The 57,671-nt window shown below is 37.1% G+C and carries 40 protein-coding genes (1 of these 40 running past the window's edge); 29 read left to right on the top strand and 11 right to left on the bottom strand.

What is annotated here, in order from left to right; genetic code table 11:
• Both BUE24_RS09970 and BUE24_RS09965 read right to left on the bottom strand, forming a co-directional pair.
• A protein-coding gene (locus BUE24_RS09970; protein WP_073315874.1) for a CopD family protein crosses the window boundary here: on the bottom strand, window positions 1-532 show its 5' portion. Its footprint begins 20 nt before the window's first position; 532 of the gene's 552 nt are visible here — the first part of the coding sequence; it begins with the start codon at window positions 530-532; the stop codon falls past the left edge of the window.
• 4 nt (window positions 533-536) lie between these two features.
• On the bottom strand, window positions 537-3,647 hold the full coding sequence (locus BUE24_RS09965; RefSeq protein WP_084549481.1) for a WD40/YVTN/BNR-like repeat-containing protein: 3,111 nt from the start codon (window positions 3,645-3,647) through the stop codon (window positions 537-539).
• A 158-nt stretch (window positions 3,648-3,805) separates the two neighbouring features.
• Here BUE24_RS09965 and BUE24_RS09960 point away from each other — a divergent pair, with 158 nt between their 5' ends.
• The 3 genes from BUE24_RS09960 to BUE24_RS09950 all read left to right on the top strand — a co-directional run bounded on the left by BUE24_RS09960 (window position 3,806) and on the right by BUE24_RS09950 (window position 6,502).
• The gene (locus BUE24_RS09960; RefSeq protein WP_073315873.1) at window positions 3,806-4,816 is read left to right on the top strand and encodes a helix-turn-helix domain-containing protein; all 1,011 of its coding nucleotides are present in this window, start codon (window positions 3,806-3,808) and stop codon (window positions 4,814-4,816) included.
• A gap of 96 nt (window positions 4,817-4,912) precedes the next feature.
• A complete protein-coding gene (locus tag BUE24_RS09955; protein ID WP_073315872.1) occupies window positions 4,913-6,073 on the top strand; it encodes a PQQ-dependent sugar dehydrogenase in 1,161 nt (386 codons plus the stop codon).
• Window positions 6,074-6,079: 6 nt separating this feature from the next.
• Window positions 6,080-6,502 carry a nuclear transport factor 2 family protein gene (locus BUE24_RS09950; RefSeq protein WP_073315871.1) on the top strand — a complete coding sequence of 141 codons (423 nt, stop codon included), beginning with the start codon at window positions 6,080-6,082 and terminating at the stop codon, window positions 6,500-6,502.
• Here the strand turns inward: BUE24_RS09950 and BUE24_RS09945 are convergent.
• Window positions 6,495-7,886 carry an MATE family efflux transporter gene (locus BUE24_RS09945; RefSeq protein WP_073315870.1) on the bottom strand — a complete coding sequence of 464 codons (1,392 nt, stop codon included), beginning with the start codon at window positions 7,884-7,886 and terminating at the stop codon, window positions 6,495-6,497. The two genes, BUE24_RS09950 and BUE24_RS09945, sit on opposite strands and share 8 nt — an antisense overlap.
• Window positions 7,886-8,923: a ferrochelatase gene (hemH, locus tag BUE24_RS09940; RefSeq protein WP_073315869.1), complete on the bottom strand. Its 1,038-nt coding sequence runs from the start codon at window positions 8,921-8,923 to the stop codon at window positions 7,886-7,888. The genes BUE24_RS09945 and hemH overlap by 1 nt, the downstream gene beginning before the upstream one ends.
• 292 nt (window positions 8,924-9,215) lie before the next feature.
• Between hemH and BUE24_RS09935 the strand changes: the two genes are divergently transcribed.
• Window positions 9,216-9,395: a hypothetical protein gene (locus BUE24_RS09935; protein WP_073315868.1), complete on the top strand. Its 180-nt coding sequence runs from the start codon at window positions 9,216-9,218 to the stop codon at window positions 9,393-9,395.
• 7 nt (window positions 9,396-9,402) lie between these two features.
• On the opposite strand, the gene BUE24_RS09930 is transcribed toward BUE24_RS09935, so the two are convergent.
• The 3 genes from BUE24_RS09930 to BUE24_RS09920 form a co-directional block, all read right to left on the bottom strand.
• A complete protein-coding gene (locus BUE24_RS09930; protein WP_073315867.1) occupies window positions 9,403-10,287 on the bottom strand; it encodes an AraC family transcriptional regulator in 885 nt (294 codons plus the stop codon).
• A gap of 219 nt (window positions 10,288-10,506) precedes the next feature.
• The gene (locus BUE24_RS09925; protein ID WP_073315866.1) at window positions 10,507-10,950 is read right to left on the bottom strand and encodes a T9SS type A sorting domain-containing protein; all 444 of its coding nucleotides are present in this window, start codon (window positions 10,948-10,950) and stop codon (window positions 10,507-10,509) included.
• Window positions 10,951-11,019: 69 nt separating this feature from the next.
• Window positions 11,020-15,018 (bottom strand): di-heme oxidoredictase family protein, encoded by a 3,999-nt coding sequence (locus BUE24_RS09920; protein ID WP_073315865.1) that lies wholly within the window; start codon window positions 15,016-15,018, stop codon window positions 11,020-11,022.
• 293 nt (window positions 15,019-15,311) lie between these two features.
• Between BUE24_RS09920 and BUE24_RS09915 the strand changes: the two genes are divergently transcribed.
• Both BUE24_RS09915 and BUE24_RS09910 read left to right on the top strand, forming a co-directional pair.
• Entirely contained in the window at window positions 15,312-16,109 is a 798-nt protein-coding gene (locus BUE24_RS09915; protein ID WP_139241967.1) for a hypothetical protein, read from the top strand.
• Window positions 16,110-16,287: 178 nt separating this feature from the next.
• Window positions 16,288-16,641, top strand: a complete 354-nt coding sequence (locus BUE24_RS09910) for a DUF2314 domain-containing protein (RefSeq protein WP_170864583.1) — start codon at window positions 16,288-16,290, stop codon at window positions 16,639-16,641.
• A gap of 11 nt (window positions 16,642-16,652) precedes the next feature.
• On the opposite strand, the gene BUE24_RS09905 is transcribed toward BUE24_RS09910, so the two are convergent.
• Window positions 16,653-17,543 carry an AraC family transcriptional regulator gene (locus BUE24_RS09905; RefSeq protein ID WP_073315862.1) on the bottom strand — a complete coding sequence of 297 codons (891 nt, stop codon included), beginning with the start codon at window positions 17,541-17,543 and terminating at the stop codon, window positions 16,653-16,655.
• A gap of 201 nt (window positions 17,544-17,744) precedes the next feature.
• Between BUE24_RS09905 and hemA the strand changes: the two genes are divergently transcribed.
• From hemA to BUE24_RS09860, 9 genes are all read left to right on the top strand, one after another.
• Window positions 17,745-18,995: a glutamyl-tRNA reductase gene (hemA, locus tag BUE24_RS09900; protein WP_073315861.1), complete on the top strand. Its 1,251-nt coding sequence runs from the start codon at window positions 17,745-17,747 to the stop codon at window positions 18,993-18,995.
• A 2-nt stretch (window positions 18,996-18,997) separates the two neighbouring features.
• On the top strand, window positions 18,998-19,912 hold the full coding sequence (gene hemC / locus BUE24_RS09895; RefSeq protein ID WP_073315860.1) for a hydroxymethylbilane synthase: 915 nt from the start codon (window positions 18,998-19,000) through the stop codon (window positions 19,910-19,912).
• The gene (locus BUE24_RS09890) at window positions 19,912-20,568 is read left to right on the top strand and encodes a uroporphyrinogen-III synthase (RefSeq protein ID WP_342039426.1); all 657 of its coding nucleotides are present in this window, start codon (window positions 19,912-19,914) and stop codon (window positions 20,566-20,568) included. Before hemC ends, BUE24_RS09890 begins: the two co-directional genes overlap by 1 nt.
• 32 nt (window positions 20,569-20,600) lie before the next feature.
• Complete coding sequence (gene hemE / locus BUE24_RS09885) at window positions 20,601-21,632, top strand: uroporphyrinogen decarboxylase (RefSeq protein ID WP_073315859.1); 1,032 nt, start codon at window positions 20,601-20,603, stop codon at window positions 21,630-21,632.
• Window positions 21,632-22,126: a DUF6973 domain-containing protein gene (locus BUE24_RS09880; RefSeq protein ID WP_073315858.1), complete on the top strand. Its 495-nt coding sequence runs from the start codon at window positions 21,632-21,634 to the stop codon at window positions 22,124-22,126. Before hemE ends, BUE24_RS09880 begins: the two co-directional genes overlap by 1 nt.
• Before the next feature lie 67 nt (window positions 22,127-22,193).
• Window positions 22,194-22,982 carry an EI24 domain-containing protein gene (locus BUE24_RS09875; RefSeq protein ID WP_073315857.1) on the top strand — a complete coding sequence of 263 codons (789 nt, stop codon included), beginning with the start codon at window positions 22,194-22,196 and terminating at the stop codon, window positions 22,980-22,982.
• Window positions 22,983-23,011: 29 nt separating this feature from the next.
• Window positions 23,012-23,914 (top strand): oxygen-dependent coproporphyrinogen oxidase, encoded by a 903-nt coding sequence (gene hemF / locus BUE24_RS09870; RefSeq protein ID WP_073315856.1) that lies wholly within the window; start codon window positions 23,012-23,014, stop codon window positions 23,912-23,914.
• A gap of 81 nt (window positions 23,915-23,995) precedes the next feature.
• Window positions 23,996-24,601, top strand: coding sequence for a hypothetical protein (locus BUE24_RS09865; RefSeq protein ID WP_073315855.1), 606 nt, complete (start codon window positions 23,996-23,998; stop codon window positions 24,599-24,601).
• Window positions 24,602-24,715: 114 nt separating this feature from the next.
• Window positions 24,716-25,129, top strand: coding sequence for a hypothetical protein (locus BUE24_RS09860; protein ID WP_139241965.1), 414 nt, complete (start codon window positions 24,716-24,718; stop codon window positions 25,127-25,129).
• A gap of 15 nt (window positions 25,130-25,144) precedes the next feature.
• Here the strand turns inward: BUE24_RS09860 and BUE24_RS09855 are convergent, their stop codons facing one another.
• Window positions 25,145-26,497 carry a sensor histidine kinase gene (locus tag BUE24_RS09855; RefSeq protein ID WP_073315853.1) on the bottom strand — a complete coding sequence of 451 codons (1,353 nt, stop codon included), beginning with the start codon at window positions 26,495-26,497 and terminating at the stop codon, window positions 25,145-25,147.
• Window positions 26,497-27,861, bottom strand: a complete 1,365-nt coding sequence (locus BUE24_RS09850; RefSeq protein ID WP_073315852.1) for a sigma-54-dependent transcriptional regulator — start codon at window positions 27,859-27,861, stop codon at window positions 26,497-26,499. The genes BUE24_RS09855 and BUE24_RS09850 overlap by 1 nt, the downstream gene beginning before the upstream one ends.
• A 210-nt stretch (window positions 27,862-28,071) precedes the next feature.
• On the opposite strand from BUE24_RS09850, the gene BUE24_RS09845 reads away from it, so the two are divergent.
• The 13 genes from BUE24_RS09845 to BUE24_RS09785 are packed head-to-tail and all read left to right on the top strand — an operon-like array spanning window position 28,072 to window position 52,549.
• Window positions 28,072-29,430 (top strand): TolC family protein, encoded by a 1,359-nt coding sequence (locus BUE24_RS09845; protein ID WP_073315851.1) that lies wholly within the window; start codon window positions 28,072-28,074, stop codon window positions 29,428-29,430.
• Between the two features lies 1 nt (window position 29,431).
• Entirely contained in the window at window positions 29,432-30,682 is a 1,251-nt protein-coding gene (locus tag BUE24_RS09840) for an efflux RND transporter periplasmic adaptor subunit (RefSeq protein WP_073315850.1), read from the top strand.
• 22 nt (window positions 30,683-30,704) lie between these two features.
• The gene (locus BUE24_RS09835; RefSeq protein ID WP_073316194.1) at window positions 30,705-31,400 is read left to right on the top strand and encodes an ABC transporter ATP-binding protein; all 696 of its coding nucleotides are present in this window, start codon (window positions 30,705-30,707) and stop codon (window positions 31,398-31,400) included.
• Window positions 31,401-31,425: 25 nt separating this feature from the next.
• Complete coding sequence (locus tag BUE24_RS09830; protein WP_073315849.1) at window positions 31,426-32,178, top strand: head GIN domain-containing protein; 753 nt, start codon at window positions 31,426-31,428, stop codon at window positions 32,176-32,178.
• A gap of 45 nt (window positions 32,179-32,223) precedes the next feature.
• The gene (locus tag BUE24_RS09825; RefSeq protein WP_073315848.1) at window positions 32,224-34,617 is read left to right on the top strand and encodes an ABC transporter permease; all 2,394 of its coding nucleotides are present in this window, start codon (window positions 32,224-32,226) and stop codon (window positions 34,615-34,617) included.
• Window positions 34,618-34,639: 22 nt separating this feature from the next.
• Window positions 34,640-37,072 (top strand): ABC transporter permease, encoded by a 2,433-nt coding sequence (locus BUE24_RS09820; RefSeq protein WP_073315847.1) that lies wholly within the window; start codon window positions 34,640-34,642, stop codon window positions 37,070-37,072.
• 21 nt (window positions 37,073-37,093) lie between these two features.
• Window positions 37,094-39,478: an ABC transporter permease gene (locus BUE24_RS09815; protein WP_073315846.1), complete on the top strand. Its 2,385-nt coding sequence runs from the start codon at window positions 37,094-37,096 to the stop codon at window positions 39,476-39,478.
• An 18-nt stretch (window positions 39,479-39,496) separates the two neighbouring features.
• Window positions 39,497-41,914, top strand: a complete 2,418-nt coding sequence (locus BUE24_RS09810) for an ABC transporter permease (protein ID WP_073315845.1) — start codon at window positions 39,497-39,499, stop codon at window positions 41,912-41,914.
• Window positions 41,915-41,938: 24 nt separating this feature from the next.
• Window positions 41,939-44,359 carry an ABC transporter permease gene (locus BUE24_RS09805; RefSeq protein WP_073315844.1) on the top strand — a complete coding sequence of 807 codons (2,421 nt, stop codon included), beginning with the start codon at window positions 41,939-41,941 and terminating at the stop codon, window positions 44,357-44,359.
• A 25-nt stretch (window positions 44,360-44,384) separates the two neighbouring features.
• Complete coding sequence (locus BUE24_RS09800) at window positions 44,385-46,895, top strand: ABC transporter permease (protein ID WP_073315843.1); 2,511 nt, start codon at window positions 44,385-44,387, stop codon at window positions 46,893-46,895.
• Between the two features lie 21 nt (window positions 46,896-46,916).
• Window positions 46,917-49,427 (top strand): ABC transporter permease, encoded by a 2,511-nt coding sequence (locus BUE24_RS09795; RefSeq protein ID WP_073315842.1) that lies wholly within the window; start codon window positions 46,917-46,919, stop codon window positions 49,425-49,427.
• Between the two features lie 21 nt (window positions 49,428-49,448).
• Window positions 49,449-51,863 (top strand): ABC transporter permease, encoded by a 2,415-nt coding sequence (locus BUE24_RS09790; protein ID WP_073315841.1) that lies wholly within the window; start codon window positions 49,449-49,451, stop codon window positions 51,861-51,863.
• A 23-nt stretch (window positions 51,864-51,886) separates the two neighbouring features.
• Complete coding sequence (locus BUE24_RS09785) at window positions 51,887-52,549, top strand: ABC transporter ATP-binding protein (RefSeq protein ID WP_073315840.1); 663 nt, start codon at window positions 51,887-51,889, stop codon at window positions 52,547-52,549.
• A gap of 51 nt (window positions 52,550-52,600) precedes the next feature.
• Here BUE24_RS09785 and BUE24_RS09780 read toward each other — a convergent pair whose 3' ends face one another.
• Window positions 52,601-54,112, bottom strand: coding sequence for a carboxypeptidase-like regulatory domain-containing protein (locus BUE24_RS09780; protein ID WP_073315839.1), 1,512 nt, complete (start codon window positions 54,110-54,112; stop codon window positions 52,601-52,603).
• Between the two features lie 719 nt (window positions 54,113-54,831).
• Between BUE24_RS09780 and BUE24_RS09775 the strand changes: the two genes are divergently transcribed.
• The coding region (locus BUE24_RS09775) for a DUF6443 domain-containing protein (RefSeq protein ID WP_244548138.1) at window positions 54,832-57,671 on the top strand (2,840 nt) is incomplete at its 3' end.

Raw genomic sequence — 57,671 nt, 5'->3', positions numbered from 1 at the left:
CTCTAATTCTCTTGTACAATTTGATTCCGAACATCAAAGCCACAGATAAGGAGACAATTCCGATGACTCCATAAATCCAATTCACAGCATCTCGTACAATGACCAAAAATATAACAGCAAATAAAATGAGCGTAGAGCCTTCATTCCACATTCTCATTTGGTTTGACGACCATTTGACGATATCTTGTTGTAGTTGCTTATAAATTTGGTGGCATTTCAAATGATACATGAATAGCAATACCACAAACCCCAGTTTGACATGCATCCAGGATTGTTCTAACCACCCAGGCATTAGTATAAGTAGCCATATGGCAAACAAGGTCGCTAATATAGCCGAAGGCCAGGAAATGATAAACCAAAGACGCTTGGCCATAAGCTTTAATTGTGTCCCCAAAATTTCTTTTTCGGGAGATGGCTTTTGGCTGGCTTCGATCTGATAGACAAATAATCTGGGGATATAAAATAACCCTGCAAACCATGTGATTACAAAAATGAGATGCAGGGATTTTATGTAGTTATAATATTCTAACATTAGATTAGTCTTCGACAAAAAGATAATTAAGCTGCAAGGTATTGAATTCGGCATTAAAGCCCTTAATTTCTTGAGAAATTAATTGATCAAAAGTATTCAATTGTTGTTCGATCTTTTTGGTCAATTCATTTTTTACAGCAATATCTTGAGCTGTTGGCCCAAAATCTCCCATACCCACCAAAGAGTTCAAGTGCCCCAGTTTATTGGTAAGTTTGATTGGGAAATTAAGAGGGTCCTGATTACTCTTATTTTTGGTTTGATAGAGCGCTTTTTCTATATCGCTAAACTTTTCTTGCAAATCTTTTGCTTTTTGTACAAGCTCTTTGGTTTTTTCATTGTCTTTATACTGAGTTTCAAAACCTTTGAGTTGCTTATTGATTTTTCGAATCTTTTTGATCGATTGATGCGCTCTGTCTACAATAGCATTCACATCGGTAATAAAATCAAATTGTTGTTGCATATCCTGTTGAGTGGATTCAGCTCTTGGGTCGGCAACAATAGTAAAGGATTGTTTTCCTACATCAGTTCCATTTACATTCAAGCTTACCTGATATGATCCAGGGACAGCTTTAGGACCATCGAGATTTGCCCACCATAGGATCATACCTTTTAGTTTTTCGGCACCATCACCTCTCAAGTTCCAATTAAACTGATTTCCTCCGGCTTTTAGATCTTTTAATTGATCCTTTTTTTCTTTGGCCCCAGTACTGAAGGATTTGATGGTATCGTTTTTCTGATTGAAATAGGTGAGTTGTACTGTATCTTTTTCCTTGTCAAAATTCTTGAGATAAAAATAGGTGGATACCCCAGCCGGATGATTTTTACCCTCTGTTTTAGAATCTTTTGCTTGGGTCCCCCGCATGCGATATGCATCTTTGGGTTTGTACAAAATGTGATTTTGCGATTTTAGACTAGTATTAAGCTGATGTAATAAGGTAAGATCATCAATGATCCAAAGACTTCTTCCTTGTGTAGCTACAATTAGGTTGTTTTCTTTGATGGTCAAGTCTGTGATAGGAACAATAGGCAGATTAAGTTGAAAAGACTGCCAGCTTTTACCATCATCAAAAGAGATATACATCCCAGTTTCGGTTCCTGCATACAGAAGCCCTTTTCTTTTAGGATCTTCTCGTAGTACTCTGGTAAAATGTTCTGAGGGGATACCAGTAGTAATTTTTGTCCAGGACTTTCCATAATCCGTAGTTTTATACAAATAAGGAGCAAAATCTCCAGATTTGTATTTGGTACCAGCGATATAGCAGGTGCCTGCATCAAAAGCACTAGGTTCTATGCTGTTGATCATCATCCACTCGGGCATTCCCTTTGGGGTAACATTGCTCCAGGTAGCACCTCCATCCTGACTTATATGCACCAATCCATCATCACTACCTACCCATAAAAGGCCTTCCTTTAGAGGGCTTTCGGCAGCGGCAAAAATAGTACAATAATATTCTACAGAGGTATTATCCTGAGTGATAGGACCCCCTGATGATTTCAACTTTTCAGGATCGTTTCTGGTAAGATCCGGACTGATCACCTCCCAGCTTTGTCCTTCATTTTCGGTGACATGAACATGGTTAGAAAAGGTGTACAGTCGATTTGGATTATGCTTAGAAAATATAATAGGGAAATTCCACTGAAAACGGTATTTCATATCTTCTGCACCGTGACCCATTGGGTTATCAGGCCATACACTTATCGATCTAATGGTTTCTGTTTTGTGATTCACTCTGGTTAAGAAACCATCGTAGCTTCCGCCATAAACAATATCATTATTTTTTGGATCTACAGCAATGTGCGCAGATTCTCCACCAGCAGTTCTTTCCCAATCATCTTCGGATATGGAACTTCCAGAACTTCTATGACTAATACGAATCGTAGAATTATCCTGTTGCGCTACATAGATGCGATAAGGGAAATGATTATCGGTAGTAACTCTATAAAATTGTGAGGTGGGTTGGTTATGGTAGGTACTCCAGGTTTCTCCACCATCGTAGGTGATTTGTGCACCCCCGTCATCTCCCATGATCATGCGTTTTGGATTTTCGGGAGCGATCCATAGATCATGGTGATCCCCATGAGGAGCTCTGGAACTGGTAAAGTTTTTACCTCCGTCTTTACTTTTATGGTAGGACACATTTACCACATACACTACATCTTTATCCTTGGTATCGGCATAAATACGCGTATAATACCAAGCTCTTTGTCGAAGACTTCTTTCGCTGTTCAAAAGTGTCCAGGTGTCACCACCATCGTCACTTCTGTAAACCCCTCCTTTTTCTTTATTTTCTACTATGGCCCAAACGCGTTCGCTATCCACCGGAGAAACGGTAACCCCTATTATTCCTAGCGTGTCCTTTGGGAATCCTTTGTTGGTAGAAATTTCTTTCCAACTTTTTCCGCTATCGGTACTTTTCCAAAGTGCAGATCCTTTACCGCCAGAACTGAGGCTATAAGGAGTTCTTCGGGCATTCCAGGTAGAAGCATATAAAATTCTGGGATTGTTAGGATCCAAAGTAAGATCTACTGCTCCAGCATCTGCATTGGCAAAAAGTACTTTGTTCCAGGTTTTACCTCCATCGGTACTTTTATAAACCCCACGATCTTGTGTTGGTTTGTAAATATTTCCTAATACTCCGGCATACACGATATCGGGATTGGTAGGGTGAATAGCAATTCTAGGGATATGTCTACTCTTGGGTAAACCAGATTGAATCCATGTTTTACCAGCATCTACACTTTTCCATACACCATACCCAGAAGACACATTACCTCGTAGTGTTTTTTCACCTCCTCCTACATATATCACATTAGGATCGCTTTTGGATACTGAAATGGCACCTACAGAACCTCCAAAGAAACCATCAGAGATATTTTCCCAGGTTCTTCCTCCATCCACAGTTTTCCAGATACCTCCTCCGGTAGCTCCAAAATAAAATAAATTAGGTTTTCCAGGTACGCCGGTTACTGCTGCGCTGCGCCCTCCTCGAAAAGGACCAATTAGCCGATATTCTAGGGCATCATATAGGGCTGAATCATAGGTTTGTGATTGAAGCGGGAGATTGATAATAAAAACAAAAAGAATAGAAATTACTTTGATAAATCTTGAGTACATGGATGTTGAGTTTTGTGTTGTAAAGACCAAAATAGAATAGGTAAAGGTCAAACGATAGAATTGATGGCCCACTAAAGTCTATAAATAAAAATTGTTGCGAAAGATTTTCACGTAATTTTAACCTTGTATACAATAAGATCCTTTTTAACTTTGACTCCATGATATTAGAAGGAGTAGTATTGGTATTAAGTTGTCTGGGGGTAATCCAGGCAATGTTTTTATGCTTTTATTTGTTTACCGTAAAAAAGGGAAACAGAAAAGCGAATCAGTTTCTGGCTTTTGTTTTATTGGGATTAACCATTCGGATAGGGAAATCAATTTTTCATAATTATATCGAGGTTGATCCAAGAATAAGAAATATGGCTATTGCAGCTATTTTGGCTGTGGGTCCTTTTCTATGGTTCTACGGGAAAGCACTTTTCGAAAAACAGCCCATTTCAAAAAAACACTATTGGCACCTACTTCCGTTTGGTCTGTTTTTGGTGTTTAGCCCAATTATTCCCAATAGAGGAGACGTGGCTTCTTATATAGCATATTCCCTTGTTTTTGTTCATTTAGGGGTTTATCTAGGGGTCTGTTGGAAATATATTTCTGAAATAAAGGAAGAAACAGAGGTAAAACTACTGAAATGGTATCGTAACATTACCATTGGAGTGAGTGTTACCTGGGCGTTGTATGTTGGTATTTTGTTACGGTGGATTCCTTTTTACATTTTGGGAGCAATCTCGTTTTCATTTTTAATGTATTTATTCACTTTTTTGTTGCTGAAAAAGCATGTCTTTGCATTAGAAAAATATAGCAGCTCAACAATGGATAGGGCTACTTCTAGAAATACCTTGGAACGACTTAAACATATGCTTGAAGAAGAAGAGCTATTCTTAAAAAGTGAAACCTCATTACAAAGTGTTGCCAAACTACTTGAAATCACACCAAGAGCATTATCACAAGTGATTAATGAGAACGAACACAAAAATTTTTCAGAATTTATAAATCACTATCGCATTAAAAAAGCAAAATCCTTGTTAACCGATGTGCAATATGCTAATGAGAAAATAGCAACCATTGCCTATGATTGTGGGTTTGGTAATGTTACTTCATTTAACCTGGCTTTTAAATCTGAAACTCAAATTACACCCTCTCAATATCGAAATCAGTACAAAGTGGCTTGACGTAAACCTCTTTTTCGTTTTAAAAATCATGTTTTTTAAAGGGTTTTGACACAAACCTTTTCATTTTGCAATCCAAATCACACCAAAATTGTAGTAATGAAAAAAACATTTGTATTGATGATTCTTATCGCTATGGGATGTGCCCAAGTAGAACAACCCATTGCAAAACCCACCCAAACCACACCTGTTAAGGAAGCAGTAATTGATAGTCTTAAACATCCGTGGAGTATCGCATTTATATCTGAAGAAGAAGTATTGGTTTCAGAAAAAGATGGAGACCTGTTGCGAGTCAACTTGGAGTCCAAAAAGAAAACGATCATCAAAGGCTTTCCGAGAGATTTAACCGATAGTATCCGAGTAGTATACCGAGGTGATAACTCTGGAACTTTTGAAGTGCGTTTACATCCCGAATTTCAGAATAACAGATTTATTTACGTTTCGTATGCAGCCAAAAAAGTAGGAGAGGGAAAGACGACAAAAGTCATACGCGCAAGGCTAGAAAAAGACTCTTTGCGAGATATCAGAACCATACTCGAAGCCGGACCATATACACGAGGGTACTATCACTATGGTGGAGGGATGACTTTTGGGCCGGACAAGAAATTATATATAACCATTGGGGAACGATTATTCAGAGAAATCGATGAACCCGAAATGCCTATTGCACAGGACTTAACGGACAAACGAGGGAAGATTTATCGATTAAACCCCGATGGAAGTATTCCGGATGATAATCCAGATTTTGGTCCTGATGCACAGCCTGGGATTTATGCAATTGGTATTAGGGCGGCACAAGGCATTGCAGTAGATCCCAAAAGCGGTAACGTATGGTTTAGTGAACACGGCACCCGACAAGGGGATGAGGTTAATTTATTAAAAGCCGGGGCAAACTATGGATGGCCTGTGATTACCACTGGAGGATATCGAAGTAGGGACTATGTACCCCCAACAATAGAAGGAGCTACGTTTACCGATCCCAAATGGTACTGGCAACATACTGTTGCGCCTACTGGATTGATGTTTTACACGGGAGATGAATTTCCCGAGTGGAAAGGAGATTTGTTGGTTCCAGGATTGTCGAGAGGAAGTCTTTGGCGATTTCGGATAGCAAATGATACCATACAAAGTGCCGAAGAACTTTTTGTGAATAATAGAGTTCGGTCCCGAAAAGTTGTGCAAAGTCCAGAAGGAAAATTATACATGCTTACCGACGAGCCCAACGGAAAAATTGTAAGAATCAAAAACAAAACAATCTAGAAACACATGAAAACTTATTTTTTATCAATTGCGATATGCATTGCATTCAACGTAACATTTGCACAATCTGAAGAGGATCAAATCAAATCTACCTTACAAACCTATATCAAAGGAACATCGTATAACCAACCCGAGGTCATCAAAGAAGCATTTTATAAAGAAGCCAATTTATTCCTGTCTCATAAAGAAAAAGAACTATGGATTGTACCCATAGCAGAGTATGCTTCCTGGTTTGAAAAAAAGGAGCAAGGAAAGTTTAATGGCAGAACAGGAAATGTGCTTTCAATTGATCAGGAAAATGATATCGCTATTGCCAAAGTTGAGATACTTTCCGAAGGAAAAGAGACGAGATACATTGATCTCTTTTTACTGAAAAGAATAAAAGGAACATGGCAGATCATCAGTAAAGCGGCTACACGAACTAAGTAGTTTTGGGAGCAAGGAGTTGTGTTCGTACTTCCCGATTCAAAAAGTAACCAGTAACAATGGTTGCCAATACATCCGCGATAGGAAACGATATCCAAACACCAAGCTCTCCATAAAATTTAGGTAAAATCAAGACTAGAGGGATAAAGAAAAACCCTTGTCGTGATAAGGTAAGCAGTAGAGCAGGGATAGCCTTGCCTACTGCCTGAAAATAAGCTGCTCCTATAAGCTGTAATGCTATGATAGGAGTAGCTGCAAATACCCACCGCATAGGTTCTGTGGCATGAGAAAGTACAAATTGATTTACCGCTAATTCTTTAGCAGGAATATCAGGATTATCACTCAAAAACAGAGAAGCGATTTCTGCAGGGAAAATCATTAATCCAATAAATACTAAAGAGGCAACTATAGCCGCGTATTTGATGGCTGTATTTATAGATTCTCTAACACGATCGTATTGTTTTGCTCCATAGTTATATCCCGCAATCGGTAAAAATCCTTGAGTGACTCCAAAAACCGGAAACAGTGCAAACATCAACATTCGACCAATAATCGCATAGACTGCTACTAATCCTTCTTGACCTAGATCAAATAGGATGTTATTCATTAGTAGATAAGTGATACTTACAACGGCTTGTCTGGCTAGTGTTACTCCTCCCAGAGAGCCAATCTCAGTTACAATGTCCTTTTGTAGTACGAGATGCTTAAAACGAATTTTGAGTTCAGAGTTTTTTGAGGTGAAAAACCAAAAAATGTATAAAAAACATGCTAAATAGGATCCTGTAGTAGCCCAGGCAGCACCGTGCATGCCCATATCCAGCACATTAATAAAAATGTAATCCATTACTAAGTTCCCTACCGTTGGGATAATCATGGCGGTCATGGCAAATTTTGGTTTCCCTTCGGCACGAATCACCGTATTTCCCATCATCGCAAATCCAAGGATAGGAACTCCATACAGTACGATTACATAATAGATTTTGGCAGGGTCAAAAATATCGCCTTTACCACCAAATCGTGGGATAATATCATCTACAAAAGCCAATCCAAGAATGACTAAAGAAACGGTACAAAGTAAAGTGAGGGTGATCTGATTTCCGAAAGTATGTAAGGCTCTTTGCTTGTTATCGGCTCCCAAGGCTCTTGATATAATGCTGGAACCACCAATACCAATGGCCATCCCTAAAGCAGCAATAAAAAAAGAAACCGGTAATACGACGTTAATCGCAGCAATAGCAATAGAACCGATCCAATTGCCAACAAAAATAGAATCGATAAGAATATTGAGAGACATCACAAGGATCCCTATTGAAGCAGGGACAGCCTGTTTAATCAATAACTTACCTATGGGCTCAATGCCAAGGGCTTCAGAGCTTACTTTTGCCATTACACCATTTCGGTTTTAACAGCAGACCATTCGTTGATCCAATTAGCCAGTACCTGAGCCCAATCATCTCTATCGTTTAGACAAGGAATGGTAGTAAATTCTTTACCACCAACTTCGTGGAATATTTCTTCTCCTTCCATGGCAATTTCTTCCAGAGTTTCCAGACAGTCTGATACAAATGCCGGCGTTACGATAGCCATTTTTTTGGTACCTTCTTTTCCCATTCGCTCTATAGTGCGATCTGTATAAGGCTGTAACCATGGATCAAAACCTAATCTGGATTGATAAGAAGTAGAGTAAGTACCATTCTTAAGCCCTAGCTTTTTGGCCACTTGTACTGTTGTCATTTCGCACTGATGACGATAGCAGAACTCGTGTTGTATAGACCCTTTTTTGAAACAACATTTACCATCCATTTTACAATTTCCTTTACTGATATCACTTTTTCGGATGTGCCTTTCGGGTACGCCGTGATAACTGAAAAGGATATGTTCATAATCCACACCTTCCAAATGTTCTGCAATGCTATTCGATAGCACCTCGATATACTCGGGTTTGTTGTAAAAGGCCGGAACATCGGTAATTTTCATATCAGGAAAATGTTCTGCTCGTAGTTCTTCTGCCAATACCAAAATAGTTTCGGTAGTAGCCATTGCAAATTGTGGATATAAGGGTACGATCATCACCTCATTAACTCCTTGATCATGTAGTTCCTGCAATCCTTTCTTGATGGTTATAGAACCATATCGCATAGCAAGACCGATGGGGATGTTGGTTTTTTCGGCAACCTTATTTTGTAAACGCTCTGAAATAACAATTAGTGGAGATCCTTCTTCCCACCATATCTTTTGATAAGCAGCTGCGGATTTTTTTGGACGTGTATTTAAAATAATTCCTTTAACCAACAATGTTCTTGCCCATAATGGGAGATCAATAACTCGTGGATCCATTAAAAACTCACCAAGATATTTTTTTACATCTTTTGGATTGGTACTATCAGGAGATCCTAGATTTACCAGAAGAACGCCTTTGCTCATAATTTTTCTTTTTGCAAAGCAAAAATACGAACTAAATATCGGTTTGCGTTAACAAAAACCATAAGACTTTCTGATAGCGAGATTTGAAAAAATGAACTGAAAAAGAGATTATTAAATAGTTATAAATAAAACATAACTTAGAAATACGTTAAATTCTGACAAACTGAAAGTTGGGTAGTTTTATTTTAGTATTTTTAAATAGTGAAAAAGCAAAGATGAATCTTGTATGGTCAAAAATAGTATTTGATTATGCTGGGTTGCATGTGAACGTTAACAAACATTATTAGAACACATGAAACGTATTATCGTAGATGTCGAAAAAGATAAGCTACCTTTTGTCCTGGAACTATTAGAGCAATTTGACTTCGTATCTGTTTTGGCAGATCCAACCGAAGAAGATCAAGGGATGTATGACTCTATTGTTTCTCTGCAAAAGGGTGTGGGAATTCCACGAGTAGAATCTCTAGATTAGTTTGCCTTTAATTCAGGCGCATCACATATTTTTTGGGAGTAGTTCCAAATTTCTTTTTAAATGCTGCAATAAAGTGGCTTGAGGTACTATAGCCTACTCTTAACGCTATTTCCTTTACTGTATATTTTTTTGAAATTAATAATTCTTGAGACACAATCATTCTACGATTGATCAGGTAGTCCTGGATACTCATTCCATAAACCTGTTTGAATCCTTTGTTCAATTTCTGAAGAGATAGATGTACCTGTTCTGACAATTCTGAAGTTAAGGGAGGCTCAACAAAATTGTTTTCAAGGATGTTTTTTGCCTGCTCCAATTTTTTTATAGCATCCTGATCTAGGAAATAGGGACATGCTGTTCCAGAATTCTTTGTGAGGAAATGAGTTAACATGCTTACTAATTCATAGGTCTTGGCTTTTAAATACACTAGTTCACTTTTTGAGTGAAGACTTTGCATGATTTGCTTTGCAATCGAACAATGTAAAAAATACGTTCTTGCTACTTTGAAGATGGGTTTTTTGATCTCCTCAGACTTGAATAAAAAGTCCAGCAAATTGCTTTGATTTAAAATCATTCGATGAAACTTTTTGAGTTCAATTTGAAGTACAAACAGTTGGGTGTTTTCTTGGGCAAAAATTATGGATGGAGTGTTATAAGTAATAATAAATTGATCACTATCAAATGTCAAATGGTGTTCTGATCCTATTTGTAATTCGAAAGTCCCAGAAGAACAAAGAATAAAATGAATCAGCTTTTCGCTATTCTTTTTTCGTGGGATATAGATAAGGGACCCTATTGTAGGTTTATAAACTAACAGATCAAAATTCTCTTCTATTTTGATTGTTATTTGAATCATATCCTCGAAACTAATATCTAAATTATAGGATTTCATGATCGAAAACTTGTGATTACTTAGTAAAGAAAGGAGAAAGCGCGATATACTTTGTATGATCGTGAAGTATAGTTGGGTTTGTGTTTGCCTTTCTCCTTATGACTTTACCGAAGTTTCTTAAAGGGTTTTTAAGAATGTAATGCAATTGATTTCTTCCAAATAACCAAGAACATTAAATTGCTATTGCTGCTATCGCTTGATCATTTAACTTTGAGACCGTTACTTCGTAAATACTAGTTTCTTGGTGATTTTTTGTTGACGATCGTAATCATAATATATCATGAAGTAAAGTCCGGACTCTAGATTAAGATTGAGTATCAAGTGATTCGATTTTCTATTCTTCAAATCAATGGTTTTTACCGTAGCGCCTAATTGATCTAGAATTACGATTTTACCTGATAAGATAAATGAACCCGTTAGCGATAGGTTACCATCGGATATTGGGTTCGATCTAACGATAAGTTCCATTTTCTCTTTTGAAACGTTATTGTTTATTCGGTTTTGTTCACATTGGTTTGCTTGTTGTTGATTTTCCCAGCAGACTCCGCAACCTTCAACTGGCCTGCAAGGAGGACATGAAACGGTTGCATTTATGGTTACTTGCGCAGTAACGCTAACCGAAAAGAGAGCGAATAAGATTGCGATTATATGTAGCTTTTTCATGATTTATATGTTTTAAAGAACACTAGGTATCGAAATGTATGAGATATAAATACCTAGTGTTCATGTTGGTTAAAGAGTTTTTAAGAATTTGATAAGATTGTCTTTTTGTTGCTGACTTAAATTGTTGTAAGCCGCTCTTGATCCATTGGCTTCCCCGCCGTGAGCTTGAATTGCTCCATCTAGGGTAGTTGCTCTACCATCATGCATCAAGATCAGGGCTTTGCCATTTCTCTCAAGAAGATCTATGTTTCTTCCTAATCCCCATAGTGGTGGAGTCCTATAAGGCTCATCTGTAACTGTATGCAGTTTCATGTCTGTATAAGGTCTTATAGTAAGATTTCTGAATTCTGCCGGTGCAGAGCTACTTGTTATTTGTGTAGGAGAGTGACAACTTGTACACCCTATTCGGTGGAACGTTTTGTCTCCTTCTTCCACACCTGGTATATCGTAAGCTCCAGGACTTCTGGTCGGTACCGTTAAGAATTCTGTGTAAGCTACCAATTGTCGTAAATCTTTTGAAGAGATATCCGTTTCAGGATCGATACCATGGTCATTGATTAAAGCATTTTTCACTTGTTGTTCTACCGTAGGTACATCTCCTTTCCAGGCAAGTTTTGCTTGGGCTCCAGCGATATATTGAAGAATTCCTACTCCGTATACTGGAGGTGGTACTCTCATATCTCCATCTCTTGTTCTCTCTAATTTAGAACCTCTACCATCTCTAAAATGACATTCCTGACAGTTAGTAGATCCTATATTGATTTCTCCTAAAATGTTTCCTGGATCATTTCCATTACGTCTATGCCTTACTCCGTGGAATAGGTGATGTCCTTCTAAGAAATCATCCACATCGTCTTCACTGGTTAAGGTAATGATGTGTTGTGTAAATATGGCATCTGCTTCCAGATCTACATGTGATCCAAATCCCGGTAGTACCATATAGGTACTTGCTCTACCTGCCAACGATAATCTAGGATCCCCCAGCGTATTCAATCCTTCACCAACTACATAGTTTTGGAAGGTGTTATAGGTCTGCGCACCACTACCTCCTGTTACTGCAGTGATTTCGTAGGTTACAATATTACCATATCCCCATTTTCCTGCATCCTGTCCGGCGCTCTTTGCGTAGGTGGGAGGTGAAGAATCTCCCTTTTCCATATAATCAATACGAACTACTTCGGCATTGTCTACATTGCCATGAGGATGCACAGAATTGGCATCACCTCTGGTCAATCTTGGGTCTATAATTAGTCCACTGGCAGCATCGGTAAAAATAGTGTTGTAACGATCCATATTTCTGAGCAGATCCGAATTGTGTTGTGCATCAAAAACAGCTTCAGTAATACCATCTTGTGCATGTGGGTGTCTAAAACGCATCCAGTTGGCTCCTTCTCTTGTAATTGTAGGCCTGTTGTCTGGATCAATTCTTTGACCAGCGGTGGTAAATAGTCCAGAGTATACATAAATATCCCCCGGATCGTTGGTAGTATTTCCTTGTTTTTTATATCTAAAGAAATAATAGAAATCACCGGCATTTCTACATGCTTCAGGAACAGCTACCGTGCCATTTACTCGCACACTGTTAAATGTAACCTGGTTACAAGAACAGTGGAATTCAAAATCGGGATTTCCCCCAGATTGAATTTGAACAACAGGTCCAACACGTACGCTAACTGTACTTAAATCGTTAGCCAGATCAAAAGCAAACCCTTGAGCAGCGTCTGACCCAATTATTGGAGTAGGAAGAGCTGGTCGTGGATAATTTACTAGTGCTATTTCGCCGCAAGGATCATCTGGACAAGGGCCACAATTTGGTCCTCCGCAATCAACTCTTTCTTCGCCTTGATTCAGAATTCCATCATTACAGGTAGGAGCTGGTCCTCCTTCAAGAATCACAAATTCACCCAAAAAGATAGGGCATTCATTATTTCCCCATCGTACCCAAATATTATACGTAGCGGGTGAAAGGTTGTCTACAGTAAATGATCCTGCGTTATCTGGAGTAGCATATGGGTAACTACTTCCATTATTAATGCTGAATTCTAAATTATCTCTTGAAGCTACGTTGTCAAAAGTAAATTGAATAGTTCCATCATTTTCATTTTCAACAGTTTCATTAGTTACAGAAACTACAGCATTAGGATTAGGAGTACCATTACATACTTCATCACAACCTATAGTACAATTGCTTCCGCCACAGTCTACTCCTTCTTCGTCTCCATTTTGTATACCATCATCACAGGTAGGGCAGACGTCGCAATCTGGTCCCCCACAGTCGATTCCGGTTTCCTTTCCGTTTTGTACTCCATCACTACAAGTGGCTACAAAATAACAACGATCTTCTCCAGCGGCTACTGTAAATGTAGTATTTGGTCCACCTTGTATACCAAGTTCATAGGTTTCGCCTACAGTGATATTGATTGCTCTTTGATAATAGCCATTTTCTAATTTGTCTGGAGCTACACAACCATTAAATTCTGGGCCAGTACACATATATAGTACTTGACCTAAATCCTCTCTGGAATAAATAACACCTTGACCATCTACAATAGTAAGTCCATAGTCACCACATGTTCCACCATCAATAGGAGGATTGGTAGTACAAGGGTCACAATTTGGACCGCCACAGTCGATTTCGGTTTCGCCGTTGTTAAGAATTCCATCATTACAAGTGGGTTCAGGATCTGTTTGATTGGTCACCAAGTGCCATACTCCATTTACGTTATCTCCATTGGTATCTCCTGCTGCATTGTCATTTGCAAAGTAGTATAGGGGTTTGTTGTCATAGGTAACTTGTAGAGATCCATCACATCTTGCAGAGAGTCCAAATCCATTGGTAAATGTATTGTTCACTTGATTGGTAATGATAAGGTCTTGTGAGTTTTGTACGGTTACTGGAGGCCATGTTGTTTCGCAGCCATTGTAACAATCGCTAAAAGGCAAAGAGTCATTATCGTTATCAAAAGTGTATAAACTAAATCCTGGTTGATTGGCGTCTTGTCCACCAACCAAGAATGTTCCTTTTTCACTATTACTAGTAAGTGCAATAACAGGTCCTGTAACTGGAGGCGGGGGATTGTCACAAGGGTCACAATTAGGTCCCCCACAGTCGATTTCAGTTTCACCATTATTAAGGATACCGTCATCGCAAGTTGGATCAGGATCTTGTCCTTGACCGATAAATGTAAGTTCATCTACATTCATGGCAGCATCTCCACTTTGATATATAATTTCGAAAGTAGCTCTTTGAGGAACATTTACTTCTATCGTTGCTGTAGTGTAGTTGCCCACCCAACTTCCGTTGGAAGAGAAACTGATGTTTCCAGCATCGTTTCCATTTACAAATATGGATAATGTACCAGATTGTTGCGAGGCATATTTTAGTTGTACTGAGCTAGCAGAGGGAACGTTTTGTAATGCAAATCCTGCACCTACACTGCTTATGTAGGCTACTCCTTGTCCATTTGTAGCGGCACCATCGTTGTAATATTGAGCACTACCGAGAAGAGATCCTGATTCTGCTTGAATCACAGTTTCCCCGCCAGGATTAGGATTGGGGTTAGGGGCGTCACAAGGTGCACAGGGTCCACCACAGTCTACATCGGTTTCGCCTTGGTTTTGTATACCATCGTTACAGCTAGGTTGTGGATCTGGATCTGGGTCATTGTTTCCTGCTTGTTGTGCGGTCACTGTGATTTGATCCGAGATGTATTGTCCATCTACCGAGGAGCTTATTTTTATTTGAATTTGATAGGTTTGACCTGCTGTGGCATTAACTTGTCTTTCCCATCGATTGGTAGCTGCGTTTAATGTTCCAGATACGCAGGCATCATTCAAACAGAGAAAATTAAAGTTATCGGTCCATTCGGGTTGATTCTCGAAATAGAGTGTAGCAATTCCTCCATCTACTTCAATACCACTATTTGTGTTGTTAGTCTGAGAAAAAAGACTACCGAAAGTGAATACATGAATACAGATTAGAATAAATAGAGGTTTAAGTTCTAACCGTCTATAAGGTAATTTACCTTTTCTTCGGGTTGAAGACTTTGTTTGGGTTTTGTGCCTCATGATTTTGTTGGTTTGTGTGAAAAATCCAGATTTTTAAGAGTCTGAATATGTACTATTTGAATTTTTGATAAAATTAATGTGACATTGATAATTGCTGAAAAATATGAGCACGATTAAAACTCTTATAACCTACGTTTTTACCACTCAAAACTTATAGAAATGGGCAAAACCGTGTAAAACCGAAGAATTTGGATTTCATAATCGAAGACTACTTAGTAAATTGAAGTTTAAAATAGTAGATAGAGGCATCAAATGATGTTTTCTTTGATGATAACAAATATCTGTAAATCAGTATGATGAGATTTTATAGTATTATATTCAGCTTAATCTTTTTTTATAGTTGTAAAACCGATAAAAACTATCAAATTTTGGGTGATGAGCGATCAAAAATCAACATCAGTACGAATGATTTTTTAACTAGCTATGGTATTTACGCACTTGATCATGAATCCTTACCTTCTGAACAAGAATTTGACAGTTTGATCAGGGTAATGCTCCCCAACTACAAAGAATATACGCTACGAAATGCGAGACGCTCTGAACCTGGATATTATAAAGAGGTGATCGAAGAATTGAGCGGTGTTCTACAACCCCCAAGCTTGGATTACTTAGAAGCCTTTGGGAAAAACTTATCTCCAACCGAGAAAGTAGCATTGCAGCATTGCAAACGTATTTTGGCGATTACTTTCTATGGAAGCAGTCAAAATATCAATACTGAACAACGTAAGATTCATAAGTTTCTAGCAGTATTAAATAAAGAGAGTAATTATATCATTGCTGATTTTGTGACGCTGGAATATTTTAATGAAGACGCCTGGAACAAAAGAAGAATAAGATATTTTGATGATACCAAAGCGAATGTTGCGGATCAAATTCTTATTAAAATGAAAAAAATAGATAGTTCGAGATGCAGAGCAGTTACTTTTGGAATGGAGAAATTTTGTCTACCAGATATTTCTATACGTCAGTTTTCTTGCCAGGAATCCAAAAAATATACAGACATATTGTTGCTAGTCGCTCAATCTTTGTCAGAACAAAGAGTTGTAAGTCAAGATTCAATACTATCAATAGAAAGAACCCAAGGAGCTTAAGAATGAAAAGTGGAACCACTATTTTTCTGAAATAAATCTGGCAAAGGAATTTAGTATTCAGCTTAAAAACACTACTCCGCAAATAGGTGATAAAAACAACCTGCAATTAGAAATTAGGTCCGATTCAATTACCAAATTAGTACATACTATTTTTGATACTTCAAGGCATTTACAGTATGTGCAACACGATGATAAGATTCTAGAGATTAGTGCTTTGGCCAGAAAGGAACTGCCAACATTAAAACAAGCATTCAATATGGATAGATTAGTAGATGATTATCTACTCATAAAAGCACCGATAATTACCAATGACTCGAATAAAGAATGGATGTGGGTGAAAGTACTGAGGTGGGAAAAACAGATTATAGAAGGGAGTTTATACAATACGTCTTCAAAAAATGAACATCTTAGGGAAGGTGTGGTCGTATCAGTTGATGAAAAAGACGTTTTCGATTTTATTATCAAAAATGAAAAAGGGGAATTTATCGGTAATGAGACCGAAAAGTACTTGTTGTCTCAAAAAGAAAGATAATAATAGTAAACTTAGGATAAAGCCATTACATATTTTTTGGGAGTGGTCCCAAACTTCTTTTTGAATGCTGCAATAAAATGGCTCGCGGTGCTATAGCCAACTTTTAATCCTACTTCGTTTACATTATGACTTCCTGAAGCCAGTAATTGTCTGGCAACTTCCATTTTGTAATCAAACAAGAACGCGTATACCGGCTCTCCATAGATTTGCTTGAACCCGTCTTTCAACTTTTTTAGAGGGAGTCCAATTTCTTTAGACAGTTCTTGTAGTGTTGGGGGTTCTGCCATGCGCGCGATAATGATTTCTTTGGCTTTTCTAATCTTTAAAACATTTTCTTCATCCACCAAAAAAGGACACTGTTCGATATTGGCATCTTCGGGTCGATTAAAATAAAGACTGAGCAGTTCATAAGCTTTTCCTTTATAATACAATTGTTTTATAGAAGGATGTAGTCCATAATTCATGATCTGATTGAGAACTACTGCCATCGATGGCGTGATAATCGCATCGGTATAATATTTCTTATCTCTGTTACCTTCTCCCAAAAATGGAATATAGTCTGCTTCTTTTGAAAACAAGGAGTGGAATTTTTTTATTGAAATCAATATGGTAATCAACCAGGAATCTTTTTCCATATCGATATTCATCGGTAAATCACGTTGTGGGTTATAGAGCAACAAAGAATTTTCTTCGGCTAGGTTAATGGAGTAACTTCCGTTGTTAAAATTGAACTTGACTGAGCCTTTGATACAAAAGTGAAATTGAATAAGACTACTGTCGATTTCGCGGATAACATTCTGATTATCATCGATTTCATTTTGGAAAGCGAGAATGCGAAAACCGTCCTCTATTTGGGTTTCTTCCAAAATTCCTGGAGCGTTATTTTTTAGTTCAATTTTCATACCTTGAAACGTATTTTATTTAGAAAGAGTCTAAACTGTCGCAAAAAGATTCTTGACTTACCCTACAAAAATAGTGGTTTCCGATGAGTATTGACCTAAAAACTAACGATAATACCGCATTTCGTTACTTATTGTTCCTCTAGCGTTATTTTATAACCCGTTTGTAGAATATTTTTGTGCGGTAAAAGGAAAAGACAGTACATGGAGCCCCATTTGAGCGCTAAAGGAAAACATTTTTATGCTATTGGACTCAGTTATAAAAAAGCTGATGCAGAAGTAAGAGGACATTTTAGCATTAATGACGAAGCCAAGAATACCATCCTCCTTCAGGCTAAGGAAGAAGGGATACCTTCTCTTGTAGTCATTTCTACCTGCAACCGAACTGAGCTTTATGGTTTTGCAGAACATCCTTTCCAATTGATTAAATTACTTTGTGAACATACTGAAGGTACCGTCGAAGAGTTTGAAAAGGTAGCTTATGTACATAAAAATAGCATGGCGGTTTCACACCTTTTCAAGGTAGGAACAGGTTTGGATAGTCAGATCCTAGGAGATTTTGAAATTATCAGTCAGATAAAAATAAGCTTCAAGCAATCCAAAAAAGATAACATGCTTAATCCTTTTATGGAGCGTTTGGTAAATGCAGTCATCCAGGCTAGCAAACGTATTAAGAATGAAACTGAAATTTCTAGCGGTGCTACATCCGTAAGTTTTGCAGCTGTACAATATATTATGGCCAGAGTTCCTTATGTTTCTGAAAAGAATTTGTTGCTTTTTGGAACAGGAAAGATAGGCCGAAATACTTGCGAGAATCTAGTAAAACATACCAAGAATGATCATATTGTTTTGATCAACAGAACGAAAACGAAGGCTGAAGAAATTGCAGGCAAATTCAATTTGGTAGTTAAAGATTACGCTAATATTCAATCAGAGATCACCAAATCTGATGTGCTTATTGTAGCAACAGGAGCACAAAAACCTACCATCTCCAAAGCACTTATTCATTCTGACAAACCTTTGTTAATCCTTGATTTATCAATACCTAGAAATGTTTCGTTAGATGTTACAGAACATCCTAACGTTACCTTGGTACATTTGGATGATTTATCAAGAATGACGGACCAGACTTTGAAAAAGAGAAAGGAACATGTACCACATGCTGAAGGCATCATAGCAGAGGTGCAAACAGAGTTTGATAGCTGGTTGGATACCAGGAAATTTGCGCCTACCATTAAGGCACTGAAACATAAATTAGCTTCGTTTAAAGAAGCTGAAATCAACTTGCAACGCAAGAAATACGACGGTTTTGATGAAGAACAGGCGGAGTTGATTAGTGATCGTATTATTCAAAAAATTACGAATCATTTTGCAAACCATTTAAAAGATGCTACTACTTCTGCAGACGAGAGCATCGAACTGATTCAAAAAGTTTTTCAATTACAAAATAAATAATCTTGGGTAAGAAAATCCGTATAGGTACCAGAGATAGTGAGTTGGCCCTTTGGCAGGCAAAAACTGTTCAAAAGTTACTACAGGAAGCAGGATATGACAGTGAGTTACTTCCCGTAAAATCTACGGGTGACATTGTTTTGGATAAACCCTTGTATGAGTTAGGGATTACAGGGATTTTTACAAAGACTTTGGATGTTGCTATGCTGAATAACGACATCGATATTGCGGTGCACTCAATGAAAGATGTTCCTACACGATTACCGCATGGTATTGTTGAAGCTGCAGTGCTGAAAAGAGCCAATGTAAATGACATTTTGGTTCATAAGGGGCTTGATTTTTTAGATACACAAGGGGTTATCGCTACAGGGAGTCTGCGTCGTAAAGCACAATGGTTACATAAGTTTCCTGAGCATACAGTTGTTGACTTACGCGGAAACGTAAACACAAGGATGCAAAAGTTAACTGATAACACCTGGAACGGAGCCATATTTGCTGCTGCTGGATTAGAGCGTATCAATTTAAAACCCGAAAATTACATCGATCTAGATTGGATGACACCTGCACCTGCACAAGGAGCAATGCTGGTAGTAGCAAAAGAAGAAGATACCTATTGTAAAGAGGCTTTGCAGCATCTTAATGATACTACTACCGCCTTATGCGTGCACATAGAAAGAGAGTTTTTGAGAGTGCTGGAAGGAGGATGTACTGCACCTATAGGAGCATTGGCAAGAGTGGTAGAAGAAGACATTATTGATTTTAAAGGAGTGTTGTTTAGCCTAGATGGAAAACAAAAGATCGAGGTAGAGAAAAAGATCAATATCGAGAATGAGCAACAACTAGGAGAACAATGTGCAAAAGAGATATTGAACAATGGTGGGACAGCATTGATGAAGGAGATTAAATCTATGATGAAGTAATGAGTTTGGCTACTGTATTGTCTACCAAAAAACTATCTGTTGCGCAAAGAGAGTTATTGTTAAACGCCGGGTTAGGTTTTGTAGATTATGATGCCATCACCATCGAGCCAGTTAGTTTTGAATATAATGGGGCAGTGGAGAATGCGATTTTCACAAGCAAAAATGCAGTAAAGGCAGTTTTGCAAGTTGGAATAAGCGTTTCAAATTGTTTTTGTGTAGGGCAAAATACAAAAAAATTGCTTGAAGAAAATGGGCAAAAAGTAATAGAAACTGCTCAAAATGCTTCGGATTTAGCCAAAATCATTGCAAAAACGTATAAAAATGACACTTTTGCGTTTTTTTGTGGAGATAAAAGAAGAGAAGAACTACCTCAGATTTTGAAAGAAAATAGTATTCAATTTTCAGAAGAGATGGTATACAAAACTGTATTAGCCCCAAAGAAATTTGATCGGGTTTTTGATGGAATACTGTTTTTTAGTCCTTCGGGTGTGCAGAGCTATACATCTCAAAACGATGTTGCTCAAAGTGTAGCTTTTTGTATAGGAAACACTACGGCATCATCGATCAAAAAGCATACCGATCAAATACAAATAGCCAACAAGCCTACGGTTGAGAATGTAATTGTACAGGCGGTAAAATATTTTAAAAACAACTAACATTCCTTTATTGGGAGTGAAAGAAAGAACATATGACAACACTAAAAAATGATCTATTTCTAAAGGCATTAAAAGGAGAAACTGTAGAACGCCCACCTGTATGGATGATGCGTCAAGCCGGAAGATATTTGCCAGAATTTATGGCACTCAAGAAGAAGTATGATTTCTTTACGAGATGTAGAACTCCAGAGCTAGCTGCAGAAATTACGGTACAGCCTATTGATATTATCGGTCCTGATGCAGCTATTTTGTTTAGCGATATCCTAGTGATTCCACAGGCAATGAATATTGAAGTAGAAATGAAAGATGGAATAGGTCCGTGGTTACCAAATCCAGTTCGATCTTTAAAAGATGTAGAGCAAGTTGTTGTCCCTGATGTATATGAGGAGTTAGGATATGTGTTTGATGCGATCAAGCTTACCAAAGAAATGCTGGATAATCGGGTACCGCTTATTGGTTTTGCGGGATCTCCTTGGACTATTTTGTGTTATGCAGTACAAGGTCAGGGATCCAAAAATTTTGATAAAGCCAAGGAACTTTGCTTTGCTCATCCCGAAGCTGCACATGCACTTTTACAAAAGATAACAGATACTACGATCGCTTATCTAAAAGCAAAAGTAGCTAGTGGTGTCAATGCCGTTCAGGTGTTTGATAGCTGGGGAGGGATGTTATCTCCAACAGATTATCAAGAGTTTTCCTGGAAGTACATTCAGCAAATCGTAGATGCCTTAAAAGAAGAAACAGAAGTTATCGTTTTTGGTAAAGGGTGTTGGTTTGCCTTACAGGAAATGGCAAAATCGGGAGCTGCTGCACTAGGGGTAGATTGGACCTGTTCTGCTCGCAATGCACGTTACCTTACTGGAGGGAATATAACATTACAAGGAAATTTTGATCCTTCGAGATTGCTTTCTCCACCAGATCAGATCAAAAAAATGGTAACACAAATGATTGATGAGTTTGGTAAAGATCGTTATGTAGCGAATTTAGGCCACGGGATTTTACCAAATATCCCAGTAGAAAATGCACGAGCTTTTGTGGATGCAGTAAAGAATTATAGTAAATAATGAATTTGATAGCAGTAATAAGACGATTAAGTCTGAAAGAAATACTTTCGTTAATCGTTTTATTGGTGCAATATCCATTATACATTTTCCCTACACTAAGGGCTACCAAGCAGACACTCAACATCTGCAATATAGAATATAAGGATAGCCATCACTTACACGGTAAAGGAAATGCTTTTAGGCATGCGTTGTGGAATGTTCTGCTCGCTCTATACACGTTTCGGATTCATAAAAATGTGCAAAAATCAATAAAATGGGCAGAAAGAATTACCGACTTACATGAAGAATTAGCGCCTAATAACTCTTTGGAGAAAGCCATGGATTTGCACAATAATGCCGTAGGACGAGCTTTTTTTGGGGGATTAAAAAACCATACACTTAATGAGATCGTAGTCGAGGTGAAACAAAGAGCAGAATGCGGAATTGTAATTCGTACAATCCTGGATATCGAACAATACAAGAAGGATTTAGTATATCTTGCAGAAGAAAATTAAATCACAGTTGAAACAAAACTAGGGATTAGACTACTAATTAGAAGCTAATCAATCAAAACTACAACATATGTTCAAGAATATCATTAATGGAGCAAAAGCATATCTGGGTACGTTTGGGTTAATTTCAAAACTAGGACTTTGGAAATACTTCGCCATACCTATTCTTATCAGTATTGTAACTGGCTTGACCTTTGTAGCGCTTGCCTATTTTTTTGCGGATAACCTGGGAGGGTTAATCGCTAAAATCTGGGTATGGGAATGGGGATCAGAAACTTTTGGAACTATTAGTAATTTTATAGGAGGTGTTTTGATTTTGGTGTTGGGATTGGTTTTGTACAAGCATATTGTTATGGCGTTATCTGCTCCATTTATGAGCCCTGTTTCAGAACAGGTAGAAGCTCATTTATTAGGAGAAACCACACACGAACATCGTAACACCTCGTTTCGCCAACAGTTATCCAGAGGTATCCGAATTAATCTTAGAAATTTACTTCGAGAATTATTATTTATGATTCCTTTGGTTATCCTAAGCTTTATTCCAGTGGTTGGCATTATTGCAACGGTTCTTATATTTCTGATTCAAGCATATTACGTTGGATTTGGTAACATGGATTACACAATGGAACGTCATTTTGGATATAAAGAAAGTGTACAGTTTGTAAGAAAACATAGAGGACTGGCAATCGGTAATGGAGCAATATTTGTACTCATGCTATTTATTCCTATAATCGGTTTTATCATTACTTTACCAATTTCTGTGGTAGCAGCATCTACAGAAACTGTAAAGATTCTGGAAGAAAAGAAACTGATAGCAAAATCAAATACGCCAAAAACAACAGAAGCTATTACTGAATAGATTTCATTTTGAAAAATTAGAAGAAACAGATGAAAGACACATTTTATAAGTACATACAGAACTTGCAGGATAGCATCACCAGCAAACTTGAAGAAATTGATGGTAAGGCGAAGTTCCAGGAAGATATTTGGAAACGTCCGGAAGGTGGGGGAGGAAGAACTCGTGTGATCGAAGATGGTGCTGTTTTTGAAAAAGGTGGAGTCAATATTTCTGCAGTACATGGACCGTTACCAAAGGCGATGCAAAGTTATTTTAATGTGGGAGATGTCGATTTTTTTGCCTGTGGTTTATCATTGGTACTACATCCTATCAATCCAATGGTTCCTACCGTCCACGCTAATTGGCGCTATTTTGAAATGTATGATAAGTCAGGAGAAATTGTAGATAGTTGGTTTGGCGGTGGACAAGATTTAACTCCTTATTACCTATTTGAAGAAGACGCTAAGCATTTTCATAGTGTTTGCAAGAATGCTTGTGATAGACATCATCCTGATTTTTATAAAACGTATAAGAAAAAGTGTGACGAATACTTCTATAACGCACATCGAGAAGAAGCCAGAGGGATAGGTGGATTGTTTTTTGATTATTGTAAGAAAAAGGATGACATGACCATGCAGGATTGGTATGATTTTGTAACCGATGTAGGGGACAGTTTTTTGGAAGCCTATGTGCCAATTGTTGAAAGAAGAAAAGATCTTTTATTTGACGAAAATCATCGCAATTGGCAAGAAATTCGACGCGGTAGATACGTAGAATTCAACTTAGTACACGATAAAGGGACACTTTTTGGGCTAAGAACAAATGGCCGTATCGAAAGTATCCTGATGAGCCTACCACCAAGGGTTCAGTGGCGATATGACCATCACCCAAAAACCGGAACTGAAGAAGAAAAACTAGTTGAAGTGCTCAAAAAACCCGTTGAATGGCAATAATTTGATTTTTTTTTATTATCTTGCGGCGTAATTATTTAAGTTTTACCTATTTACGATGTAAACTTTTTAACACAAATGCCCATGAAAAAATTTCTACTATTGCTTACTTCTATCCTACTTGTTAGTTGCCAAATGTTTGAGCCTAAAAAGGAAGGATTTGCTAAATTTTCAAAAAATAAAATTGAATTCAAAAACAATACGATTGTTCTTACAAGTGACTACGTAAAATCTGATCCTGAAAACTTTAAGGCGAAGATCGAAATGATCGAAGGGAAACCAAAATTTCAAAATGTTGCCCTTGCTGAGTTAAAAAAGATTCAGGATAAGAAAGTCGACTTCGAAATCTTTGTTGACGAGAATAATGTAGAGAACTACGTATTTATCTACAATTGTGATTACTACAAATTTGATGAACACCGTGCCGCTCGAGTAGTGCAGGCTTTAAGTGAACAAATCAAAGATGAGGCGAACAGCCAAGACGTTCGTTACAAAAGGATTCATGGTAGATATTTCTTTACGCCAACTTCAAAAGTAGTGAAGTTAAAGTATCTGAAAGCGTATAAGAAAGAAAAGAAATTTCAAACAGAATACATTGTAGCTTCAAAAACTGGAGGTGTTGGTATCTCTATCAGTAACCTTGAGGATATTGATTTTGAAAGCTCAGTGAAACGTTTAGCCTCAAAGTAAAATTGATTAGACTTAATTGATAGGTCTGCTAACAATTTTAAATGCCGTATCTTAGAATTCTATATGGAATTTTGAGTACGGCATTTTTGTTTTCGTTAGTTTTTTGAATCGCATATGAGGTATACAATAATTGGGATATTAGTATCCTTGGTTCTTTTGGGTTGTGCCCGTTCGGTAGAACCTACAGTAGAAAATATCAATAAAATTTTTGAGTCCAAAGATTTTACTTTCGAGTTTCATCAACCAGATGGTAGTTGTCGATCCCTAAGTTTTCGCAATGATTATGTGGTGTATAAAAGTGATCTCCCTACTTATCGCAGAGGTATTGAGTATGAAGAGGTAGTACTGATCAATGAGTATATACAAAAAATTGTTAATGAACATTCAACAACTTTGGATAGAGAAAACCATCCCTATTATGTGATTAAAAACACCGCGTATAAAGTGACAATTATTCCCGAACAGGAGGCTTTTTATTTTGATGCTTTACTAAAAACCTTGAAACTGGATCCTGCACAGATTAAATGAGCAAAAGTACCTGTGTCATTCAAACAAAAGTGTAAAAACAGTTTCTTTGTGTAGTATCGAATGCACAGTCAAATTTCCGCCATGCAAGTGCATGATCTGTTTGGATAGACTGAGTCCAATACCGGTACCTTCATTTTTGGTGGTATAAAATGGGACAAAAATTTGTTGTAGAATGTCTGGAGGTATTCCTGGTCCATTATCTTTTACAGAGATGTATTTCTTTCCGTTTTCATTAACCCCGGTAATAAGTTCAAGTTTCGCATTTTCGATACCATTTAGAGCCTGTATTGCATTTTTACTTAGGTTGACCAAAACCTGAGTGATTAATTTTTCATCTGCATAAATTTCTATGGTGTCTTCGGGACTGGTTATGGTAATATCTACTACGTGTTCATTCTTATTTTGGGTCATTAGAACCAGTACTTTTTCTAAAAGTTTGTCTACATTAATAAGAGCTTTGTCTGGAGCCGGTACATTGAGAAAGCTTCTATAAGACTTAACAAAACTCATCAAATCATTACCTTGATCCTTTATAACCTCCAATCCCTTTGCGGTCATTCTTATCTTACTTTCATCAAGTTCCTCGATCGGTAAGATTTTATCTTCATCTTTATAGTAGTTCAGAATCGAAGCAGAGATAGAAGTAATGGGTGTCACGGTATTGATAATTTCATGGGTAAGTACTCGAATCAATTTTATCCAAGAATCGGTTTCTTTTTTATCCAATTCATTTTTAATGTCTTGAACTGTGATTAGAGTAAGCAATTCTCCATTAGAAATAATTTCGCTAGACTTGATGGCAAGTTGAATACTTTCGCGTTCATTAGATAGCTGAAAAAGTTTACGCTCGAACGGTTTAATTTTTTTAAAAATATTGAACAAGCCTTGATCTACTAATTGAATTTGTTTAATATGATTGAGAGGTTTATAGTTCAATAACTTTTCCATTTTTGGATTTGAAAAAAGGATGTGTCCTTTATTATTAAAAGTTAGAATACCTATTTCTACCTGATTAAGAATCTTTTTGTTGTACTGTTCCTGCGCCTGATTTTGGAGATATATTTTTTGAATTCCATTATTCAGTCTATTCAAGCTTGTGTTAAGTTCATTAAAAGAAGAGTCATTACCTTCTTCAGGAAATTGAAGAGTGAAATCTTCATTTTTAATAGCATTGAAAAAGAATATTATTTTTTTGTTATTCTGGTTTACATATTTGATCAGTAAATCGGTTTGTACCATAAGACATAACAAAAGAATAAAAGAAATGGCATAACTTCCTCTCAAAAAAAGAAAAACCATTGCAAGAGTAGTTACTACAATAACTAATACTTTAATGACTACCCGGATATAGAATCTTTTGCTTAACATTAGAGATCAAATTTTTTGATTTTGTTGTATAAAGTTTGTCTCGATATGCCCAATTGATTTGCTGCGGCACTATAATTACCATTGTGTTGTTGTAAGGCTTTGTCGATCATTATTTTTTCCATTTCATCCAAGGTTTCGGGAACATTTTCGAAAGATAGTTCGTTCCTTGCATTGAGCAAGAAGTCTACAGGTTTCAGAATATTGCTTTCAGCAAGAATTACGGTCCTCTCCATGGTGTGCTGTAGTTCTCTTACATTTCCGGGCCAGGAATAGCCGAGTAACTTTTCTTGAGCAGCATCGTTTATCCTAAGTGCAGGTTTTCCATATTTTGCCGTGAACTTTTTGAGATAAAAATCCGCCAGAATTAAAATGTCATTTTCTCTTTCGCGCAATGCAGGAACTTCAAGATGGATGGTATTGATTCGATACAACAAATCTTCCCTAAATATTCCATCAGCAACCATTTGTGTGAGGTTGCAATTGGTGGCACAAATAAGGCGTATATCAACTTCAATAGGTTTGTTGGAACCTACTCGTACAATAGTTCTACTTTGTATGGCAGATAATAATTTGGCCTGAGTTTGTAGCGATAAATTTCCTATTTCATCCAGAAACAAAGTACCTCCATTGGCAGCTTCAAACTTACCCGCCCTGTCTTCTTTAGCATCGGTAAAAGCCCCTTTGGTGTGACCAAAGAGCTCACTTTCAAATAAGGATTCTGAAATAGAACCCATGTCAACTCCTATAAAAACTTCATCTTTGCGTGAGGATAAACGGTGTAGCTCTCTTGCAATAAGTTCTTTACCAGTACCATTTTCGCCTGTGATCAATACATTAACATCGGTCTTTGCAACTTTGCCTACAAGATTTAAAACCGAAGATAATGCCGAAGAATTGCCGATAATAAAATTACTATCCTGATTAATTACCTGTTTAAGGCTGCTTTCCTTTTGTTTTAATTTTTGGACTTCCTTTTGTGATTTACGAAGTAAAAGAGAGGATTTGATTGTGGCTAATAATTTTTCATTGTTCCATGGCTTTAAAATGAAATCCGTTGCTCCAAGTTTCAGCGCCCTAACAGCAAGGTCGACTGCGCCATAAGCTGTCATCATTATTACCGATATAGAAGGAGCCTTCTTTTTAATTTCTTTCAACCAAAAAAGGCCTTCATTACCCGTATTAACGCCGGCAGAAAAATTCATATCTAACAATACGATATCATAATCTGGAAGATTAGGGAAAGATGATATCTGATTAGGATTCGAAATGGTTTCAACATGTTTGAATTCAAACTGCAATAGAATCTCCAGTGCACTTAGTACACTTTTATTGTCATCGATGATCAATACTTTTCCTTCTTGCATAATACCTTTTGATTAATACCTTAAAACTACAAATTGAGAATTAGAATATGATCATACTGTAAAATAATTAGACACTATTTGTATAAATATTTTACAGTGTCCCGTCGATTATATTTTATCTGTTTAATTAAAACACTAGTAATCAGTTATTTATGTTTTTGGCACGTGATTAGACTATAGTTTGGCATCGAAAAACAATTTTATAAACAAATGAAATATTTGACCACAGTAGTATTCTTTTTTTGTTGCTTGCTTTCGGGAACGATTCAGGGGCAACAAACTTGGACATTGGATGAGTGCGTATCTTATGCGATTCAAAACAATCTTCAGGTTAAAGATTTTGAATACTCTGAGAAAGCGAATAGAGAGGACTACAAACAATCGATTAGAAACTTGTTACCTAGTGTAAGTGCATTTTCTAATTATCGTATCAATTTTGGTAGATCTGTAGATCCAAATACCAATAGCTTTGTGAATACCGAATTCGTTTCCAACAATTATAGCCTTGATGCGCAAATTGATTTGTTTCAAGGTTTTCAAAAGGTAAATACCATCAAAGCCACTAAGTTTTTATATCAGGCATCGTACGAGGAAACTTTACATCAAAAATATTTACTGGCATTCAGAGTAATGTCTGCTTTTTATGACATTCAGTTTATGAAAGGATTACTTGCTATTTCTAAGGAACAGGTTCAGGTTTCTCAAGAAAACTATAACTTGGTAAAAAGACAGGTAGAATTAGGTCAAAAAGCCAAAGCAGATCTATACGAAGCTGAGTCGGCTTGGTTGGCTGATCAACTTTTGGTTACGCAAAGTGAGAACAATCTGGAAGCTGCAAAGCTAGCACTAATGCAAGAAATGAATTTGAACGAAGACCGAACTATTACCGTAGTTGATTTAGGGATAGAAAAAAAGTCTTCTGTAGAAATAGTAGAAAAAAATGAGGATTCTATTTTCAACACTGCTCAAACGGTAGTGCCTATTATCAAAGCCCAGGAACTTCGAATCGAGGCCGCCAAAAAACAATTGGCTGCAACCAGAGGAGCTTTGTATCCTTCTTTTGTCTTTTCTGCCGGATATTCTTCGCGATATGTAGACAATAACCTGGATAGCGATACTGGAGAATTAATTCCTTTTAATACACAAATCAAAGACAATGCTGCACAGTTTGTAGGAGTTTCATTGCGCATTCCTATCAGCAATGGTTGGTCTAATCGTTCTCGAGTAAAACAGCAAAAGGTGGCGATGATGAGAGCTGAGAATAATTTTAATATTCAAAAACAGGAAACGTATCAAATCATACAGCAATTGGTACAAGATGGAAATGCATTGCAAAGAGAATATGAGCAAAGTAATTTACGAAGAGACGCGCAACAAGTTGCTTTTGATATTGCACAAAAAAGATATGAGAAAGGACTCATTAGTATCATAGAGCTCAACCAATCCAAAAACTTATTGGCCAATGCTCAAAATGAGTTTTTACAGGTACGGTTACGATTAAAAATAAATAAGAGTACACTGGATTTTTATAGAGGATTGCCAGTTTTTAACATCAAAAGAGTACAATAAAATGGATATAAAGATTGAAAAGAAAAAAGGATTAAGACCTAAACATTATGGGTATATTGTTGGGGGTATACTGTTACTTTTTATGGGTTGGAAAATGGCTTTTGGCAATACGGCATCTACCTTTCGAACAGATCGGGAAAAGCTTTCTATTGCAAAAGTATCCTTCGGAAAATTTGATGATTATATCACCATCAATGGTAATGTCGCTCCTATAAGTACTATCTATATGGATGCTTATGAAGGAGGAAGAGTAACCGAAAAGTTGATCGAAGAAGGTGCCATGGTAAAGAAAGGAGATATTATTTTAAAGCTGGAAAATAGAGGATTGTATGAGCAAATTTTAGCAAGCGAAAATAACCTGGCCTTAAAACAGAATGATCTGCGATCCACCAAACTTACTTTTGATGCTAGACAAGTAGAAGGAAGAAAAGATTTGGTAAACTCAAAATACGAATTGCAGAAAGTAAAAAGAGCCTACGAGCAAAACGAGGCCTTGTATAAAGATGAGCTTATCTCTAAAGAAGAGTATTTAACTGCAAAAGAAAATTATGAGTTAGCAGCTAAACAGTTCGAAATCATAAAAATCCAAACGGATCAGGATAATGTACTTCGTAATACTTCTTTGAAAGAGCTAGATGGGGACCTGGCGAGAATGAAAAAAACACTATCCATGGTATACGAACGGATTGATCATCTTAATGTAAGAGCTCCTGCAGATGGTCAGTTGGGATTTTTGGATGCCGAAATAGGGCAAAGTATCCAACAAGGGCAACGTATAGGGCAGGTAAATGTGTTAACCGATTACAAAATAGAAGCTTCAATCGATGAGCATTATATTGATAGAGTAAAAAGAAACTTAACTGCTGTATTAGAACGTAATGGTACCGAGTATGAATTACGAATTCGGAAGGTATATCCAGAGGTAAGAAATGGAAGATTTAATGTAGATTTAGTCTTCGTGAATGAAAAACCAGAAACTATTCGTTCAGGACAGAGCTATAACCTAAAGTTGCAATTGGGAGCATCTAATGAGGCTTTGTTGTTGCCAAAAGGAAGTTTCTTTCAGAGTACCGGTGGACAATGGATTTTCGTATTGGATGAGTCTGGAAATGTAGCGTGGAGAAGACCGATACGAATTGGAAAACAAAACTCTAGATACTATGAGTTATTAGAAGGACTCGAAACTGGAGAACAAGTAATTACATCAAACTATGATAATTTTGGTGATGCCGAAAAAATCATACTTAAATAAACATAAAATAAACAATCAAGAAATGATACAGATCAAGAATTTAAAAAAGAGCTTTAGAACTGAAGAAGTTGAGACTCTGGCCTTAAATAATGTGAACCTTACCGTTGAAGAAGGAGAATTTGTAGCCATTATGGGTCCATCTGGTTGCGGAAAATCTACACTTCTTAATATCCTGGGAATGCTCGACAATCCTACAGAAGGAAGCTATCATTTTGGTGGAGAAGAAGTAGGAAAATTACGAGAAAATCAACGTACCAGAATTAGAAAGGGAAACTTGGGATTCGTATTTCAGAGCTTTAACCTCATCGATGAACTTACCGTTTTTGAAAACGTAGAACTACCTCTTATTTATTTGAATATGAAAAAGAGCGAACGGGAGCAAAAAGTAAATGCCGTACTGGAACGTATGAAAATTGCACATCGCGAAAAGCACTTCCCTCAACAATTATCAGGGGGACAGCAACAAAGAGTTGCAATTGCCAGAGCTGTGGTTACCAATGCCAAATTAATACTTGCCGATGAGCCTACAGGTAATTTGGACTCCAAAAATGGGATCGAGGTGATGAATTTACTAACCGAACTCAATCAAGAAGGAACTACGATTATTATGGTTACTCACTCTGATCGAGACTCACATTACGCACATCGAATCATCAATCTCTTTGACGGACAAATTGTAACCGAAAGTCAAAATAAACCTTTCGAGGTAAATGCATAAAGTATAAACACAAAAAATTAAACTCATGACAAAATTAGTTATTCAAATCGTTACGCTTACCACTGCGCTTATAGCTACTACAGTAGGTTATGCCCAAAAGAACATTACCGTTGATCATTTTGAAAAAGCAATCATTAGTCCACATGTTGAGGTGGTATTTAAGCAAGGAGATACCGAGAGTGTGGTTATAGAAAATTCAAAAGTAGAAGATCATAAAATCAATGTAGAAGTAGAAGGAAAAACACTAAGAATCTATCTGGATGGGGCAAAAATGGTGACTAAACAGAAAAAAGTGCATCATCAAAATGGATGGAAAATGAAAAAACCAATTTATCCAGGGACTATGATTACTGCTACAGTTACTTACAAGAACCTCAAAGAACTTTCTATCAGAGGAGAAGAAGTGATCAAGTGTTTAAGTCCAATACAAACCGAAGATTTTAGATTAAAACTGTATGGAGAACCTAAAGTTACCTTAGAAGAAATCAGTGTAGACAGATTAGGGGTAACCATGTATGGAGAAGGATATCTTGAATTTAAAGGAGGAGCCGTAAATCGTCAAAAATATACGGTGTATGGAGAAGGAGAAATAAATGCTTTAGGACTCAATAATGAAAGCACCAAGATCACTGCTTATGGAGAAGGTAATTTCAGAGTTAATGTTAAAGATGATCTCAAAGTAACTGCCTATGGTGAAGCGAATGTGACATACGATGGTAACCCTTCTGTAAATAAAGGAATTATTATAGGGGATGCAACCATACGAAAAATGAATTAGAGATCTAAAACCTCATCAACTTACAACATCAAAAAACGAACAGTCATGTTTAAAATGTATTTCAAAATAGCCTGGAGAAACCTCATCAAGAATAAGGTGTATTCTGGAATCAACATCATAGGTTTGGCAATAGGGCTAACTGCAGGATTTCTTATTTTACAATATGTAAACTTTGAGCATAGCTATGACAAGTTTCACAGTAAGAAAAATTCCATTTACCGAGTTGTAGCAGATCTGGATACGCCTTCTTCTGGAAAGATGGAAAGTAGTAGACCTGCTTGTGCGGTACCTCCGCATATGGAAGAAGAGTTTCCCGAAGTAATTTCGGCAGTGCGTTTTATGCGTTTAGAACTGGCGGTCCGAAAAGATGAAATAAAACTTGTTGAAGATAAAGCTGCGGCAGCAGATAGAGCGTTTTTTGAAATGTTCGATTTTGGGTTACTTCAAGGAGATAAGAAATCTGTATTGCAGGAACCATATAGTGTCGTGCTTACCCAGGAAACGGCAAATAGATACTTTGGTAATGAATCTGCAATAGGAAAAACCATACGCATTAAAGATGAAGATATCAATGACTTACCTTTTACGGTAACCGGTATTATGGATGAAATCCCAGAGAATTCTCATATCAAAGCGAATATGATTATTTCTATGACTACCTATAGCAAAGGGGTATTACCAAGAATTAATGATGCGTGGGGGTTGTATGATCCTGCCGCGTATATTCTTGTGCATCCCAATACAGATCCCAAACAACTAGAAGCAAAATTTCCAGACTTTCTTGAACGTAATTCAGGAGAGACGATGAGACGCGACAAAATGTTTGTTTCCTTATTCTTAGAACCGTTGGAAGATGTGTATTTACGTTCTGAAAGAGGAGGAGAGTATAGCGGGGATTTAGGAACTATTTATATCTTTTCTATTATTGCAATTTTTATTCTGTTGATCGCATGCATCAACTTTGTGAATCTAACTACTGCCAGATCAGTAGAGCGAGCCAAAGAGGTTGGAGTACGAAAGGTAATCGGAGCCGAAAAACGTCAGTTATCTCTACAGTTTGTAGGCGAATCTATTATCATAAGCTTGATCGCTTTTGTAATTGCTTCGATATTGGCAGCTTTGGTTTTACCAGCGTTTAATGAAATTGCAGGAAAAGTGATTAGTGATGGGATTTTTACCAACCCTATCAATATTGCTTATCTGTTTTTAATCGCCTTATCCATTGGTGCCTTTGCAGGAATCTACCCTGCGTTTGTATTGTCTTCTTTTAAGCCTGTAAATGTATTGAAAGGTAATTTTTCTACAGGAACCAGAGGGATCATCTTAAGAAAAGGATTAGTGATTACACAGTTTACCATTTCAATTACGTTGATTATAGGCACGATTATCATTTACAACCAAATGAATTATATGCGTAGCCAAGAATTAGGGTTTGATAAAGAGCATACCGTTCTTTTACCAGTAACCGTTTCTTCAGCGCAAAAAGAGTTAAAGGATAATATCGATAATATCTCAGGTGTGGTGTCGACAACTTTGGCTTCTGCTGTTCCTGGAGCATATAATAATTCGGCATATTCTGTAATTCAAAATAGCCAGGGAGAAGGTCAGATTGCAAATATCAATGCCTACTTCGTTGATCATGACTTTATTTCTCAATTTGGTCTTAAAGTGATTGCCGGGAGAGGTTTTTCCAGAGACTTTGTTACCGATTCTGCTCAAGGGATGATCATTAATGAAAAAGCGGTAAAATTTTTGGGTTATGCTTCTCCAAAAGATGCGTTGGGTGCTACCTTCTCGCAATGGGGGAAAGATGGTCAGATCATTGGGGTGATACAGGATTTTCATTTCAAATCACTACAAGAAAATATACAACCACTCACCATGACCATGAAGCCAGATGAGACTGATCTATTAGCTATCAAAATTACCGGGAACAATATCAAACAGACATTAGCAGATATCCAAAACAAATGGGAAGCCATTTTACCAAACGATTCTTTTAATTACCAATTTCTGGATGAAAACTTTGATAAACAATATCGTAGTCAGGAACGCTTTGGAAGTTTGTTTCTCAATTTCGCGGTCTTGGCGATTTTAATCTCTTGTCTTGGTTTGCTAGGTCTTGCTGCGTATTCTATGCTTCAACGCAAAAGAGAAATTGGGGTTCGTAAAGTACTGGGAGCTTCGGTGGCCCAAGTAGTAAAATTACTATCTACTGATTTTCTAAAGCTGGTTACCGTGGCGTTTTTAATCGCATCGCCGTTGGCTTGGTATGTTATGAACGATTGGTTATCTCGTTTCGCCTATAGAATCTCGATAGAATGGTGGATGTTCTTACTAGCGGGCACAAGTGCAATAATCATCGCACTGGCAACCGTTAGTTTTCACGCCCTGAAAGCCTCTTTGGCCAATCCGGTAAAGAGTCTTAGAACCGAATAAAATCATCAAAAAACGAACAGTCATGTTTAAGAATCATTTAAAAATAGCATGGAGGAACATTAGCAAAGATCGGATGTTTACCACTATCAAAATAGGGGGCTTTGCTATAGGAATAGCAGCATGTATCCTGATCTTTTTATTCATTAGAGATGAGGTAAGTTATGATACACATAATACCAAAAAGGATCAGGCGTTTCGGGTGATTGGAGAGATTATGCTTAATGGAGAAAAAAGACAACATGTATTTTTCCCGTCGCCTTTTGCTCAAGCATTAACCAACGATTATCCAGAAATTATAAAATCCGGAAGATTTCTAAAACATGAACTATTAAGTCCTGTTGGAAAAGAACTAAGGACTCTGAATCAGACACAAAGTAATTTTGAAGAAGAATTTGTGTTTGTGGATCCGAGTTTATTAGAAATATTAGATATTCCTTTGGTTTTAGGGTCTAGAGAAAATGCACTATCTGCCCCCAATTCGATCGTACTTTCTAAAGAAAAAGCGGATAAATATTTTCCAGAAGGAAATGCATTGGGCAAACAAATTATATTAGACAATGACGTCGAAAACCCGTACACGATTGGAGGAGTTATGGGGATCATTTCTTCAAATACTCATTTTAAGTATGATTTTTTAATTACCAAAGCACATCATGAGTTTTGGGAGGGAGAAAGTGCGAATTGGCTGTCTAGTAACTATGCCAATTATGTGTTGGTAAAACCAGGTACAGATATAGCTTCTCTCGAGGAAAAATTAATGCAGACCTTTGATAAGTATGCAGTGCCAGCGCTACAGGGCAATGCTTCTGAAGAAGAAATACGTGAAATGCGTAATAGCTCTCGATTTATTTTACAACCCGTAACCGATATTCATTTACGCTCTGTAGACATACAAGATAACTTATCTCATAGCGATATTCGTTTCGTATGGCTATTTGGAGGGATTGCTATTTTCATTTTGCTTTTGGCATGTATCAACTTTATTAATCTTTCTACAGCAAAATCAGCCAACCGGGCAAAAGAGGTAGGACTTCGTAAAACGGTGGGTGCTTTCAGGCAAAATCTGGTAACTCAGTTTCTAATAGAATCGGTAATTTTTAGCTTTATTTCATTTGGTTCGGGGGTGTTTCTTGCCTGGATGTTGTTGCCTTATTTTAATGAAATTGCATCCAAGGAAATACTTATTCCTTGGGGAGCACTCTGGTTTTTGCCTCTTATCGTTTTAGCGTCCATTGTAGTTGGGATTATCGCAGGATTGTATCCATCATTTTATTTATCCTCGTTTAAGCCTGTTGATGTGTTGAAAGGTAGTTTGAGTCTGGGGAGTAAAAGTGGAAACCTACGTAGCGGATTAGTAATTTTTCAGTTTTCGGTATCGGTAATTCTTTTAATAGGAACTTTGGTGATTTACAAGCAAATGGATTACATCCTGAATAAAGAATTAGGATTCAACAAAGATCAGGTGCTTGTTATTAAAGGAACGAATACCTTGGGTGATAAAGTCAACACTTTTAAAGAAGAGTTGATATCCCTTTCTGGAGTGCATCAGGTTTCGATCAGTGATTACCTGCCCATTACAGAAACCAAAAGAAACGGTAATGCTTTTTGGAAAGAAGGTCGTGTTGGTGAAAACAAAGGTGTAGCCGGACAAATGTGGCGCGTTGATGAAGACTATATCAAAACCATGGGAATGAAACTGTCTTCGGGGAGAGATTTTTCCAAAGATCGAAGAGATGATGCAGAGAGTGGAGCTATTATCAATGAAAAAATGGTTGAGCAATTAGGTTTAACAGATCCGGTGGGTAAAAAAATAACCAATAGCGGACAAGTTTTTGAAGTGATCGGAGTCGTTGAAGATTTCCATTTTGCCTCTTTAAAAGAAGCTATACAACCTCTTTGTATGGCGATAGGAAACGAATCTTCTATTGTTACTGCTAGAATCAATGGAGATAGTCCAAAAGACTTGATCAAATCTATTCATGCAATTTGGGATGATTTATCTCCAAATCAAAGCCTTAGATATACCTTTTTGGATCAACGATTCGAGGTAATGCATAAAGATATACAAAGGTTAGGCATCATCTTTAACAGTTTTGCCCTTTTTGCATTATTCGTTGCTTGCTTAGGGCTATTTGCACTATCCGCTTTTATGGTAGAACAACGAAACAAGGAGATCAGTATTCGAATCGTACTTGGAGCTTCACATTTTACAATCTACAAATTACTGAGTAAGGACTTTTTAAAACTAGTAGTTATATCTATAGTGATTGCATCACCAATCGCTTGGTTTGTAATGAAACGTTGGTTAGAAGATTTCGAATACAAAGTGACGCTTAATTGGCAGGTATTTGTTTGGTGTGCGGTGTTGGTAACCGTCATTGCCATTCTTACCGTTAGTTATCAATCAATAAGTGCCACATTTATTAAGCCTTTAAAGAGCTTAAGAACCGAATAAATATCATCAAAAAACGAAGTTATGTTTAAAACTCATTTATTAATCGCCTGGAGAAACCTTAGAAAGAAAAGGGTGTTTGCTCTGATCAATATTTTAGGTCTGGCATTGGGATTTGCATGCGGAATACTTATCTTTTTATTTGTAAATCACCATCTCCAGTTTGATAATTTTCATAACAATGAAGATAGAATCTATCGTGTTGTTACCGAAGAACGTCGAGATGATGTGGAGTATGAATCTGCGGTACCACCAGGATTTGCAAAAGCTTTTCAATCTGATTATGATTTTGCCGAAGAAGTAGCTAGTTACTATTATCGAGAAGATTGGCAGATCGATGGTGCAGATGAAAAAAATTCAAAACGGTTTAGAGAAGATATTGCTTTTTCAGAATCTTCATTTTTCAGAATCTTTGATTTTCCTTTGGTAGATCAACTTAGTGGGAGAACACTAGAAGAACCAAATACAGCGTATATCACTCAAAGTTTTGCGACCAAAATGTTTGGAGAACAAAACCCGTTGGGGCAAAACTTTATATTAGAGAATCAGGAAACTATCGAGGTAATAGGTATTCTTAAAGATTTGCCGGCAAATTCGATGATCTCTACCCCTATTTTTATTTCCTATCCTTCTATCAAAGCGTATGATGATTTTATATATAGTGGGAGTTGGGGAGGTATTAATGGGTCACTGCGATGTTTTACATTGTTACATCCAAATCAGGATATCGCTCATATAGAGCAAACCTTAATCGAATTGGTAAATAAACATAGACCTAGAAGTAAAAATGTACACCGTTACAAACTTCAGGCTCTTTCCGATATTCATTTTGATAATAGATACGATGGGATTAATGTGAGTTTACTCTGGATATTTGGTTTGGTAGGTATATTTTTAATTGGGGTAGCGTGTATCAATTTCATCAATATTTCAACAGCGCAAGCCTTTACTCGATCAAAAGAAATTGGGATAAAAAAGGTGTTGGGGAGTAACAAAAAACATTTATTTTGGCAATTCATTTCTGAAACTTTTATTATCAGTCTTTTTGGAATGCTAGTAGGCTTGTTTATCACATTACTTGTGCTTCCTTCATTTAATTCCCTTTTTGAACTTGACCTGTCTTTACAATCACTTTTGGACATTAAAGTGGCTGGTCTGGTTCTTACTTTATTGACATTTGTTTCCCTTTTTGCAGGAAGTTATCCTGGTATTTTATTGGCACGAATTCTTCCGACGCTTGCCCTAAAAGGAAAACTTACCCAAAGAGATGCTGGAGGTCAATTTACACGTAAAATTTTGGTAACCGCACAATTTGTGATTTCTATTCTTTTGATTGTGGGCACTGTCGTGATTGGTAAACAAATTAACTATGCGGTAAACGCGGATTTAGGGTTTGATAAGGATGCTATTGTTATGCTTAGTGTTCCAGAAGATATAGAACATATCAAACTCGAAGGTCTTAAAGAACGAATTTTTCAATTACCGGGAGTAGAAAATGTAACTGCCTGTTTGGCTAGTCCAGGAGCAGGGTATAACAATTGGGGAACTAGTTTAAGATATAATAACCGACCAGAATATGAAGAGTTTTCAATATCAGCAAAAATGGCTGACGATGATTACATCAGTACGTTTGATTTACAATTGGTAGCTGGTAGAAATTTTAGAATGTCGGATTCTATTACCGAGGTGGTAGTCAACGAGAAACTTGCACAGAAACTAGGTTTAGGTTCGCCAGAAGAGTTGATAGGCAAACAACTGGAACTTAATGGAGGATTTATAAAAGCAACTGTTTCAGGAGTTATAGCCAATTTTCATGACCAAAACTTCCATTTGGATATTAGTCCAGTTTTCATCGCTCCACAAACTAATGCATTTCATGAGATTGCGGTAAAAATTAATGATCAGAATGTAAAAAGCACATTAAACGAAATTGAACAAAAATGGAGGCAGGTTTTTCCAAAGTTCATCTACGAGTTTAGTTTTCTCGATGAGCGTGTTCAAGATCAATATGAAGAAGAACAACGCTTGTTATCTCTTTCAAAATTATTCTCTGGGTTAGCCATTTTTATTAGCTGCTTGGGGCTTTACGGACTGATTTCATTTTTCGTTGCGCAAAGAACAAAAGAGGTTGGGATTCGTAAAGTCTTGGGTAGTGGAGTTTCGGGAATATTAATTCTTTTTGCCAAGGACTTTTGTAAACTAATTCTAATTGCCGGAGCAATCGCCACGCCAATCGCCTGGTTTTTTATGAAGCGATGGTTGGAGAACTATACTTACCATACCGAAATAAGCTGGTGGGTTTTTGTGATGTCTATTTCGGGATTATTACTGATCACATTGATAACTATAAGTTATCAAACCATCAAGGCGGCAACCGCAAACCCAACCAAAAGTCTAAGAAGTGAATAATTGCAAATAAGAAACAACATGTTTAAAAATTATATCAAAATAGCGTGGCGTACCCTTTGGAAAAACAAAGGGTTTACGATCCTAAATATTATTGGGCTTTCTGTCGCTTTTGGAGTGGCCATTTTGTTGAGCATGGCTGCTTTTTTTGAGCTTTCTTACGATAATTTTCATGAAAATAAAGGAGAAATCCATCAGCTATATACCCAATGGCAAATTCCTGAGGGATCAGACATTTATATTTCTCAGCCTATGCCTTTGGCCAATGCGCTAAAACAAGAGGTACCAGGGATATATAAAATTTCTAGATATCAAGATGGAAAAATTTTGTTACTAAAAGATGAAAAGGAAATAACCGCAGATATCAATTGGGTGGATCCAGATTTTTTGGAGATGTTCTCTTTTGCTCAGGAAAAAGGGAGCCAAGGCACATGGTTACAAGAAAAAAATACGATCGGAATTACACATAAAATGGCAAATACCATTTTTGGTACTACTGATGTGGTAGGAGAGACCGTAGATCTTTTGATTAAAGGAAGAAAGAAGCCTTTTCAGGTTGCTGCAGTTTTACAGGATATTCCGGATAATAGTAGCATGGAGTTCGAAGTAATTATTAATTTCCAAAATTCTCCACAGTATCAAGATTATAAAAATGAATGGGATCATTCTAATCATGAAGTATATGTTCAGTTAAACGAAGGTGTTTCGGTTGCTCAATTTGAAGAAAACACAAGAGCATTCATGAATCTTCATTTTTCAGAAGAAATAGAAAATGCAAAAAGAGATGGATCACCTTTGAATGGAAATGGGGAGTATGTTCAAATGAAATTACACCCGTTTGAGGATCTGTATTTTACAAGTTACAGCGATAGGGAGTTGATAGTGAGTCGAGCGTTACCTTATGTTGTATTGAGTATTGCTATACTCTTGCTGTTTATTGCTTGTGTGAACTTTGTAAATATGAGCATTGCCAAAAGTACATCAAGACTACAAGAAATTGGAATGCGCAAAACACTGGGCGCTGCAAAAAAGCATGTGTTTATGCAGTTTTGGAGTGAGAGTGTTTTGATTTTTATCACAACCTTAATTTTTGGAGGCATCCTAAGCGTTGTTTTTATTGATGAATTCAAATCCTTATTCAACACGGGAGCTACATTTACAAACACTTTGAGTCTGATTACCGTAATCGTGTTGGTTGTGGTATTTTTTACTTTGACTACAGTCGCAGGAGGGTATCCGGCGCTTTTACTAAGTAAACTGGGTACACTGCAAGCGCTAAAGGGGAAAATACAAATCAATGGCCGTGATCGAGTAAGAGATATATTGATGATTGTTCAATTCGCTATTGTGATTTTATTAATCAGCGGAAGTTTTGTACTTCGAGGACAACTACGATATATGCAAACCAAAGACTTGGGGTTTAATAAAACACAAGTAATTTCGGTACCTCTTAATGGTAAACAAGGAGGCAATAAAGTAGTGAATCTCCTTAGAGAAGAATTGAAAAATGAACCCAATATTCTTGGAATCACCGCGTCTGATGATAATTTGGGTAGAGGTAGAGACGGAAGCCGTTATTCTAGCTCGTTGGGGTTTGATTACAAAAATCGACAGGTAGGAACACATATGTTGGTAGTGGATCATGATTATCTCAACACTTTGGATATTTCTTTGCTTTCTGGAAGATCATTTGATCGCGATTTTGCCTCAGACAGTTTATCTGTTGTCATCAATGAATCCATGATCGAAGAGCTTCAGGAACCTGATCCCATAGGGAAAAGACTTAATATCATAAGTGATAGCATTCAACATACGATAGTGGGTGTGGTCAAGGATTTCAATTTTAAAGATTTGGATAGAGAGATTGAACCGCTTACCATATTTCTATCAACGCAAAAACAAGTGCGATATGCTTACGTTAAAGTAGCACCTTCTGATATTTCACAAACCTATGATATTATAGAAAAGGCATGGTTAAAACTAGAGCCAAATTCGGAGTTTCTAGGGTCTTTTATTGATGAAAATATCGATAGAACTTTCAGACGTGAAAGAATTATGATCACCATTATCACCAGTGGAGCTATCATATCTATACTGCTAAGTTGTATTGGTCTGTTGGCCATTTCTTTGCTTGTCGTAAACAAACGAACCAAAGAAATCGGAATTCGAAAAGTAGTAGGCGCCAATGTACCTTCATTGGTGATACTACTAGCCAAGGATTTTATGAAGTTGGTAGTGGTTGCTTTTATTATTGTAGTGCCTGTAGCCTGGTGGTATGCCAATCAATGGCTAGAGCACTATTCTTACCGAATGGACTTAAATATCGGGCTATTTGCGGGAGCTGGAATCGTAGCACTATTGATCGCATTGACCACAATATCCTTTGGGACTATTAAGGCTGCATTGCAAAATCCAGTGAAGAGTCTTAGGACAGAATAGTAATTAGAAAAATTAGAATGTACCATGTATACCTTATATTTTAAAATAGCATTGAGATATCTTTTGAAGAATAAATTGTATTCTTTCATTAATATAGCAGGTTTAGCCATTGGGGTTGCTTCATTTATTCTTTTGATGGTCTATATAAGATATGAACATAGTTATGACCGTTTTGATGGTTCTGAAAATGTTTATCGGGCCTATATGGATTATCTTGAAGGAGATACCTATGTGGCTGGGGATGCACAAACGTATAACCAGGTAGGTCCTACATTAAAAAAGGAGTTTCAGGAGGTTGAGGATTACGTGCGATTCTATAGATTGGGAAAAACAACTTTAAAAAACCAGCATCACATTCTTGAAATAAGTGATGGTTGTGTTGCAGACCCTACTTATTTCGATATTTTTAGTCAGAACCTAACGTATGGAGATACTCGTACTGCGTTAACAGAACCAAATACTATAGTACTCACGGCTTCGTTAGCCCAAACACTTTTTGGAGATCAGAATCCTATTGGGAAGACGCTACAGTTTTTTCAGGGTTCTTCTACTTTGGTAAAGGTTACTGGTGTGCTTCCAGATTTGGATCAAAACTCACATTTCAAAATTGGATATTTGATCTCTTATAGCACTCTTCCTAACCTAGAGGCTGTTGGGGATAATATTAAACGACCCAATTGGAATAACAATACGTTCTTTACTTATTTAAAAATTGATGAAAAAGCGGATGCCACTCTTTTACAAAAAAAGATTGTAGATCGAGGTATGACCGAAGTACAAGATGAGCGTATGAATATCGAACCTATAGAAGATATTCATTTATATTCTAATAAACCTTATGAAGCAGAGGCAAATGGTAGCATTACCCGTATCAAATTTCTTACAGCCATTGCATTTATCATATTGATTCTTTCTTGGCTGAATTACATCAATCTTTCTACCACCAAGTCTTTAGAAAGAGCTAAAGAAATAGGAATCAGAAAAGTAGCCGGGGCACAAAAACAACAGCTTATTGTACAGTCATTGTTGGAGTCGTTTATGCTCAATATAGCGGCAATTATTATTGCCATAATTATAGCAACGCTCATATTACCAATCTATAACGAATTTACAGGAAAAACACTGCGTTTTGAGATTGATATCATACAAAAGCTACTTCCTATTTTGGGGATTATTTTGCTAGGTATGATGTTAGCAGGGTTATATCCTGCTATTGTGCTAAGTCGCTATACGCCTTCAAAAGCGTTAAAAGGGAAGGTGCGTACTTCTGCTCAGGGATTACATATTAGAAAAGCCCTGATTATTACTCAGTTTTTGGCGACCATCATACTGCTTATAGGAACTATCGTAGTCACCAAGCAAATTAATTTTATCAATGATCAACCCATAGGTTCTGATTTGAATAATGTATTGGCCATACAAGGTGAAATCCTAACCAACAAATCCGATTCTTTATTGCGAGCTGATTTCTCGGTGTTATCTCAAGAACTTAAACAAAACTCCATAGTACTCAGTACAGGTTTGTCAAATACATACCCTGGTGACGGATATGATAATCTATCTTCTTTTATGGGGATGACCTATCCCGACGGTACCATAAATGAACAAAAGGTATGGTATACATATGAGGCAAATACGGATTATTTTGAGGTTATGGGCATCGAATTTTTGGCTGGGAAAACGTTCAAGGAAACTCCAAAAGGATATAGTAAAGATATAATTGTCAATGCCGAGTTTGTAAAAGAAGTGGGGATCACTAATGTGGAGGAGGCATTACATAAAAAAGTAAAGTTTTGGGGTCGTGATTGGAATATTGTTGGGATTATCAAAGACTATCATCATTTTGGGGTAAAAAATCCGGTAGAACCCATGGTGTTGCGATATACACCAACACGGGATGTACTATTGGTAAAATTGAATCCAAGTGTTACTTCAGTTTCTGGATACAATACTGCGCTAAATGAATTGCAAAAAACCTGGTCTTCAGTATTTCCTTCGAGTACATTTAATTATACATTTTTGGATAAGAAATTTCAAAAACAGTACGAAGAAGACAACAAATTTAGGGATGCGTTCAAAATTTTCACAGCCTTAGCCATATTTATTGCAGCATTAGGTCTGTTCGGTTTGACTTCGTATACCTGTATACAACGAAAAAAAGAAATAGGTATCCGTAAAGTTAATGGAGCCACTATTTTCAAAATACTAAAACTACTCAATATCGATTTTATCAAATGGGTAGGCGTAGCCTTTTTTATAGCTGTGCCCATATCCTGGTATGCAATGAATGCCTGGTTGCAAAACTTTGCCATCAAAACCAGTTTGAACTGGTGGATCTTTGGGTTGGCAGGAATTATTGCACTGGGTATCACATTACTTACCGTAAGCTGGCAAAGTTTTGCTGCGGCAAGTGCAAATCCTGTAGATGCGCTACGAGATGAATAAAAAAATCAATCAAAAAACGTAAATCATGCTTAAAAATTATTTCAAGATTATCTGGAGGAATTTGATAAGAGAAAAGCAATTTACTTTTCTAAACATATTAGGACTTACCATTGGTATTACCAGTTGCTTTATGATAGGTCTGTATGTATATAGCGAAACGAACTATGATACCTTTCATGAAAATGGAGATCGTATTTATAGAGTGAATCAATCCTATATATGGGGAGATTGGAATAAGCAATATGCATCTACCGGTCCTAATGTAGCAGAAGCACTAAAAGCAGATGCTCCAGAGTTCGAAAAGATAACTCGTATGCTGGATGCAGGTGCTCAAACCATGAGACGAAAAAGCGAAAATCAGGATAGAGACCTCTTTAAAGAAGAGAAAGCCTTTTTGGCTGAAGAAAATTTCTTTGAGGTGTTTTCTTTTCGGTTTAAAGAAGGAGATATTCAGACTGCACTCAAAGAACCTATGAGTATGGTTATTACCGAAGAAATGGCGCAACGCTATTTTGGAAATGAAGATGCGCTGGGGAAGCAACTCGAGGTAAGAGAATCCAATGATCAATGGAGTACATTTACGGTAACTGCAGTATTAGAGAATTTACCCAACAATTCTCATTTAGAGTTTGATGTGTTGATGTCACTATCAACTATCCAAAATAGATTGGATCGGCAAAATTGGTTGTGGGCCTGGACAGGTTTTGCTACTTACGGGCTGATAAAAGAAGGAACTAATGTTGAGGTGCTCGAGGAGAAGATTCAGGCGATCCCTCCAAAATGGGCAGCACTTACTACACAAAGATTGTTTAATCAGTCTTATGAAGCGTTTACCGCTGAGAATGAATGGAGATTATACCTTCAACCTTTACGAGGTATTTACCTTTCAAACGATCCCAAGAGTCATCTTTTTGGTCCTACCGGTAAGCCACAGTTCGTAAAACTATTCATAGCTATAGGGATTTTGATCCTTTTCTTGTCGAGTATTAACTTCATGAATCTATCTACAGCTCGATCTTCCAAAAGAGCAAAAGAAGTAGGGATTCGAAAAGTACTTGGGTCTGAAAGAACGAGATTAATCAAACAATTTATACTGGAATCTACCCTTTTTGTAACGGTAAGTACAATTTTTGCGCTTGTGTTGGTACAACTTTTCTTGGGTGTATTTAATGCGATAGCCGATAAGAACTTGTCCATGCTACCAGTGTTAGGCAATCCTATTTGTATCACACTTATTGTATTGTTTATCCTTGTATTAGGAATTTTGTCAGGGAGTTATCCTGCATTTTACCTATCCGCATTTCGTCCGATAGAAACCTTAAAAGGAAAGATGTCTTCGGTATTCAAAGGAAAGAACTTAAGAAATGGGTTAGTAGTATTTCAATTTACAGTTTCGATCGCATTGATCATTTTTGCCTTCTTTGTTCAAAAACAATTGTCGTATACCTCGTCTTTGGATCTTGGATTGCTAAAAGATAATGTATTGCAGATTCACAATTTTGAGCAGTTAGAAGGGCAAGGAGAGACACTGAAAGAAAAACTAAAAGCAAATCCAGCATTTACACACGTAGGGATGTCTTATGGTATCCCTCCTAATGTAACTTCTGGGGATAAATACAGAGCGTTTGGACCAGAAAATCCAGCCTTGCATTTTGACGATGTACGAACCGAAGGAGACTTTTTGGACCTTTTGGGAGTAGAGTTTTTGGCAGGTAGGAACTTTGATCCTTTAAGAGAAGCCGATAAATACGGAGTAGTTTTGAATGAGGAAGCGGTAAAGATGTTTGGTTGGGGGAATAAAGAAAACTATCATAACGATTCTCCAGTTGGAAAATATGTAGCCATGACTAATGAAAACGCCAGTAAGATGGAGGTATTGGGAGTGGTCAAGGATTTTAACTTCAGTTCTACCAAAGAAAAAATAGGGCCATTGGTTATCCTTCATAAGGATAATGATTGGGTTTGGAATTATGGTCGAGGGCGTACCTATTTGGCCGCGCGAATTAATCCACAGACCGTTAGCAATACCGGAGAACTACAAGGTGTTATTGATGATATTCAACAAGAAATGAAAAAGATGGATGCCTCAGTTTTGTTTGAATATAGCTTTTTGGATCAGGAATTCGAAAATACATTTAGAACAGAACAACAAATGGCTACGATACTAAACATTTTTACTGTTTTAGCATTAATTATTGCCTGTTTAGGATTGTTTGGTCTTGCAGCATTTTCTGCAGAACAGCGTGTTAAAGAATTAGGTATACGAAAAGTACTAGGAGCCAAAGTATCAGAGTTGGCCATGTTATTTTCTTCAGAGTTTACCAAGCTCATTATAATCTCGGTGGTGTTGGCTTCACCTTTGGCCTATTTTCTGGTCAAAGAATGGCTCAAAGACTTCGCATATAGCACACCTATAGAATTTTGGGTGTTTGCTACAGCGGCATTAAGTGCAATTGTGATTACCATAGTTACGGTAAGTTTTCAAACCATGAAAATTGCAATGGCGAATCCTGTAGATAGTTTACGAACCGAATAATCAAATTTAAGTAGCATAATTATGATTAAGAATTATTTCAAAATAGCCTGGAGAAATGCCCTACGACAAAAACAATTTAGCATTCTCAATATTATTGGATTAAGCATTGGTATTTGTACTTGTTTTATCATTGGGCTTTATGTGCATAGTGAGTTGACTTATGATACTTTTCATGAAAAAGGAGATCGTATCTATAGAATAAATCAACCTGACATTTGGGGAGATTGGGGAGAACAAGTATCAAGTACCGGCCCTAATGTTGCCGTTGCTTTACGCGAGGATGCACCAGAGTTTGAAGAGGTAACCAGGCTATTGAATAGAGGATCTCAAGTTCTTCGTGTTCTGGATGGTACTGAAAGTAATGTGTATAATGAGGATTTTTACTATGCTGCGGAAGACAATTTCTTCGATGTTTTTTCCTTTCCGTGGATTAAAGGAAACAAAGCAACCGCTTTGAGCGAACCCATGAGTATGATACTGTCTGAAGAAAAGGCCAAAACTTACTTTGGGGATCAAAACCCAATAGGAAAGACTGTAGAAGTAAAAGATTGGGAAGGTCATTGGCAAACCTATACGGTAAAAGGGATTATCGAAAATGTTCCTTATAAATCCCATTTTCAGTTTGATGTTTTGGTTTCTCTAAGCAGTTTTTCAGAACAAATGAAAAGAGATGGATGGAAATGGATATGGACAGCCTTTGGTACTTATGGTTTGGTAAAAGAAGGGACAGATATAACTGCTCTAACTAATAAAATTCAGGCGATACCACCAAAATGGGCACCACCAACTACAGAACGTATTTTTAATCAAACGTTTGAAGAGTTCACAAAAGGCTATTCTTGGAAATTGGAGTTACAACCTCTTAGAGAAGTTTACCGATCAGGAGCACCGAATTTCCATACTTTTGGTCCCACGGGAAACCCTATGTATGTCAAAATTTTTGGAGCAATTGGGATATTGGTATTAGTGCTGTCCAGTATTAATTTCATGAATCTATCTACGGCCAGATCGTCAAAAAGAGCCAAAGAGATTGGGGTTAGAAAAGTATTGGGGTCTCAAAAAACAGCACTAATTAAGCAGTTTATTCTAGAATCTACATTGTTCGTTTTTTTGGGGACTTTGATCGCATTATTATTGGTGCAGTTGTTCTTAGGAGTATTTAATACCGTAGCCAATACCAAACTGGAATTGTCTTCATATCTAGGTAATCCTTTATTTCTTGTAATTATAGGGGTATTTATTTTGGTATTAGGAATTGTTTCCGGGAGCTATCCAGCTTTCTATCTTTCTGCATTTCGTCCAGCTGAAACTCTTAAAAGTAAGATAAGTAGTAAATTTAAAGGTAAGGGGATTAGAAATGCCTTGGTCATATTTCAGTTTACCATTTCTATTGCTTTGGTAATATGTACGTTTTTTGTTCAGAAACAGTTAAAGTATGCATCCTCACTTGATATTGGTTTTGATCGAGATCATATTCTTCAAATTCATAACATAGAACAACTTGGATTTGATACGGAGTCTCTTAAAACAAAACTACAATCAAACCCAGCTTTTGATAAGGTGGGAAAATCCTTTGGTTTGCCACCCGATATTTGGAGTGGAGATCGCTATAAAAACATTGGAGGAAACAGTGATGTGGTTCAACTTAGAAATGTAAGAACGGAAGAAGATTATTTGGATCTTTTGGGAGTAGAGTTTATAGCAGGAAGAAATTTTGATATTTCTGCAAGACCTAATGATAAGTACAAAGTGGTTCTTAATGAAGAAGCTGTTAAAGCATTAGGATGGGGGACCAGAGATGCTTATGAAAATGAATCTCCGGTAGGGAAAATATTGGCATTGGCCTCTGGCAATGAAGATGAGTTCGAAGTAATAGGAGTAGTCAAGAATTTTAATTTTAATAGCATTCGACAAGAAATCGGGCCATTGGTTATTATTCATCATCAAAATGATAAGGTTTGGGATTACGGAGCCGGTTTATCATACTATTCTATGAGACTTCATTCAGAATCCTTCAAAAATAGTGCTGATGTACAGGAAATAATTACCAGTGTACAAGAAGAAATAGCACAGATTGATCCTTCATTTCCTTTTGAATACAGTTTTATGGATCAAGATTTTGAAAACACCTTTGTAGCAGAGCAGCAAATGGGGTTGGTGCTAAACATTTTTACCGTTATGGCATTAATTATTGCCTGTCTTGGTTTATTCGGACTCTCGGCGTTTACGGCAGAACAGCGAGTTAAAGAATTGGGAATAAGAAAGGTTCTTGGAGCAAAAATGTCTGAATTGGTGATTTTGTTTACTTCAGAATTTGCAAAACTCATTATGATTTCAATACTGATAGCCATCCCTATTGCTTATTTTCTGGTGGACGATTGGCTTACAAATTTTGCATATAGAACTTCAATTGATCTTTGGGTGTTTGTACTGGCGGCTTTTATCGCCCTTATAATCTCCATACTAACAGTTAGCTTTCAGGCCCTTAAATCCGCCTTAGTAAATCCTATTGAGAGTTTACGAACAGAATAATTAAATCTAAGTAGCGTAATTATGATTAAGAATTATTTCAAAATAGCCTGGAGAAACTTATTGAAGCATAAGTTGTTTTCTTTCATCAATATCTTTGGTCTAGCAGTTGGATTAGCGACTTGTGTATTGCTTACTTTGTATATCATGGACGAGATGAGTTATGATATACATCACAAAGATGCAGATCAGGTCTATCGTGTCTTTATGGAATCCGCAGGTACAGAATTGGCAACGACTGCAGGTCCGATGGCACAAACGTTACAAGACGAATTTCCAGAAATAGCATTAGCAACAAGAGTACTTAAATTTCCTAATATCGATAAGTTCCTTTTGAAAAATAACAAGGACAATATCAAACTGTACGAAACCAACGGGTATTATGTAGACTCTACTTTTTTTAATGTCTTGACGTATGATTTCAAGTATGGTAGTGCGAGTACTGCGTTAAACCAACCTAATATGGTGGTACTTTCTGAAGACGTAGCTATTAAGTTGTTTGGAGACAAAAATCCGATCAACGAAGTGATCGATATTGAAATTCCCTATGGGGAGACCAAGTACACCGTAGGAGGTGTGTTTCGAAAGGACACTTATAAATCTCATATTAGTGCAAACCTGTTACTTTCTATGAGGAATAATGATGTTGGTACATGGGTAGACAGTCAAGAAGGTATACTAGGGAATAACCTGTTTTACACTTATATTAAACTTAAAAAAGGAAGCGATATAGCCAATTTTGAACAGAAACTACCAGATTTTACACAACGGCACTTAGGAGCACAATTGGCGGAGAGCAACTTTGAAAGAAGCTACTTGACACAACCTTTGAAAGACATTTACCTAAAATCAAATATGCAATGGGAGCTCTCTGCAAATGGGAGTATGACCTACATCTATATTTTTAGTGCTATTGCCGCATTTTTATTACTGATTGCTTGCGTGAACTTTATGAACTTATCTACGGCAAGATCCGAAAAAAGAGCGAGAGAAGTAGGGGTGAGAAAAGTATTGGGAGCCAAGAAAAAAGTACTAATTTTTCAGTTTTTTGGGGAGTCTTTGCTGTTATGTTTGTTAGCATTATTGATTGCATTGGTTTTGGTATGGACACTGATCCCAATTTTTAATACGCTTATCAATAAACAACTCGATCTTTTTGCACACCCAGGAATTTTGTTGATAATTGTTGGATTAACGGTGCTCACTAGTGTACTTTCTGGTCTATACCCTGCGCTATATTTGTCTTCTTTTGCTCCGGTTACCGTACTTAAAGGTGCTTTGGTGAATTCCATCTCTGCAAAATCGATAAGAAAGGGATTGGTTATTTTTCAGTTTACGGTTTCGGCAGCGTTGATATTGGTTTCTGGAATGATTTGGCAGCAAATGAACTTCTTGAAAAATAAAGATTTAGGATTCAAAAAAGAACATCAATTACTAATACCGCTTCGAAGTTCAGAAGTGGCACAAAACTATACTACCTTTAAGACAGAACTTCTTAAAAACCCTAATGTAGTTTCTGCTAGTGCAGGGGATTCTTATCCAGGATTACATGTGATTAGCGACAATGCTTTTTATGCAGAGGATAAAACGGTTCAGGATAATGTGTATACGCGATATGGTCAAGTGGCAGATGACTATATAGAAACATTAGGATATACCCTACTGCATGGTAGGGCATTCTCAAAAAATAGGGCTAATGATTCACTTTCGATTATCCTTAATAAAACAGCGGTCGAACAAATTGGATATACTCCAGAAACTGCGGTAGGTCGTAAAGTATTTTATGGAAATGCAGAAGAAAAAAATCACTTCGAGATTATTGGAGTGATCGAAGATTTCAACTTCAAAAGTCTTCATGAACCTATAGCTCCTTATGCCTTGCTCACTCTGGGGCAGGCAAATCCAAATTATTTTGTAGTTACCCTAAGTCAAGCCAATTTTGCCGCAGCCATAAAAGAAGTGCAAGGACTTTGGGAAAGACTACATCCCAATATTCCATTCGAATATTCATTTTTGGACGAGGATTTTTATCGCAACTATGCAGCAGAACAACGAGTTTCGAAAGTGGTTTTTTGGTTCATGTTTATAGCGATCTTTATTGCCTGTATAGGATTATTTGGATTGGCATCTTTTACTACCGAACAACGTAAAAAAGAAGTAGGAATACGAAGAGTACTGGGAGCATCGGTTTTAGGAATTACATCTTTGCACCTCAAAGACTTTTTGAAGTTAGTATTTACAGCCATGTTGGTGGCAAGTCCTTTGGCGTATTATATCGGAAACAGGTGGTTGGACAATTTTGCATACAAAATTGAAATAAGCTGGGTACATTTTGCGGTCGCTACCTTATTGGCGGTATGCATTGCTGTTTCTACAGTTGGGTTTCATGTAGTAAAGGCTGCTTTATCCAATCCAACAAAGAGTTTACGAACAGAATAAATAGAATATAAAATTTTACAAATATGCTTTTACAACTCAATAACATATCAAAATGGGTACATTCTGGTGGCCAAAAGGTATATCTATTAAAAGATATCAGCTTTTGGGTAAACGAAGGTGATTTCATCTCGATTATGGGGCCATCAGGATCAGGAAAATCAACATTACTCCATATACTGGGGATGATCGATGACTTTAATGAAGGAGAGTATACTTTTCTAGACGAATCCGTTCATAATTTAAAGGAGAAATATCGTGCCAATTTGTATAAACAATATATCGGATTTGTGTTTCAATCCTATCATTTGATAGATGAACTTACCGTAAAAGAAAACCTGGAAATGCCGTTGTTGTACAAAAAGTACAGTGGTTCAGAACGCAAAGCCATGGTTGCCGATATGTTGGATCGTTTTAATATTGTAGGTAAAAAAGATCTTTTTCCTACCCAATTAAGTGGAGGACAACAGCAATTGGTGGGGATTGCCCGAGCGTTGATCGCCAGCCCAAAATTGATATTGGCAGACGAACCTACAGGGAATTTAAATTCAAAACAAGGAGAAGAGATTATGGATATTTTTACCCAACTCAATAAAGAGGGGGTAACTATTATCCAGGTGACCCATTCTGAAAAAAATATGGCTTATGGATCAAGAGTGATCAACTTATTAGATGGTAGCATCCAATAACATCAAAAAGTTCCTTCCTGAATAAAGCAGGAAGGAACTGTAAAATGATGATTATTCACTATCTGGTGAAGCAGTAAACTGTTTGATCGCAGAGTTAGGCTCAATGATGTTATAACCTTTCCAAAATTCTGGATCATAGCTAGATAGATATTGTGGTTTTATTTTGTTGTTTTCTTTACTATTTTCATAATCAGCTTCGCTTAGTTTTTCAGAATCAAAAACTACAATTTCGTATTTACGCTTATAGGTATTTACGGCATCGATACCAAGTGAGAGTTCATTTTGCTTACGTCTACCTTTTACGTTTTTGTTTTTTTCGATCACTTTAAGCGGTCTATCGAACCCAAAGAAACCACCTCGATACATTTCCATATATTTTAGATCGTATTTGTTGTTAGCACCCTTGGTGAATCCCATTTTTGCGCGATATAGATTATCCTGATACTGCACACCAAATAGCTTGAAGTTTCTAAGATTTTTGGCGTTTTGATAGTCGGCTCGAACAATGGCAAAGTCTTCGGTGTTTACATACAATGTCCCTTTAAAATCTTCGTTGCGTTTGGGTTCGAACTTAATGATGTATACACTGTGATCATCGATATAGGTATAGTCTATCAATTCAAATTCGTATCTCCCTGATTTATTAATAAAGTTAGACATTACCCCATCGTTAAAAAATAGGCTCGACATCAAACTTTCCAGACCTTGCTTTCTGTATTTTAGGAATTTACTCTTATCTTCTTTTTTGTCTTGTTTGTCCATTTCATCCTTTACGGCTTGGGCATCTTCAGTTTGTTCTAAGATAGAATCTACCTGTACTTTGGTGCCAAATAATCCAGACTTAATTTTTAAATATGAATCGCGTTTTACATTTTCTTTAAAAATGGTTTCCATACGTTTGGACATGGCATCTAGGGATACAGTCTTATTCTTGTCGTACAATTCTGCCGCTTTGGTGATATGTAATTTTTGCTTGTCGAAATCTCCATATAGATCACATAGGATTTCGGTGTAATAAGAAGATTCTCTAGGGATCAATGATACCACACTATCGATCAATTTTTTGTTTAATTCTTTGATGGTAGATTTTTTGAAATCTACATTCATTCTTTTAAGCGTATTAAACTCAGATTCTCTAAAGAATAGTCTCTTTTTGGACAGCTCGGTGTTGTAGTTCTCACTAATTCTATCCTTCACGTTATCCATGATTTCGTCGATAGTAAGGTTTTTATTTGAAATAAATACACTTTTTAACTCAATCGCCTTTGGAGGAAGATAGATGATACTATCGGTATCTTTTGAGATGGCGATGGCTAATTTCTCATACCCCATTGAAGAGATATAAATAGAATCTACATCTTTTAGTGTTTCATCAATAGTAAGGCTGAAACGTCCTTCTTCGTTGGTGATGATTCCCTGATTTTCTGAAAGCTGCACAGTAGCAAAGGGTACGGGTTCATTTGTTTTTTGATCCAAAACTTTAGAACTAATCGTTTGCCCTATTACGAGATAGGAACCGAAAAATAAGCAGTAAGAAAGTAAAATTGCTTGACGAAATATCATAGTGTCAAAATTTGTTGATTAAAAGTCTTATTAGCTAAGACGTAATTTCTATCAAAAAGGTTGCCAGAACCATAAAGAAGACTTTTTTGAAAGGAAATTGTTACACACTTTTTACCAAAAAAGAAACAGCCACTTTGTAGCGGCTGTCTTTAGGGGTATGACGATATGTAGTCTTGGGACTCAATATGTTAGGGTTGGTCTTATGTTTCTTTTTAGAGGCACCTCCTGGTTGCTTACTTTATGTTTCACAAAACAAAACCGTTTTTTATTTCTATGGTATAAAAGTAGCCCATCCATTGTTGATAAACCGTTGGTTTGAGATGAAGCCCCGTTTGCTGTCGACGAATGGTAGGATTACTGTAGATGAAACAAAATGCATTTGATACAGATATCTGTAAGGATATCAAAAAGGGAACTTCTAGTTTTGCTTTGAGGTTTTGATGAGTAAGGGAAAAATCATCAAAACTTTAACACATTAGTGTGGTACAGTTTCAAAATATGAAACTGGCGTATAGTACTATTGCATCAAAATATATAAAGATCTATTACAATTATTTGTGTTTAGATTGTGAATCACGAGGGATAAGTTTTATTAGGAGTAGGCACCAAAAGAGAAAAATTCTCTTCTTATCCCTTTCTGATTCAATTACTATTGGAGAAAACAAATATCATTTCAAAAACAAATTGTAAGGAATTTTAAAGGTATGCAAAACAAGATAATGATGCTTGTATTCCTATTACTTATGGGATACAGTGCAGCGGCACAATTAACTGACGAGCCTATTGGTGGTGGCGGTACCACTAAGTATTATTATGATGGGGATAGGGATGGATATGGTAATCCTAACTCTGCATATGTCACTACTCCTACAACCAATTATGTGCCTAATAACACGGATTGTAATGATGGTAGTGCAGTGATCAATCCTACTACCAGGTGGTATTATGATGGTGATGGCGATGGTAGAGGACGCACCAGCCCTATGAAGATCCAGTGTACTAAACCTGCCAATTATGTACTACATAAAGATGATAGAGACGATAACAATCAGTATATCACTCATATTGCTCCCAGGAACTATTATAGAGATGGAGATCGAGATGGTTTTGGAAATCCTAGTATTAAGTATTATCGCAGTGCTCCTCCTAGTGATGGGTATACTTATGTGACCAATGGGAATGATTGTAATGATGGTAATGCATCGATTAATCCCAACAAGGTTTGGTATCGTGATTGGGATAGAGATGGTCGAGGTAATGCGACTGTTACCACACAGAGTTGTACACAACCGTCGGGTTATGTAGCTAACAATGATGACATCAATGATGGTAATGAGTTTATCACCAATATTCCACCACGATACTTTTACATCGATGGGGATTTGGATACTTTTGGCTCTCCAGCTGCAGCAACTAGAGTGTATCATAGTGTTCGTCCAAGTGGTTATGTGACCAATAATCTGGATTGTGATGATGGAGAAGGCGATATCAACCCCAATACGGTTTGGTATAAGGATGGAGATGGAGATAGTAGAGGAACCTCTTCGATTACTAAAACCCAGTGTGATCGTCCTTTGGGTTATGTACTAACCAGTGATGATTTAGATGATAGTAATGAGTTTATTACTCACATTGCACCAAAGCACTACTATAGAGATGCAGACAATGATACTTATGGTAATCCTGTGTTTCACTATTATCGTAGTGCCCCTCCAGCAGATGGGTATGCTTATGTAACTAACGATGATGATTATAATGATAGTGATGAGTACATTACCAATATCGCTCCCCAAAACTTTTACAGAGACGCTGATAATGACACTTTTGGAGATCCAAACATCAGATATACCCGTAGTGCACCGCCACAAGATGGATATAGCTATGTTACTAACCTGAATGACTATGATGATAGCACCGAGTTTATCACCAATATTGCACCGAAGAATTTTTATAGAGATGTAGATACAGACACTTTTGGAGATCCAAATGCTCTATTTTATCGCAGTGCTGCTCCAAGTGATGGCTATAGTTATGTTCTAAATGGAGATGATTGTAATGATAACAATCCTAATATCCACCCCAATACCGTATGGTATAGGGATGGGGACAATGATGGATTTGGTGATCCTAGTGATACCCAAACGGGATGTACTCCACCTACAGGCTATGTGACTGACAACACAGATCAGTGTCCTGGGGTATATGGAGAGGAGATGGGATGTGTAGACACCCCACATATTCTTAGCTTATCAGATACCGAGAGTTATATGTTTACCCGTACCTACCAAACCGCCATGAGTTCTCCTAGTGAGATACAGGTGAATAAGGATGTGATCGAGACAGTGACGTATTTTGATGGATTAGGAAGACCCAAACAACAAACGGCGATCAAAGGTTCTCCTACTCAAAAAGACATCATCACTCATATGGAGTATGATGAGGTGGGTAGACAAGCCAAAGAGTACTTACCTTTTGCTAAGGCAAACCAAGGTAGTTATACTGCGGTAAATATCACTACAGATATCAACCAGTATTATCTGGATACCTATACAGCAGACTTTGCAGGGATCACTAACCCAACACAGGTAAATGCCTATAGTGAGACAATCTTTGAGGATTCTCCATTAAACAGAGCATTAGAACAAGGAGCACCAGGTAAGGACTGGAAGGTAGATCCAAATAGTGATACTGATCATACCATCAAGTTTGATTGGAGACACAACACAGCCAACGAAGTAGTACGTTTTGATGTAGACTTTACCAACAACGATACCGAAGCTCCGGTATTATCACAAAACGGATACTATGCAGCTAATGAGTTGTATGTAAGTATCACCAAGGATGAGAACTGGACACAGGCGGATGGCGATAACCATACCACTAGAGAATATAAAGACAAACAGGGGAGAGTAGTATTAAAACGAACATTTGCTTCGACAAGCTCAGCTACAGCAGAAGCACATGATACCTATTATGTCTATGATGATTTTGGGAATCTCTCATATGTACTACCACCCAAGGTGACTGTAGCCAATGGCGTAAGTCAGAGTGAGCTCGCCGAACTCTGTTACCAATACAAATACGATTACAGAAACCGATTGGTTGAAAAGAAGATCCCTGGCAAAGGATGGGAGTATATTGTGTACAACAAACTGGATCAACCGGTCATGACTCAGGATGCGAATCTAAGGAGTAAAAACCAATGGTTGTTTACCAAATATGACAGACATGGTCGTGTTGCGTATACGGGATTGATTGGTAATAGTAGTGGCCGTATCCCTATGCAAGAATCTGCAGATAACACGGTTGTGTACACCCAACATGAAAGCAAACAAAGCAGTGCACAAACTATAGCGGGTACCACGATATATTATAGTAACAATGCCATCCCACAAGGGATTGCAGAAATCCATACGATCAATTATTATGATGATTACAATTTTGATCGTCATGGTATGGACAAGCCAGCAACTGTATACGGGGTAACGACTACAGATCAAGTAAGAAGTTTACCTACAGGGACCAAGGTAAGAGTATTGGATACCAATAACTGGATTAC

It is taken from the genome of Aquimarina spongiae (assembly GCF_900141785.1).
Lineage (GTDB): Bacteria > Bacteroidota > Bacteroidia > Flavobacteriales > Flavobacteriaceae > Aquimarina > Aquimarina spongiae.
This window is presented reverse-complemented; position numbering and strand designations above follow the sequence as displayed.

Bases quoted from the DNA above. Each gene is read 5' to 3' on its own strand.
- BUE24_RS09830 (WP_073315849.1), top strand. From the start codon at position 31,426: ATGACAAAATTAGTTATTCAAATCGTTACGCTTACCACTGCGCTTATA.
- BUE24_RS09865 (WP_073315855.1), top strand. From the start codon at position 23,996: ATGAAAAAATTTCTACTATTGCTTACTTCTATCCTACTTGTTAGTTGC.
- BUE24_RS09785 (WP_073315840.1), top strand. From the start codon at position 51,887: ATGCTTTTACAACTCAATAACATATCAAAATGGGTACATTCTGGTGGC.
- BUE24_RS09805 (WP_073315844.1), top strand. From the start codon at position 41,939: ATGTATACCTTATATTTTAAAATAGCATTGAGATATCTTTTGAAGAAT.
- BUE24_RS09850 (WP_073315852.1), bottom strand. From the start codon at position 27,861: ATGCAAGAAGGAAAAGTATTGATCATCGATGACAATAAAAGTGTACTA.
- BUE24_RS09780 (WP_073315839.1), bottom strand. From the start codon at position 54,112: ATGATATTTCGTCAAGCAATTTTACTTTCTTACTGCTTATTTTTCGGT.
- BUE24_RS09855 (WP_073315853.1), bottom strand. From the start codon at position 26,497: ATGTTAAGCAAAAGATTCTATATCCGGGTAGTCATTAAAGTATTAGTT.
- BUE24_RS09930 (WP_073315867.1), bottom strand. From the start codon at position 10,287: ATGAAATCCTATAATTTAGATATTAGTTTCGAGGATATGATTCAAATA.
- BUE24_RS09820 (WP_073315847.1), top strand. From the start codon at position 34,640: ATGTTTAAGAATCATTTAAAAATAGCATGGAGGAACATTAGCAAAGAT.
- BUE24_RS09800 (WP_073315843.1), top strand. From the start codon at position 44,385: ATGCTTAAAAATTATTTCAAGATTATCTGGAGGAATTTGATAAGAGAA.
- BUE24_RS09875 (WP_073315857.1), top strand. From the start codon at position 22,194: ATGTTCAAGAATATCATTAATGGAGCAAAAGCATATCTGGGTACGTTT.
- BUE24_RS09905 (WP_073315862.1), bottom strand. From the start codon at position 17,543: ATGAAAATTGAACTAAAAAATAACGCTCCAGGAATTTTGGAAGAAACC.
- BUE24_RS09810 (WP_073315845.1), top strand. From the start codon at position 39,497: ATGTTTAAAAATTATATCAAAATAGCGTGGCGTACCCTTTGGAAAAAC.
- BUE24_RS09790 (WP_073315841.1), top strand. From the start codon at position 49,449: ATGATTAAGAATTATTTCAAAATAGCCTGGAGAAACTTATTGAAGCAT.
- BUE24_RS09890 (WP_342039426.1), top strand. From the start codon at position 19,912: ATGAGTTTGGCTACTGTATTGTCTACCAAAAAACTATCTGTTGCGCAA.
- BUE24_RS09815 (WP_073315846.1), top strand. From the start codon at position 37,094: ATGTTTAAAACTCATTTATTAATCGCCTGGAGAAACCTTAGAAAGAAA.
- BUE24_RS09825 (WP_073315848.1), top strand. From the start codon at position 32,224: ATGTTTAAAATGTATTTCAAAATAGCCTGGAGAAACCTCATCAAGAAT.
- BUE24_RS09835 (WP_073316194.1), top strand. From the start codon at position 30,705: ATGATACAGATCAAGAATTTAAAAAAGAGCTTTAGAACTGAAGAAGTT.
- BUE24_RS09955 (WP_073315872.1), top strand. From the start codon at position 4,913: ATGAAAAAAACATTTGTATTGATGATTCTTATCGCTATGGGATGTGCC.
- BUE24_RS09845 (WP_073315851.1), top strand. From the start codon at position 28,072: ATGAAATATTTGACCACAGTAGTATTCTTTTTTTGTTGCTTGCTTTCG.
- BUE24_RS09920 (WP_073315865.1), bottom strand. From the start codon at position 15,018: ATGAGGCACAAAACCCAAACAAAGTCTTCAACCCGAAGAAAAGGTAAA.
- BUE24_RS09965 (WP_084549481.1), bottom strand. From the start codon at position 3,647: ATGTACTCAAGATTTATCAAAGTAATTTCTATTCTTTTTGTTTTTATT.
- BUE24_RS09925 (WP_073315866.1), bottom strand. From the start codon at position 10,950: ATGAAAAAGCTACATATAATCGCAATCTTATTCGCTCTCTTTTCGGTT.
- BUE24_RS09840 (WP_073315850.1), top strand. From the start codon at position 29,432: ATGGATATAAAGATTGAAAAGAAAAAAGGATTAAGACCTAAACATTAT.
- BUE24_RS09950 (WP_073315871.1), top strand. From the start codon at position 6,080: ATGAAAACTTATTTTTTATCAATTGCGATATGCATTGCATTCAACGTA.
- BUE24_RS09860 (WP_139241965.1), top strand. From the start codon at position 24,716: ATGAGGTATACAATAATTGGGATATTAGTATCCTTGGTTCTTTTGGGT.
- BUE24_RS09945 (WP_073315870.1), bottom strand. From the start codon at position 7,886: ATGGCAAAAGTAAGCTCTGAAGCCCTTGGCATTGAGCCCATAGGTAAG.
- hemH (WP_073315869.1), bottom strand. From the start codon at position 8,923: ATGAGCAAAGGCGTTCTTCTGGTAAATCTAGGATCTCCTGATAGTACC.
- BUE24_RS09915 (WP_139241967.1), top strand. From the start codon at position 15,312: ATGATGAGATTTTATAGTATTATATTCAGCTTAATCTTTTTTTATAGT.
- BUE24_RS09795 (WP_073315842.1), top strand. From the start codon at position 46,917: ATGATTAAGAATTATTTCAAAATAGCCTGGAGAAATGCCCTACGACAA.
- BUE24_RS09935 (WP_073315868.1), top strand. From the start codon at position 9,216: ATGAAACGTATTATCGTAGATGTCGAAAAAGATAAGCTACCTTTTGTC.
- BUE24_RS09880 (WP_073315858.1), top strand. From the start codon at position 21,632: ATGAATTTGATAGCAGTAATAAGACGATTAAGTCTGAAAGAAATACTT.
- hemA (WP_073315861.1), top strand. From the start codon at position 17,745: ATGGAGCCCCATTTGAGCGCTAAAGGAAAACATTTTTATGCTATTGGA.
- hemE (WP_073315859.1), top strand. From the start codon at position 20,601: ATGACAACACTAAAAAATGATCTATTTCTAAAGGCATTAAAAGGAGAA.
- hemF (WP_073315856.1), top strand. From the start codon at position 23,012: ATGAAAGACACATTTTATAAGTACATACAGAACTTGCAGGATAGCATC.
- BUE24_RS09960 (WP_073315873.1), top strand. From the start codon at position 3,806: ATGATATTAGAAGGAGTAGTATTGGTATTAAGTTGTCTGGGGGTAATC.